The 57671-nt window shown below is 68.9% G+C and carries 42 protein-coding genes and 3 tRNA genes (1 of these 45 running past the window's edge); 14 read left to right on the plus strand and 31 right to left on the minus strand.

Features of this window, described 5'->3' with window-relative positions:
* Positions 1–371: 371 nt before the first annotated feature.
* Positions 372–2597, minus strand: coding sequence for a M14 family zinc carboxypeptidase (locus ACTHK2_RS02215; RefSeq protein WP_440244061.1), 2226 nt, complete (start codon positions 2595–2597; stop codon positions 372–374).
* Positions 2598–2683: 86 nt separating this feature from the next.
* Complete coding sequence (locus tag ACTHK2_RS02220; protein WP_440244062.1) at positions 2684–3526, minus strand: hypothetical protein; 843 nt, start codon at positions 3524–3526, stop codon at positions 2684–2686.
* 95 nt (positions 3527–3621) lie between these two features.
* Here ACTHK2_RS02220 and ligA point away from each other — a divergent pair, with 95 nt between their 5' ends.
* Positions 3622–5985 carry an NAD-dependent DNA ligase LigA gene (gene ligA / locus ACTHK2_RS02225; RefSeq protein ID WP_440244063.1) on the plus strand — a complete coding sequence of 788 codons (2364 nt, stop codon included), beginning with the start codon at positions 3622–3624 and terminating at the stop codon, positions 5983–5985.
* Between the two features lie 23 nt (positions 5986–6008).
* Here ligA and ACTHK2_RS02230 read toward each other — a convergent pair whose 3' ends face one another.
* Positions 6009–6713 carry a hypothetical protein gene (locus ACTHK2_RS02230; RefSeq protein WP_440244064.1) on the minus strand — a complete coding sequence of 235 codons (705 nt, stop codon included), beginning with the start codon at positions 6711–6713 and terminating at the stop codon, positions 6009–6011.
* Positions 6714–6809: 96 nt separating this feature from the next.
* Positions 6810–7223: a Wadjet anti-phage system protein JetA family protein gene (locus ACTHK2_RS02235; protein ID WP_440244065.1), complete on the minus strand. Its 414-nt coding sequence runs from the start codon at positions 7221–7223 to the stop codon at positions 6810–6812.
* Positions 7224–7510: 287 nt separating this feature from the next.
* On the opposite strand from ACTHK2_RS02235, the gene epmA reads away from it, so the two are divergent.
* Positions 7511–8491: an EF-P lysine aminoacylase EpmA gene (gene epmA, locus ACTHK2_RS02240; RefSeq protein WP_440244066.1), complete on the plus strand. Its 981-nt coding sequence runs from the start codon at positions 7511–7513 to the stop codon at positions 8489–8491.
* Between the two features lie 250 nt (positions 8492–8741).
* Here the strand turns inward: epmA and ACTHK2_RS02245 are convergent, their stop codons facing one another.
* The 5 genes from ACTHK2_RS02245 to sbcB all read right to left on the minus strand — a co-directional run bounded on the left by ACTHK2_RS02245 (position 8742) and on the right by sbcB (position 14735).
* A complete protein-coding gene (locus tag ACTHK2_RS02245) occupies positions 8742–9965 on the minus strand; it encodes a DUF4785 domain-containing protein (RefSeq protein WP_440244067.1) in 1224 nt (407 codons plus the stop codon).
* A 10-nt stretch (positions 9966–9975) separates the two neighbouring features.
* Positions 9976–10836 carry a hypothetical protein gene (locus ACTHK2_RS02250; RefSeq protein WP_440244068.1) on the minus strand — a complete coding sequence of 287 codons (861 nt, stop codon included), beginning with the start codon at positions 10834–10836 and terminating at the stop codon, positions 9976–9978.
* Between the two features lie 504 nt (positions 10837–11340).
* Complete coding sequence (locus ACTHK2_RS02255) at positions 11341–12516, minus strand: MFS transporter (RefSeq protein ID WP_440244069.1); 1176 nt, start codon at positions 12514–12516, stop codon at positions 11341–11343.
* Between the two features lie 40 nt (positions 12517–12556).
* Entirely contained in the window at positions 12557–13243 is a 687-nt protein-coding gene (locus ACTHK2_RS02260) for a DUF2461 domain-containing protein (RefSeq protein WP_440244070.1), read from the minus strand.
* A gap of 64 nt (positions 13244–13307) precedes the next feature.
* Positions 13308–14735, minus strand: coding sequence for an exodeoxyribonuclease I (sbcB, locus tag ACTHK2_RS02265; protein ID WP_440244071.1), 1428 nt, complete (start codon positions 14733–14735; stop codon positions 13308–13310).
* Between the two features lie 76 nt (positions 14736–14811).
* Here sbcB and orn point away from each other — a divergent pair, with 76 nt between their 5' ends.
* Positions 14812–15381, plus strand: coding sequence for an oligoribonuclease (gene orn, locus ACTHK2_RS02270; protein WP_440244072.1), 570 nt, complete (start codon positions 14812–14814; stop codon positions 15379–15381).
* 231 nt (positions 15382–15612) lie between these two features.
* Here orn and ACTHK2_RS02275 read toward each other — a convergent pair whose 3' ends face one another.
* The 4 genes from ACTHK2_RS02275 to lexA are packed head-to-tail and all read right to left on the minus strand — an operon-like array spanning position 15613 to position 21932.
* On the minus strand, positions 15613–19113 hold the full coding sequence (locus tag ACTHK2_RS02275) for an error-prone DNA polymerase (RefSeq protein ID WP_440244073.1): 3501 nt from the start codon (positions 19111–19113) through the stop codon (positions 15613–15615).
* Entirely contained in the window at positions 19110–20540 is a 1431-nt protein-coding gene (locus ACTHK2_RS02280) for a Y-family DNA polymerase (RefSeq protein WP_440244074.1), read from the minus strand. Before ACTHK2_RS02280 ends, ACTHK2_RS02275 begins: the two co-directional genes overlap by 4 nt.
* Before the next feature lie 15 nt (positions 20541–20555).
* Entirely contained in the window at positions 20556–21287 is a 732-nt protein-coding gene (imuA, locus tag ACTHK2_RS02285; RefSeq protein WP_440244075.1) for a translesion DNA synthesis-associated protein ImuA, read from the minus strand.
* Between the two features lie 6 nt (positions 21288–21293).
* A complete protein-coding gene (lexA, locus tag ACTHK2_RS02290; protein WP_440244076.1) occupies positions 21294–21932 on the minus strand; it encodes a transcriptional repressor LexA in 639 nt (212 codons plus the stop codon).
* Here lexA and ACTHK2_RS02295 point away from each other — a divergent pair.
* Complete coding sequence (locus ACTHK2_RS02295) at positions 21861–22040, plus strand: hypothetical protein (RefSeq protein WP_440244169.1); 180 nt, start codon at positions 21861–21863, stop codon at positions 22038–22040. The two genes, lexA and ACTHK2_RS02295, sit on opposite strands and share 72 nt — an antisense overlap.
* Before the next feature lie 235 nt (positions 22041–22275).
* On the opposite strand, the gene ACTHK2_RS02300 is transcribed toward ACTHK2_RS02295, so the two are convergent.
* A complete protein-coding gene (locus ACTHK2_RS02300; RefSeq protein WP_440244164.1) occupies positions 22276–24444 on the minus strand; it encodes a M4 family metallopeptidase in 2169 nt (722 codons plus the stop codon).
* 485 nt (positions 24445–24929) lie between these two features.
* Positions 24930–27302: a phosphoenolpyruvate synthase gene (ppsA, locus tag ACTHK2_RS02305; protein ID WP_440244077.1), complete on the minus strand. Its 2373-nt coding sequence runs from the start codon at positions 27300–27302 to the stop codon at positions 24930–24932.
* A 180-nt stretch (positions 27303–27482) separates the two neighbouring features.
* On the opposite strand from ppsA, the gene ppsR reads away from it, so the two are divergent.
* The 3 genes from ppsR to ACTHK2_RS02320 all read left to right on the plus strand — a co-directional run bounded on the left by ppsR (position 27483) and on the right by ACTHK2_RS02320 (position 32091).
* Entirely contained in the window at positions 27483–28298 is an 816-nt protein-coding gene (gene ppsR, locus ACTHK2_RS02310; RefSeq protein ID WP_440244078.1) for a posphoenolpyruvate synthetase regulatory kinase/phosphorylase PpsR, read from the plus strand.
* Between the two features lie 85 nt (positions 28299–28383).
* Positions 28384–30756, plus strand: coding sequence for a S8 family serine peptidase (locus tag ACTHK2_RS02315; protein WP_440244079.1), 2373 nt, complete (start codon positions 28384–28386; stop codon positions 30754–30756).
* Positions 30757–30855: 99 nt separating this feature from the next.
* The gene (locus ACTHK2_RS02320) at positions 30856–32091 is read left to right on the plus strand and encodes an FG-GAP repeat protein (protein WP_440244080.1); all 1236 of its coding nucleotides are present in this window, start codon (positions 30856–30858) and stop codon (positions 32089–32091) included.
* Positions 32092–32101: 10 nt separating this feature from the next.
* On the opposite strand, the gene ACTHK2_RS02325 is transcribed toward ACTHK2_RS02320, so the two are convergent.
* The 5 genes from ACTHK2_RS02325 to ACTHK2_RS02345 are packed head-to-tail and all read right to left on the minus strand — an operon-like array spanning position 32102 to position 38705.
* On the minus strand, positions 32102–32746 hold the full coding sequence (locus ACTHK2_RS02325; RefSeq protein ID WP_440244081.1) for a response regulator: 645 nt from the start codon (positions 32744–32746) through the stop codon (positions 32102–32104).
* Positions 32743–33549: a sensor histidine kinase gene (locus ACTHK2_RS02330; protein ID WP_440244082.1), complete on the minus strand. Its 807-nt coding sequence runs from the start codon at positions 33547–33549 to the stop codon at positions 32743–32745. The genes ACTHK2_RS02325 and ACTHK2_RS02330 overlap by 4 nt, the downstream gene beginning before the upstream one ends.
* On the minus strand, positions 33546–36890 hold the full coding sequence (locus ACTHK2_RS02335; RefSeq protein WP_440244083.1) for a protein kinase domain-containing protein: 3345 nt from the start codon (positions 36888–36890) through the stop codon (positions 33546–33548). The genes ACTHK2_RS02330 and ACTHK2_RS02335 overlap by 4 nt, the downstream gene beginning before the upstream one ends.
* Positions 36887–37810: an FHA domain-containing protein gene (locus ACTHK2_RS02340; protein ID WP_440244084.1), complete on the minus strand. Its 924-nt coding sequence runs from the start codon at positions 37808–37810 to the stop codon at positions 36887–36889. Before ACTHK2_RS02340 ends, ACTHK2_RS02335 begins: the two co-directional genes overlap by 4 nt.
* A gap of 10 nt (positions 37811–37820) precedes the next feature.
* Positions 37821–38705, minus strand: coding sequence for a DUF6689 family protein (locus ACTHK2_RS02345; protein ID WP_440244085.1), 885 nt, complete (start codon positions 38703–38705; stop codon positions 37821–37823).
* Between the two features lie 243 nt (positions 38706–38948).
* Between ACTHK2_RS02345 and ACTHK2_RS02350 the strand changes: the two genes are divergently transcribed.
* Both ACTHK2_RS02350 and ACTHK2_RS02355 read left to right on the plus strand, forming a co-directional pair.
* A complete protein-coding gene (locus ACTHK2_RS02350) occupies positions 38949–40340 on the plus strand; it encodes a hypothetical protein (RefSeq protein ID WP_440244086.1) in 1392 nt (463 codons plus the stop codon).
* A 125-nt stretch (positions 40341–40465) separates the two neighbouring features.
* Entirely contained in the window at positions 40466–40966 is a 501-nt protein-coding gene (locus tag ACTHK2_RS02355; protein WP_440244087.1) for a DUF1249 domain-containing protein, read from the plus strand.
* Positions 40967–41509: 543 nt separating this feature from the next.
* Here ACTHK2_RS02355 and ACTHK2_RS02360 read toward each other — a convergent pair.
* From ACTHK2_RS02360 to ACTHK2_RS02395, 8 genes are all read right to left on the minus strand, one after another.
* The gene (locus ACTHK2_RS02360; protein WP_440244088.1) at positions 41510–43180 is read right to left on the minus strand and encodes a SulP family inorganic anion transporter; all 1671 of its coding nucleotides are present in this window, start codon (positions 43178–43180) and stop codon (positions 41510–41512) included.
* A gap of 367 nt (positions 43181–43547) precedes the next feature.
* Positions 43548–43760 (minus strand): hypothetical protein, encoded by a 213-nt coding sequence (locus tag ACTHK2_RS02365; RefSeq protein ID WP_440244089.1) that lies wholly within the window; start codon positions 43758–43760, stop codon positions 43548–43550.
* Positions 43761–43780: 20 nt separating this feature from the next.
* Entirely contained in the window at positions 43781–44149 is a 369-nt protein-coding gene (locus ACTHK2_RS02370) for a hypothetical protein (protein ID WP_440244090.1), read from the minus strand.
* 466 nt (positions 44150–44615) lie between these two features.
* Positions 44616–44692, minus strand: a tRNA-Asp gene (locus ACTHK2_RS02375).
* Between the two features lie 61 nt (positions 44693–44753).
* A tRNA-Glu gene (locus ACTHK2_RS02380) sits at positions 44754–44829 on the minus strand.
* Positions 44830–44851: 22 nt separating this feature from the next.
* Positions 44852–44927, minus strand: a tRNA-Ala gene (locus ACTHK2_RS02385).
* A gap of 38 nt (positions 44928–44965) precedes the next feature.
* Positions 44966–46051 (minus strand): hypothetical protein, encoded by a 1086-nt coding sequence (locus ACTHK2_RS02390; RefSeq protein WP_440244091.1) that lies wholly within the window; start codon positions 46049–46051, stop codon positions 44966–44968.
* Positions 46052–46175: 124 nt separating this feature from the next.
* On the minus strand, positions 46176–47972 hold the full coding sequence (locus tag ACTHK2_RS02395) for an ABCB family ABC transporter ATP-binding protein/permease (protein WP_440244092.1): 1797 nt from the start codon (positions 47970–47972) through the stop codon (positions 46176–46178).
* Positions 47973–48085: 113 nt separating this feature from the next.
* Between ACTHK2_RS02395 and ACTHK2_RS02400 the strand changes: the two genes are divergently transcribed.
* Positions 48086–48535, plus strand: a complete 450-nt coding sequence (locus ACTHK2_RS02400; RefSeq protein WP_440244093.1) for a DUF4399 domain-containing protein — start codon at positions 48086–48088, stop codon at positions 48533–48535.
* A gap of 241 nt (positions 48536–48776) precedes the next feature.
* Here the strand turns inward: ACTHK2_RS02400 and ACTHK2_RS02405 are convergent, their stop codons facing one another.
* Both ACTHK2_RS02405 and ACTHK2_RS02410 read right to left on the minus strand, forming a co-directional pair.
* Positions 48777–50582 (minus strand): DUF885 domain-containing protein, encoded by a 1806-nt coding sequence (locus tag ACTHK2_RS02405; RefSeq protein ID WP_440244094.1) that lies wholly within the window; start codon positions 50580–50582, stop codon positions 48777–48779.
* Positions 50583–50633: 51 nt separating this feature from the next.
* Positions 50634–52673 (minus strand): bifunctional 2',3'-cyclic-nucleotide 2'-phosphodiesterase/3'-nucleotidase, encoded by a 2040-nt coding sequence (locus ACTHK2_RS02410; protein ID WP_440244095.1) that lies wholly within the window; start codon positions 52671–52673, stop codon positions 50634–50636.
* Positions 52674–52787: 114 nt separating this feature from the next.
* Between ACTHK2_RS02410 and gltX the strand changes: the two genes are divergently transcribed.
* From gltX to ACTHK2_RS02425, 3 genes are all read left to right on the plus strand, one after another.
* On the plus strand, positions 52788–54188 hold the full coding sequence (gene gltX, locus ACTHK2_RS02415; protein ID WP_440244096.1) for a glutamate--tRNA ligase: 1401 nt from the start codon (positions 52788–52790) through the stop codon (positions 54186–54188).
* A gap of 9 nt (positions 54189–54197) precedes the next feature.
* Positions 54198–54596 (plus strand): hypothetical protein, encoded by a 399-nt coding sequence (locus ACTHK2_RS02420; RefSeq protein WP_440244097.1) that lies wholly within the window; start codon positions 54198–54200, stop codon positions 54594–54596.
* 109 nt (positions 54597–54705) lie between these two features.
* The gene (locus ACTHK2_RS02425; RefSeq protein WP_440244098.1) at positions 54706–55200 is read left to right on the plus strand and encodes a transcriptional repressor; all 495 of its coding nucleotides are present in this window, start codon (positions 54706–54708) and stop codon (positions 55198–55200) included.
* 247 nt (positions 55201–55447) lie between these two features.
* On the opposite strand, the gene ACTHK2_RS02430 is transcribed toward ACTHK2_RS02425, so the two are convergent.
* Positions 55448–56560 carry an ABC transporter ATP-binding protein gene (locus ACTHK2_RS02430; protein ID WP_440244099.1) on the minus strand — a complete coding sequence of 371 codons (1113 nt, stop codon included), beginning with the start codon at positions 56558–56560 and terminating at the stop codon, positions 55448–55450.
* 128 nt (positions 56561–56688) lie between these two features.
* Between ACTHK2_RS02430 and ACTHK2_RS02435 the strand changes: the two genes are divergently transcribed.
* Positions 56689–57671 carry the 5' portion of a GH1 family beta-glucosidase gene (locus tag ACTHK2_RS02435; protein ID WP_440244100.1) on the plus strand. Its footprint extends 370 nt past the window's final position, so the window shows 983 of its 1353 coding nt (coding positions 1–983); the start codon lies at positions 56689–56691; its stop codon lies off the right edge, out of view.

The raw sequence follows: 57671 nt of genomic DNA on the forward strand, positions 1-57671 counted from the left end.
TGCGCTGACGGTGCACGGCACGCGATCCCTCGCGCGCCCCCTTCGGGCCTTTCGGCCGCCGCCCGCCGGCGACGAGGGGACCCCGGTGGAGCACGAGCAAGAGCGGAAGCGAGAAGAGAGCAGGAGCGGAAAGAGTAGGAGCGGGAAGAGCAGGAGCAAGAGGAAGGAGCCTCACCCGTCGTCGTCCCGGCGAAAGCCGGGACCCAGCATCTCCGGCTTCGATACGAAGAGCTGGATTACGGCTTGCGCCGGAATGACGGCCTTTGCTTCGGCGTTTGCTCTTGCTCTCCCAGCACCTCGGGCGGGATCAGCCCGCAGCGTCGGCGCGGCGGCACCGCGCTCGCCGTAGACGTGATGAGGCCGCGACTGCCTCAGGGCTCGAAGCCGTCGCGGAAAATGATGTCGCTCGCGTCGGGGGCACAATAGACCGCGATGTCGGTGACGGCGGCCTCCACGGTGCCGCTGCCGTTGGACACCGTGCAGGCCTGGGATGCCGGCTGGGCCATGATCGTGACCTCGTACGCCGAGCCGTAGGGCAGGGTGCCCGCGAACGCGAAGCTCGTCGCGTCGGGCGCCACCGATTCGGGTGAGCCGCCATTGAGGGACAGCGTGAGGCCGTTGCCGGAAAGGCCATCGACCGTGCCGCCGATCGCGAACTCATCCGGCGCGAAGGCCGCTGTCAGCGTGCAATCGGAGACCAGCGGACCGGCCGAGTAGATCGGCGCGGTGAACGTGCCCGGGCAGCCGCCGACATTCTCGATGTGCTGGCCGATGCCCGGCGTCACGGTGAACGGGAGCGTGGATCCGAGCGTCACCGACTGCGGCATCGACGGATCGATCGATCCGATGCCGACGACCTGCGGCGTGGCGGTGACCATCTGCGGCGCATCGGGCACATCGACGAACACCGCGTTCGGCGTGCCCGGCGTGCCGTTGCCGCCGCCCAGCGTGTTGATGCCCTGGACGTAGACGATGTGCCGGCCGGGTGCTAGGCCGGTCAGGCCAAGGTCGCCCCGTACGGTTTCGGTGGTGCCGTTGAATGCGCCGTCGACGGCGGCCAGTGCAATCGGCGCGGCACCGGGTTCCCACGGCAGCCGATCGATATAGGCGTTCGCGGCGCGGATCGGGAACGACGTCTGCGTGCCGGACTTGTAGCGCTGGTCGTCGATGGTCGCCGAAATCGTCGTGTACGGCCCGCCGGCACCGGTCGCCGGCGCACTCGCCGTGATGCCATAGGCATCAGGTCCGCCCGGCAACCGGAACGGTGCGGCGGCCGCGCGTGCGGCGTAGCGCAGTGCCGCGAAGTTTTTCGGGTAGGTGGTCGACGTGAAGGTGCTGCACGACTCGAAGAACTGCACGCCAAGCTCGATCGTGTACGCCGGCACGCCGAGCGTGCCGTAGAAATTGTCGTCGGTCGCGCCGTCGGTCGGGTACAGCGAATCGGACTGTTCCGGCGTGTAATTGTTGAACCAGGCCAGGCGTCGGCCCAGTGTCTGCAGCGGGGTTCGATTCGGGGCGGCATTCGTCGTGTCGCCCCACGGCCACAGCACGAGCTGCGAATAGCTGTGGATGTCGAAGAAGAGGCCCGCGTAGTCGTCGGGCGAGGCGACGCTCACGTCGTCGGGGCGTCGGTCGGGCAGCACGCCACCGCTGTAGGCGCCGCTGGTGCCAGGCGTACCGGCAACGTAGGCGACGAGGTTCTGCGTTTCCGGTTCGGATGCGGCCGTCGGACCCCGATAGGTCTCATCGCATTTGCTGCCGCTCGACCCCTGACCATTGGTGATGTTCCAGTGAAACGGGAAGTTGCGGTTGAGGTCGATGCCCGCCCAGTTCGCATTTTGGGTGCAATTGCCGTTGGCGGTATCGGCGTTCTTGCGCCAGGAAAGACCCGTTTCGGCCTTCTTGCGTCCATCGGGGTTGGCCTGCAGCACGAAGCGGAAATCGACATGGTCGACCAGCCACGTGGCTTCCGGGTCGGTGCCGTAACCCTGCACGAGCCATTCGGCCATGCGCGTCAGCAGTTCCGCCGGCGTGTACTCGCGCGCATGGATGGAGCCGAACACGACCATCTTCGGGCGATTCGGGTCCGCTGCGGCGGTGGCGAGGTTCGTCACGCGCAGCGCGCGCATCTCGTAGCCTTGCGCCGAATTCTGGGTCTTGCGCCAACTCGGTCCGATCGAATGCACTTCGACGAGGTCGGCATGCACGGCGGCGAGGTCGTCCATCGTCTGGTACGTGCCTTCGACCGTGCGATAGCACGTATAGCCGGGAATGCCGGGATAGCCGCCATCGGTGAACTGGGGCGTGCGCGCGTCGATCGCGTCGCGTATCGTCGCGTAGAAGCTGCGCATGCGCGCGGTGTCGGCCGCGTCGATCGAGACGGTGAGGCCGGCCTCTTCGAGCTGGCGGATGCCCTCGTCGTCGGTATCGACGCGCAGCACCTGGCGTTCGGTATCGACGATCACATGCTGGAACAGGGCCGCACCACGCACCAGGGCGGCTTGGTCCGGGAAATGAGCCTCGACGAACCATTCGTCGGCGTGGGCGACGGTGACGCCGGCAGCGGCGATCGCCAGCGTCAGCAGGGTCTTGCGCATGGATGGTCCCTCGGGCAATCCCTCGATCCTAGCAGGACGCCCGCCGGCCGCCACGCCGCAGCGCGGCGTTCCGTGATGCGCGCCCGCTACTCGATCTGCTCGCGCGCCCAGTGCGCGTCGAGCGCTTCCATCGCGTCACGCGGCTTCAGCTTCGCGGCCTTGTCCCAGGCTTCGGCGACCTCGTCCTCGCGCTTGTCGCCGTGCAGCAGGAGCAGGCCGTTGCCGTACTCGACCCAGGCGATCGGCGCGGCCGGCGTGAGCTTCAGCGCCTGCTTCAGATGCTTCTCCGCCTCGCTCGCGCTCGCGCCGTAGGTGAGCTTGGCGAGCATGCCGCCGACCTTGCCGACGATTTCGGCGTGGTAGAGGCCGAGTGCAGTTTCCGCCTCGGCGTGCCTGGGCGCGAGTTCGAGTGCGGCATCGAGCGATTCGCGCACCTTGCCGGCGAGTCCCTGGGCGAGCGCCTTGGTGATCGAGATCGTCTGGCTCAGCCGTCCGATCGCGAACGCGCGCCGGTAGTGGCTGTTCGCCTCGTCGGGCAGGGCGGCGACGGCGGCCTCGGCGAGCGCGATGAGTTCCTCGTAGCGCGCGGTCTTCGCCTTGTCGTCGTCGATGAGGTAGGTCGCGTGGATACCGCCGGCCTTGATCGCGACCGACGCGCCGAGCGCCTTCAGCGCGACGCCCGCGTCGTACGCCTGGTGGAAATCGCCGCGATGGAATGCGCGCCATGCATCCTGCAGCCTCGTCGCGATCGCGCCCGCGTCCTTGCCGAGACCGGGCCGCTTCTTCAGCAATGCGGCGACATGCTTCTCGTCGGGAAACGGCTCCTGGTCACCCGCGTGAAGATCTTTCCACGCCTTGGCGAGCCTGTCGCCGGCGTAGTCGAATGCCTTGTCCGGGTGCGGGAACGCGGCCCAGCCTTTCTTCGCCATCGGGGAGTCCTCGGGGCAAGCGATGCGCGCGGAAGTCTGCCGTGCCTGAACCCCCAGCGTCACGCCGCCCTGCGGCAAGCCGCTACACTCCAGGGATGAACCCGCCGCGCCCGAATCTTGCCGCGCGCGCCGCCGAGCTGCGAGCGCGCATCGAAGACGCCAACTACCGCTATCACGTGCTCGACGAGCCGGACATCGCCGACGCCGAGTACGACCGCCTCATGCGTGAACTCGAAGCGCTCGAAGCCGAACACCCGGAGCTGGCGACGCCGGACTCGCCGACGCAGCGCGTCGGCGCGGCGCCGTCGAACGCATTCGCCAAGGTGCGCCACGACGTCCCGATGCTGTCGCTCGCCAACGCGTTCAGCGACGGGGAAGTCGAGGACTTCGTGCGCCGCATCGTCGAGCGCGTCGATGCCGCCGACCCGTCGTTCTCGGTCGAGCCGAAATTCGACGGCCTCGCGATCAGCCTGCGCTACGAAGACGGCGTGTTCGTGCGCGGCGCCACGCGCGGCGACGGCGAGGAGGGCGAGGACGTCAGCGCGAACCTGCGCACGATCAAGGCGATCCCGCTGCGCTTGCGCGGCGAAGGCTGGCCCGCCGTGCTCGAGGTGCGCGGCGAGGTCTACATGCCGCGCGCGGGCTTCGAGGCGTACAACGAAAAGGCGCGCGCGTCGGATGGCGCGATCAAGCCGCTGATCAACCCGCGCAACGCCGCTGCGGGGAGCCTGCGCCAGCTCGACCCGCGCATCACCGCGCAGCGGCCGCTCGCGTTCTACGCCTACGCGCTCGGCGTAGTGCAGGGCGGTGAGTTGCCGTCGTCGCATTCCGAGGTCCTGCGCACCCTGCGCGGCTGGGGCTTCCCGGTCAGCGAACTCGTCTCGACCGCGCGCGGCGCGCGCGGCTGCCTCGAATACTACCGGCGCATCGGCGAGCGCCGCGATGCGCTGCCGTTCGACATCGACGGCGTCGTCTACAAGCTCGACGACCTCGCCGCGCAGCGCGAACTCGGCTTCGTCGGGCGCACGCCGCGCTGGGCGATCGCGCACAAGTTCCCCGCGCAGGAGCAGCAGACCGTCGTCGAGGCGATCATCGTCAACATCGGCCGCACCGGCGCGGCGACGCCCGCGGCGAAGCTCGTGCCGGTGTTCGTCGGCGGCGTCACGGTGACCAATGCGACCCTGCACAATGCAGACCAGGTCGCGCGGCTGGACGTGCGCGTCGGTGACACCGTGATCGTGCGCCGCGCGGGCGACGTGATCCCGGAAGTCGTGCGCGTCGTGCCCGAGCTGCGCCCCGCGCGCACGAAGCCGTGGCACATGCCGAGCCATTGCCCGATCTGCGGTTCGGACATCGTGCGCGAGGAGGGCGAAGCCGTCGCGCGCTGCACCGGAGAACTCACCTGCGCCGCGCAACGCACGCAGGCGGTGTTCCATTTCGCGTCGCGGCGCGCGATGGACATCGACGGCCTCGGCGAGCGCTACATCGAGGACCTCGGCGATCTTGGCTACCTGCGCTCGGTCGCCGACCTCTATGCACTCGGTCTCGACGACCTGCTGGAGATGAAGCGCCGCGCCGACGAGCGCGACGGCACGACGCCCGAAACGGTGAAGGCGGGCAAGGTCGCGACGAAGTGGGCGGAGAACCTCATCGAGGCGATCGCCCACAGCCGGCGCACCACGCTCGCGCGCTTCCTCTACGCGCTCGGCATCGAGCATGTCGGCGAGAGCACGGCGAAGGTGCTCGCGACGTGGTTCGGCGAACTCGAACGCGTGCGTCACCTGCCGTGGCCGATCCTCAAGCTCGTGCCCGACATCGGCGGTGAGGTCGCGCGAGCGATCGACGCGTTCTTCCAGCAGCCCGGCAACCAGCAGGTCATCGACGACCTGCTCGCGCGCGGCGTCGAGGTGACCGACGCGCATGCGCCGTCGCCCAAGCTCGCGCGCCAGCTCGACTTCGCCAATGTGCTCGCGCAGGCCGAGATCCCCAAGCTCACCGCCAAGCGTGCGGATCAACTCGGAGCCGCGTTCGATTCGATCGACGCGGTGATCGCGGCGGACGCGGATGCGCTCGTCGCCGCGGGCTTGCCGGCCGACACCGCGGCTGCATTGCGTGACTACCTCGACGACGCGGCGGGGCGCGCACTGCTCGAGCGTTGCGCGCGTGCGCTCGAGCACCTGCGGAAGGCGGTGCCCGCCGCGGCGAATGCCCGAGAGGGCGTGCTCGAAGGGCAGACCGTCGTGCTCACCGGAACGCTCGCCGCACTCACGCGCGACGACGCGAAGTCGACGCTCGAGGCGCTTGGCGCGAAGGTCGCGGGTAGCGTGTCGAAGAAGACGAGTTTTGTCGTTGCCGGCACGGAAGCGGGTTCGAAGCTCGACAAGGCGCAGGAACTGGGCGTGGAGATCTGGGACGAGCAGCGCCTGCTCGAATTCCTGGCGAAGCACGCGGCGCGTTGACGCGGCGAACCGCTCTCGCGGCCTCAGCCCGGGGACGCGCCGTCGTCCGTGTCGGCGTCGTCGCGCAGATGGCCCGAACCGAAGCCGATGCCGGCGCCGAGGCCCATGCCGGCGCCCATGCCACCGCCACCGCCTCCGCCGCGCCCGCTTCTCCCTTCGCCTTTGTCGCCGTCGCCCTTGCCGCGCCCACCGCCTCCGCCGCCACCGCTGCCCGGGCGTGTCGGGCCTTGGCGCGGGATCGCGACCGACGCAGGAATCGGATCGAGGTCGAGCGCCTCGCGCACGAAATTTCGCAGCGACACGACGAGATCGTGCGTGTGGATCGGGCGGCCTTCGGCGAGCTCGGTCGCTGCACGCGCGGCGAGGTGCACCTGCTCCTCGGTGCCGAGCAGGATGATGTCGGACAACGCGGCCTCGACCGCGTCGCGCATGCGTCGCGTACGATCGCTGCCGGCCGGTCCGCCCCCTTCCTGCTCCGCCACCCGGCGCAGGTCGCGCAGGTGCGTGGGGTCGACCGCGAGGTCGCCCGTGAACGAGCCACCGAGCGTCTTGTACGCGGCGATCAGGGTGCGCAGGCGCTCGTTGATCTGCCGGTTCTCGCGCTCGCGCCGCTGCTGGATCGTCTGCATCGCGAGCAGGCGGATGCCGACGCCGATCAGGGTGATCACGGCGAGCCCGAGCAGGGTGGAGAGCAGGGCCTGCCAGGAGCTGAAATCGAGATTACGCATGCACGAACTCCGCCGGCCAGCCGCGTCACGCTACAGGGTAGCGGCCGCGGCGGCGGAGCGCGACCGGAGTCCGCGTGCGTGAAGCCGGTGCGCTGGTCACCTGCGGGGCGAGTGGCGAGGGCACGCCGATCTGCACTCACATACCCCGTTCGCTCGAGCGCAGCTCGCGCAGCGAGCGGAAGCGCGACGCGCGCGAGGATTCGAACGCCCTTCGACTCCGGGGCTGCGGACCTTGGCGGCGACGAAGGTGGGCCCCTGTTCGCCGAACTCGAGCAGCGTGGACAACAGCTGCGCGACCAGGCGCACCATCGACACCATCTCGCGCGCGCCGACGCGGTCCTGGCGCAACCATCCCGCGGCGCGGAAGCGTTCGTAGATCCCATTCGCACGCACGTTCAGCGGTGCATCCGGCGGTTCGCCTTCCTCGTCCTCCCACGGGTCGTCGCTGAGCAGGTAGCGCTCGATCGCGGCGGTGATTTCGCGGCGCGCGATGCCCTGGCTCGGCGGCATCGGCGCGTCGGGGCCGAAGAATTCGTCGAACAGGCGGCACAGCAGCAGCCAGTGGTGCTCGCGGTTGGGTGAGGCGAGCGGGCCGACAGGCCCGATGGAACGAGCGAGAACAGCAGCGGATGATCCTTCTCCGTCATGCCCGGTCCAAATCCCCTTCGTACGTGTGCCGCAGTGGCGGAAGAGCGGTAGGCTACATGGTTTCGCCCATGGATTTCAGGCGTCGACGGGATGCAGACGCGTACACTGCGCGGGCATCGCGCGGGTCCGCCATCGCCTCGACAACGTACATGAACACCACCATCGTTCCCCTTGGCGATACGCGCAAGGTCGCCGCCCTGCGCTCGCGCGCATCGCTGTATGCGCTGGTCCGCGCCTTCTTCGCGGCGCGCGGCGTGCTCGAGGTCGAGACGCCGATGCTCGGCGCGGCCGGCAACACCGAGCCGAACATCGAGAGCTTCAGTACGGCGTTCACGGGCAGGGCGGACGCAGGCACGCGCGAGCGCTGGTTGCGCACGTCGCCGGAATTTCCGCTCAAGCGCCTGCTCGCCGAAGGCATCGGCGATTGCTACGAACTGGGCCGTGTATTCCGCAACGGCGAAGCAGGCCGGCGCCACAACCCCGAGTTCACGATGCTCGAATGGTATCGCATCGGCTGGGATCACCAGCGGCTCGTCGAGGAAACGGTCGAGCTCGTGCAGGCCGCGCTCGCGGCCAGGGGATGTTCCGCCGAGGTCACCCGCTATTCGTATCGCGATCTGTTCGCGCAAGGCGTCGGCATCGATCCGTTCACGGCATCGCTCGATGCGCTGCAGGCGCCGCTCGCGGACGTGCGCATCGAAGGCGAGGGCCTGGCGCGCGACGACTGGCTCGACCTGCTGCTCACGCATCGCTTGCAGCCGGCGTTTCCGCGCGATCGCATCACGGTCGTGACCGATTTCCCGCCGAGCCAGGCCGCGCTCGCGAAGATCCGCCACGACGACCCGCCGGTGGCCGAGCGCTTCGAGTTGTACCTGGGGCCGTACGAGCTCGCCAACGGCTATCACGAACTCACCGACGCGGCCGAACAACGCGCACGCTTCGAGCGCGACAATCTGCGCCGGCGCGAACGCGGCCAACGCGAAGTACCGCTCGACGAGCGGCTGCTGGCGGCATTGCCGTCGATGCCCGCCTGCGCCGGAGTCGCACTCGGCATCGAGCGCCTGCTCATGTGCCTGGCGCGTACCGATGCGATCGCCGACGTACTCGCATTCCCGTTCGCCGACGCGTAGGGCGGGTCGAACCGCTAGGGCGGAGCCGCCAGGGCGGGAGGAGCCGCGTAGGGCGGGTCGAGCCGCGCAGCGGCGAGTCCCGCCGAAGCGCCGCGGACCAAGCGCAAGCGCGTGGCCGCAAGAACGGCGGCATGCGCGATTCGCGTACCTCCCCTACGCAATCGGACTCATGCCGGCGGGCGGCGGACCCGCGAAACGACGCGCTCGCCTCCTCCATGGCCGCCGCGTGCAGCGGCGGCCATGGAGTGGATCAGCGCAGCGCCAGTGCGCGCTCGCGGCGCTCCTGCAGGCTCATGTCCGCCTGGTTCACGAGGCGCAAGTCGCGCAGTTCCCACGGCGCACCGAGTGCGATCGCCGTGGTGTCGTAACGCAGTTCGACCCGGCCACGGCCGGCATCGAGCCATGCGGCCGATTGCGCGAGCGCGGCCGGATGCAGCGCGCCGTCGGCACCGGTGCCGTACAGCACGCCGCTGACGCCGTAGCGGCTCGCAACGGCGACTTCGATGCCGACCGAGAGCGCGATGCCGCTCGCGTCCACGCGCGTGACGCTGCCGTCGAGCCGCGCGACCGGGAGGCTCACCGCGAACGCGGTCTTCGCGTCGCGCGGGATCGCGAGCGGGCCGGACGCGACGCCGAACGCGTGGACTTCCCACAGGCCGGGACCACCGGCATGCGCGACGTCGGGCGTGACGCCGGCGAGATAACTGCCGTCCTTCTGGCGCACGAAATCGACCGGCTGGCTCGTTCCGTCCGGTGCACTGACGAGGCCGCCCAGGCGATCGAGTGCTGCGCCCCCGAGGTTCGCGCGAATACGCAGCGTATCGCCGCCGGCAATTCCGTCGCGGTCCGCCGCGATCGCGAGCACGAGCGCGCTGTCCGGTTCGAATACGTGCACGAGGTAGCTGCCGCGCGCGGTCGGCACCGCGAGGTCGAGGTTGCCCGCGCCGACCACATCGGCGAGTCGCAGCACGAGGCTCCCCTGCGGCACGTCCATGCCGGCAGCGCGCAACGCGTCGACGTCGCCCGCGCTGCGGATCGCGGTGGCATTGTCGAGGTGGTGCCCATCGACGCGCAATTGCACGTCGCTCGCGGCGATCGCCGCTCGGGCGTCGCCGCCATGCGGACTCAGGCGCACCAGTGCGCCGGGCGCGCTCAGTGCGAGGCGTATGCCGCGCTGAAGCTCGGCTTCGCTCGCATCGATCCAGTATTCGCGACTTTCGGCGACATGCGCGCGCGGAGCCGCGTCGAGAGCCTGTGCCGCGTCGAGCGGCCACGACAGCGCGACCGGCGCGCGATCGAGATTCGAGGTATCGAGCCGTGCCGTGCGGCCGACGAGTTGCGTGGCGACGAGGTCGTGCGGCGCGCGCGCGAGCAGGTGCAGGGATTCGCCCGCCTGGGCGCCCGCGGGGAACGCGCCGGCGGCGAACGTCACGAGGGCCGCGAGGGACAACGAACGGTGCTGTGCAATGGACATGATCGTTTCCTCAGAGGTCGTTGCGCAGGATGGTGTCGAGGCCGAAGCAGGCGCGACGGCTCTGGTTGTGGCTGAGCGGTTCGCCGCCGGCCATGCGGGCGGTGTCGTAGAACCACACGCGTCCTGCCGCCGCCGCGCTGCTGCATTCGATGAAGCCGTCCGAGCAGCTGCTGAGCCATGCCTGCGTGATCTCGAGGCCGACGTTGAGGGTGTAGCCGCCGCAGTAGCTGTCCGAATCCCACACCGCGGTTTCGACGTCGCTGCCGACCACGTCCCAGAAGCCTTTCGGCAGGGCCGGGCGGCCGGACGTGCCGTAGAGGTTGTTCTGGTTGTAATAGGCCATCCAGCTCGTCTGCTGCTGGCGCACTGCGTCGCTCTGGTAGCCGAGCAGCCATCCGACTGCATTTTCGAACACGTTGCCGGCGATCACCGCATTGGCGAGCGGCGTGCCTGCGCTCGACGGCGCAAGCGCATTGACCCAGCGGATCTTGCTGATGATCGCGGGATAGCGGCTGTCGTACGTCGGGTTCGACATGATCCAGCGCATCACGTTGCCGCCGTTGGAATGCGTGACGACGACGAGATCGGTGATGCCGCGGCTGTTGATGAAACTCGTGAGCTGGCCGGCGAGGCAGCCTGCCGCGCGGCTGTCCCACATGTACTGGTTGAAGTCGCAGTTGATGACGACGTAGTTGGCCTGGTTGACGAGCCCCTGGCGAACCGAGTTGACCATCGCCGGCTGCCAGTAGTCGTTGTAGGCGTCGGTCTGGCTGCCCGTGCCATGGACGAAGGCGACACCGGTGGTGGCGGTGGCCGCGCGCACGGTCGTAGCGGCTGCGGCGAGCAGCAGCGCGAAAGCGGTACGTAGCATGTCCTCTCCCTCCCTGGCCGCGCGGCAGGGCGCGCGACCGTTTCGGGCCCACGGCGTTTCGTGGCGGAACGCGTCCCTGCGGCCGTCGAACGACGCGGCCGGAGCATGAACGGAAAGCACGCGCCGACGGGATCTCCCCATTCCGTACGGCTGCGTATTGATGAAGGTATCGATGTGGAAAGCCGGCGTCAATTTGCGGGTGCAGCATTTGCGGCGCACGCGGTGCGATGCCCCGGGTGTGATGCATTGAGCTGAGTGGCGAGGGGCGAGAAGCTGCGGTTCACGCGTTCGTCGTGAGCCAAGGGTCTTTGCCATGCCGTTCGCGCCGGGCGTAGCCCGCGTAAGCGGGCGGAGGTCGAAGCGCCTGCGAGACCAGGGGAGTGTTCCGGACGCCGGCCCTTCGACTAGGCCTTCGACCCGCGCCCAGGGCGAACGGATGACAGGCGGGAACGTCGACCCATCGCCGATCGCGATGCTTCAGCCATCAGCCATCAGCCCTCGCCGTCAGCCCGGCCCTCGGCCTTCGCGCGAAGCGCCCGCACGCAGCGCGCCCAAACAGATCGCCGCCGCAAGCGTAGCGATGCCGCCGGCGGCGAGGAATGCCGTGCGGCCCCCATCAACGTGCCAGAGCGCGCCGGCCAGCCAGGCGCCCAGTACGCCGCCGCCGCCCGACGAGAAGCCGTAGAACACCCCTTGCGCGTGCCCATTCATGCGCCCGGGAAAGAAGCGGGCGAGCAGTTGCATGCAGGCGGCGAAGAGCGCCGCGAAATTGAGTGCATGGGTCGCCTGGGCGAGCACCATGACGGGCACGTTCTCCGGCAGCAGCGCGGTGACGCACCAGCGGAGCGCCGCGGAGACGAGCGCGACGAGCAGCACGGTGCGTGCGTCCCAGCGGCCGAAGATGCGCGCCGAGGCGAAGAACAGCGCGATTTCGGCGGCGACGCCGATCGCCCAGTACGCGCCGAGCGTGGACGGCCGGTAGCCGTGCTGTTCGAGGTAGATCGAGAAGAACGTGTAGTAGGGGCCGAACGACATCTGCGCGAGCAACGTCACCGCGAAGAACGCGAGGACTTCGGGCCGCAGGAGGCGCTCGCGAAAGTCGCTGCCGGACCCGGAAGCGGCGATCGCCGCCGGTCCGTAGTCGTTGGCGAAGCTGCTCGCGACGAGGCCGACGAAGAGCGGCAGCATGAACCACGGCAGCCAGGTGACAGCGACGTGGTCGAACGCGACGCCGAAACCGGCGACGACGGCGATGAAGCCGATCGAACCCCAGACGCGGATCGTGCCGTAGCGTTCGCTGCGCGCGCCGAGGTGCGAGAGGGTCAGCGCCTCGAACTGCGGCATCACCGCGTTCCAGGCGAAGCAGAACACGACCATCGTCGCGAACAACCCGCCGAAATCGAGCGGAAGCACGAATGGCACGAAGCTCGCGAGGGCGATGGCGCAGCCGATGCGCAGCCAATGCACGGGCGCCGCGGAACGTGCGGCGAGCCAGCTCCAGCTGCTCGGCGCGACGATGCGCGTGCCGTACCACAGGCTCATGAGCAGGCTGATCGCGGCGACGTCCTGGCCGCGCGCCTTGAGGAACAGGCTCCAGTACGGCGAGAACGCGCCGAGCGCGGCGTAGTAGGCGAGATAGAAACTCGCCAGGCGGCGCGCGGGAATCGGCTCGGTGGTCATGCGGGTCCTTCCACGCCGGCCTCGCCGTGGCCGTGGCCGTTCAGAACTCGAGCTCCACCGCCGCGCAGAGGTAATCGATCATCGGCGCGATGCGCTTGTAGACGTCGACGACGTGCGGCAGCAATTCGTCCGAGCAGGCCAGCGCGTCGTCGAACGATTGCCCCGCCGCGTAGTTCTTGCGCTTGAGGTCCTCGACGAGTTCATGCGCGGGGTCGACGCCGCGCGGCGGCCGCACGAGGCTCTCGCCGTAGAACTCGAAGCGCTCGCGGAACGCCTTGCCACGCGTCGCCTTCTTCCATGCCGCGGGGTTGCCTTCGAGGAATTCGCGCACTTTCTTCAGGGTTGCCGGTTCCGGATGCCAGAGGCCGCCGCCGGCGAAGCAGTCGCCGGGCTGGATGTGCAGGTAGAACGAAGGCGCCTCGATCTCGCGCCGGCGTTCGTGCGCGAAGCGCGCTCCGGCCCAGGTCTTGTAGGGCGCCTTGTCGTTGGCGAAGCGCGTGTCGCGGTGGATGCGGAACAGCGAGCCGCCCTGCGCGCGCGGGTCGGCGACGTAGCGCGGGCTGATCTTCGCGAGCGGCGCCTGCAGGTCGCCGATGAGATGCAGGAACGGCTGGCGCAGCACGTCCTCGTAGCGTGACTTGTTCGCTGCGAACCAGGTGCGGTTGTTGTTGCGCGCGAGGTCGCGCAGGAACTTGAAGGTGGCGGCGGAGAAGTAGGTCGTGGCCAAGGCGGCGGAGCAGGGCAGGTGGAAACGGGCATTGTAGGCCGCAAGGCGGCTGCGTGGCGTGCCTTCACAGTTCGTGGCCCCAGCGCTCGAGCGCGTCGAGCAGGGGCACGTGCATGGCAGGCAGGTCCGGCATCGCGCGCAGGCGCGCGATCGTCGCGAAATAGTCCTCGCGCGTGAGTGCGGTCATCGGCGTCGCCGTGTCGAGCCGGCGTCGGCGGAAGCCTTCCCAGCGCTCGTGCTCGATCGCATCCAGCGTCTCGGGCCAGTTGCGTGCGCGGTAGCGGAACAGCAGCTCCGGATAGCGCGGGTCGCGGAACGGAAAGGTGCGCGCGCCGAGCTGCTCCGGCGGCGTTTCGCGAACGGCGCGGAACAGGCGCTTGTCGGCCTCGGACGGGAAGCCCTCGTACAGGGCGAGTTCGGGGTCGGTCGCCGCGGCCGGCGTGCGCACGGTCGCGAACACGCGCTGCAGCTTCTCGGCGCGGCCTCCGACGCCGCCCCGCCGCGCGTGTTGCGCGGGGGCGCGATGGGGACGGCGCGCGTTGCGCGCGTGATCCACGCCCCTGAGCACGCTGAGCGGCGCGAGCGCGGGCGATCGGTTCGCGTGGATCGCCTTGAGCGGGATGCGCTCGACGCCTTCGGGCAGGTCCGCGCGCGGGGTGAACACGCGATCGGCGATCCCGTCGGAGTCGAGTTCGAGCAGCGACGCGGGATCCGTATCGAGGTCGTACGCGATCACCGCATTGGGCTGGGTCGGGTGTTGCGCGAGCGGCGCGATGATCGCGATGCAGCCGCGGCTCGCCGGATAGCGCGACGACACGTGCAGCAGCGGCGTCATGCGCGCGACGTCGAGCAGCTCGAACGCGCGCTGCTTGCGTCGCAGCGCGAAGTAGAACTCCCACAGCCGCGGCTGGCGCACGCGCAGCAGGCGGGCGAGGCCGATCAGCGCCTCGACGTCGGACACCGCGTCGTGCGCGCGCGCTTGGGCGATGCGGTTGGCGCCGGCGAGATGCTCGAGGCGGAAGCTCGGTGAGCCGTCCTCGCGCCGCGGCCATTCGATGCCGTCGGGACGCAGCGCGTAGCTCATGCGTGCAAGGTCGATGAGGTCCCAGCGCGAGTTGCCGTCCTTCCACTCGCGCTCGTACGGGTCGTGGAAGTTGCGATAGAGCAGGTTGCGCGTGAACTCGTCGTCGAAGCGCAGCGAGTTGTAGCCGACATTGCAGGTGCCGGGTTCGGCCATCTGCTCGTTGACGCGCGCGGCGAATTCCGCCTCGACGACGCCGTCACGCTGCATCTGCTGCGGCGTGATGCCGGTGATGAGGCAGGCCTCCGGATGCGGCAGCACGTCGCTCGCCGGCCGGCAGAAGAACGAAATCGGTTCACCGACCGGCTCGAGGTCGAGCGTCGTGCGGATCGCGGCGAACTGGGCCGGGCGGTCGCGGCGCGGGTCGGCGCCGGTGGTCTCGTAGTCGGGCCAGAGGAAGGTCTGCGTCATCGATCGGAGCCTAGCGCAGGGTTTCCTCGCGCCGAGGCCTTGCTAGACTCTGCGATACGCCGCCAGGAACGACTGCATGCGAACCCCGGACGAGAACAACCTGATCTGGATCGACCTGGAGATGACCGGGCTGGATCCGGACAACGATTCGATCCTGGAGATCGCCACGGTCGTCACCGACAAGGACCTCAACTTCCTCGCCGAGGGCCCCGAGTTCGCGATCGGCCATCCGCCCGAGCGGCTCGAGGCGATGGACGACTGGAACCGCAACCAGCATCGCAAGTCCGGGCTGTGGCAGCGGGTCGTCGATTCGAACATCGACCTCGCGACGGCCGAAGCCCTCACGATGGAGTTCCTCGTGCAGTGGGTGCCGGCCGGCAAGTCGCCGATGTGCGGCAACTCGATCTGCCAGGACCGGCGCTTCCTGCATCGGCTGATGCCGCGGCTCGAACGCTTCTTCCACTACCGCAACCTCGACGTGTCGACGATCAAGGAACTCGCGCGCCGCTGGGCGCCGGAAGTCAGCCGCGGCTTCACCAAGGATTCGGCGCATACCGCGCTCAGCGACGTGCGCGATTCGATCGCGGAGCTGTGCTATTACCGGCCGTTCATGGGCCGCCTCGCCGGGACGCTCGAAGCGCCCTGAAAAGCGGCCGCACGCACGCGCTGCGGCACGGCCGTGTCCGCGATGCGGCGCGCCGCCAGCCTACGCCGGGGCATCGGCGAGCAGCGGAACGGTCGGCTATGGTCCGGGCTCGGTCACGCACTGGAACGGCGCGATCCCGGCCGGCGGCAGCGTGACGATCACGGTCGCACGGCGGTGCGCAGATGAACCGTCGCGAGCGGCGCCGGCTCGGCGCCGCTCGCGAACATCGATTCAGTGGAAGTCGCGTGAGGCGAAGCCGAGTTCCGGCAACAAGGGGCTGTAGTCGTACAGCCGCTTCGCGATCAGGTGATGGACGCCGTCGCTCGCCTCGAGCACGCCATCCACGGCCATCACGGTGGCTTCGATCAGGACGCGATGCTGGCGTTCCGCCAGCGCGCGCCAGACGACGACGTTGACGATGCCCGTTTCGTCCTCGAGCGTCACGAAGGTGACGCCTTTGGCCGTGCCCGGATGCTGGCGCACGGTGACGAGTCCGGCGCATCGCAGGCTTCGGCCGCGATTCGCTGCATCCGTGGTGATCCGCGCCGGCGACACGCGACGACGCGACAGTTCCGTTCGCACGAGGGCGAGCGGATGCGCGGTCAGCGACAATCCGAGCATCGCATAATCGGTCAGCACGTCCTCGCGCACCGATGGCTCGCGCAGCTCCACGGCACGTTCGCGCAACGGCGCCGCGGTCAGCACGGGCAAGGGTACTTCCGTGCCCGCGCTGTCCCAGCGCGCGCGGTAGCGAGGTCCGCTGAGCGACGGCAGGGCACCCGCATCGGCGAGGCGCGCGCGTTCCGCCGGTGCCACCGCGGCGCGCCGGGTCATGTCGTCGACCCCGGCGAATGGCCTGTCGCGGCGTGCGGCGACGAGGCGCGTGGCGAACGCCTCCGACATGCCGCGGATCTGGCGCAAACCGAGGCGCAGTGCGACCGCATCCGTGCCGTCCGGCTTCGCCGAAGCAGGCAAGGGTTCGAGCGTGCAATCCCAATCGCTCGCCGCCACGTCGACCGGCAGCACGCGCACGCCGTGCGCGCGCGCGCACTGGATCAGCTGCGATGGCTGGTAGAAACCCATCGGCTGCGAATTCAGCAAGGCGCAGGTGAAGGCTGCCGGATGGTGGCACTTGAGCCATGACGAAGCCCACGCGAGCAGGGCGAAGCTCGCCGCGTGCGATTCCGGGAAACCGTACTCGCCGAACCCCTGGATCTGCTGGAAGATGCGTTCGAAATACGCATCCTCGTAACCGCGCGCGGTCATGCCCTCGTGGATCCGGTCGCGGAAATGGCCGAGTCCGCCGCGGCGTTTCCAGGCCGCCATCGCGCGACGCAGCTGGTCGGCTTCGCCGGGCGTGAAGCCGGCGACGACCTGGATGAGCTTCATCACCTGTTCCTGGAAGATCGGCACGCCGAGCGTGCGTCCGAGCGCTTCGCGCACCTGCGAGGCGTCACTGCCGCTGTCGCGTTCGAAGCGCGATTGCGGGTAGTCGACCGGTTCGAGCCCTTTGCGCCGGCGCAGGTACGGATGGACCATGTCGCCCTGGATCGGGCCGGGGCGCACGATCGCGACCTCGACCACGAGATCGTAGAACGTGCGCGGCCGCAGTCGCGGCAGCATCGACATCTGCGCGCGCGACTCGATCTGGAACACGCCGACCGTGTCGGCGCGGCAGATCATGTCGTACACCGCATCGATGCGCCCGTCGCCTTCGTCCTCGCCCTGCGGGATGTCGTGCAATGCGGGACGCTCGCCCGTACGTGGATGATCCCACAGGCCATGCGCATGCAGCAGGTCGAGGCACTTGCGGATGCAGGTGAGCATGCCGAGCGCGAGCACGTCGACCTTGAGCAGGCGCATTTCCTCGAGATCATCCTTGTCCCACTGGATGATCGTGCGCTCGGGCATCGCCGCGTTCTCGACCGGCACGAGGTGGTGCAGCGGCTCCTCGGAAATCACGAAGCCGCCGACGTGTTGCGACAGGTGGCGCGGGAAGCCGCGCAATTCGCCCGCCAGCGCGAAGAGTTTGCGCAGCACGGGGCTGGACGGATCGAAGCCGCGCTCGCGCAGCACGGTTTCGAACGGCTGGCCGCTGCGTACGCGCGAGAACATCCCGCTCAGGCCGTCGAGCTGGTCGTCCGGCACGCCGAGCGCGCGGCCGACGTCGCGGATCGCGCTCTTGCTGCGGTAGCTGATCACGGTCGCGGCGAGCGCGGCGCGCTCGCGCCCGTACTTGTCGAAGATGTGCTGGATCACTTCCTCGCGGCGCTCGTGCTCGAAGTCGACGTCGATGTCGGGCGGTTCGTCGCGTTCCTCGGAAAGGAATCGCTCGAACAGCAGGTTGCCGTTGTCTGGATTCACCGCGGTGATGCCGAGGCAGTAGCAGACGGCGGAATTGGCGGAGGAGCCGCGCCCTTGGCAGAGGATCGGCGGATCCTGCGCGCGCGCCCACGAGACGATTTCCTCGACGGTGAGGAAGAAATGCTCGTAGCGGAGTTTTTCGATGAGCGCGAGTTCCTTCTCGACCTGGATGCGCACGGCGTCGGGTATCCGCTGCGGCCAACGCCGGGCGGCGCCTTCCCAGGTGCGCACGCGCAGGTGGGTGATCGCGTCGAGGCCTTCGGGCACGAGTTCGCGCGGGTAGCGGTAGTTGAGCTTGCGCAGGTCCAGCTCGCAGCGCGCCGCGACGCGGAGTGTCTCGGCGAGCAGTCCGGCGGGATACAGCGCGGCGAGATCGTCGACGCGGCGCAGGTGCCGCTCGCCGTTCGGGAACAAGGCATGCCCCGCTTCGGCGACGGTACAGCCGAGGCGGATCGCGGTCATCACGTCCTGCAACGCGCGCCGCCGGCGCACGTGCATGTGCACGCCGCCCGTGGCCACGGGCACGAGCCGATGGCGCGCGGCGAGCGCGAGGAGCCGCTGCATGCGCCTGTCCTCACCGTCGCCCCGATGCCGTTCGAGCGCGAGCCAGGCGCGGCCCTCGAAGCGGTGCGCGACCCACGCGGCATGGTCCTCGTCCTTCGCCGCATCGTCGGGGCGTGCAGGCACCCACAGCACGAGCACGCCATCGCCGAGTCGCTCGGCATCGGCGCAGGTCAGGTGGTATTCGCCCTTCGCACTGCGCCGCCGTCCGCTCGTGATCAGCCGGCACAGGTCCGAGTACCCTCGTGCATTCGCGGCCAGCAGTACCAGGCGGGGACCGTCGGCGAGCTGTATTTCGCTGCCGACGATGAGCTTGACGCCTGTTTCTTCCGAAGCCTGCAAGGCGCGCACGATGCCGGCGAGCGAGCATTCATCGGTGATCGCGAGGGCGGCGTAGCCGAGTTTCTTCGCGCGTTCGAACAATTCGATCGCGCTCGATGCGCCACGCTGGAACGAGAAGTTCGAAAGGCAATGCAGTTCGGCGTAGTGCGTTCGTGCGGTCGCCGGGGCGCTGCAGGTCGATTCGACGTGTGGCGCCGATGTGCAATCGGCGATCGCGGCGTCGGGAGTCGCGCCGCCGGAACCCGCACCGTCCGGAATCGGATTGTCCGGGATCGTGCTGGCCTGGACCGTACTGTTCGAAACCGGGTCGCAGATTGCGCCATCGCCATTCCTGCCCGGCGAGCGGCGACGCAGCTTGTGCAGACCGCTGCGCGGATCGTCCTCGGCCGCATCGATGGCCGGCAGGCCCGGTTCGATCGGTGCGCGCAGGCGGCGGCGCTTCGCTGGACGCGGCGGCCCGTTCATGCGAACCAGCCCTGCAAGGTCCATGGCGCGTCGCGCACGGGCGCGACGCCGGTATCGACGAAAGCCCAGGCGCGCTGGCCGGCGCGCGTCTCGATGACGTAGTAGTCACGGCGCTGGTCGCCATCGTCCCACCAGCCGCTTTCGATGCGCTCGGGGCCGGCCAGCACCCGCGCTGGCCGTTCGCGCAGCGGGAGTGGTCGCCGCAGCAGCCAGAACGGGCGCTCCATCGGTGCCGCGGCGGCTGGCGGGCGCTGCGCGAAGAGCGCGACGAAGCGCCAGGCGTGATCGGGCCGGTGGTCGGCGACACAGGCCAGACCCTGCAACGCGGCATCGCCGAGTCGCACGCGCAGGCGCTCGACCAGCGCGGGCCAGTCGAGCTGTTCGCGGCGATGGCTCTCGAACAGGTCGCGATGCAGCGGGCACAGCGGCGGCAAGTCGTCGGCACGCAGCGCGAGCGCATGCACGGAGGCGACGAGTTCGACGCGTTCGAGTCGGGCGCGCGCGAGGTCGAACAGCGATGCGGCATCGCGCTGTGGCGCGAGCAGGCCGATGTCGATGCGTGTGCAGGCATCGCGCTCGTGGCCGAGTTCGAGCGTGAAGCGTTGCACGCCGCCGTCGCGCGCGGCGAGGAACTGCGCGAACTCGCGCACGAGGCGCTGCAGCGGGAACGCCAGTGCGCCGTGCGATTCGATGCCGTAGCCGAACTCGATGCGACGGGCGTAACGTTGCGGTGGTTGCCATCGCGGCAGCGTTTCCGTGACGAGGCCGCGCATGCGGTCGAGATGGTCGATGGCGGGTTGGCCGATGCGGCGCGCGAGTTCCGCGCGCGGCAGGCGGAACAGGTCGCCGAGCGTGCGCATGCCCATGCCGTGCAGGGCCGTGATGATCTTCGAATCGAGGCCACTCGCCACGATCGGTGCCGCCTCGAGCGCGAGTGGCAGCTGCGCGAGCGCGGGCAGCGCGATCGTGGATCGGCAGGCCGCGAACACGCGCGCGGCGGTCGCGGTCGGCGCGGCGGCGAGCGTGCAGGCGTAGCCGAGCCGATCGATGTCCGCGCGCATCCGGCGTTCCAGCGCAGGCCAGCCGCCGAACAGCTTCAGGCTCGCGCCGACCTCGAGGAACAGCGTGTCGGACGCTGCGATGCTGACATCGGCACTGTAGCGATAGGCGTGGTCGGCGAGCGAGGCGAGTGCTTGGCGCTCGGCCGATTCATCGCGGGGCGTGACGGCGAGGCGAGGGCAGAGCAGTTGCGCGCTCGCGAGCGGCTGCTGTGCGCGAACGCCGGCCTTGCCCGCGGCCGCATTCGCGAGCACGACGTGGCGCCGTTGCTGCGGACCATCGACGATCGCATGCGGCCGATCGACGGGCACGTCGGAATGAAGCGCTTCCAGCGCCAGCCGGGGGTAATGCAGGCAGACCCAGAACACGCATGCCTCGGTGCATCAGGCGCGCAGCCCGAGCGCGTGGGTCTGTTCGCCGAAGCGGCCGCGGCATTTGAGGATTTCCAGGCGCGGCTCGGTCTCGCCGGCTTCCAGGCGCAGTCGCAATGCCGCCGGGCTCGCTTCGTGCGCGGCGGACAGGGGGCGGAACACGAAACCGAACGTGCCACCGGCTTCCGCCGCGAGCTGCAGGCGGCGCAGTTGCCGGTAGTCGGAGCGTGGCAGCCAGTTCAGCACGGCGCCACAGCAACCCGCGCGCAGGCATTGCTCGGCGGTCCAGTGCGTGTCCGCGGCGGACGCATCGATGTGCACGAGCTGGGCCAGGTCGACGCCGGCGGCGACGAGTGCAGGCGCATAGGGAATGTAAGGCGGTGCGACCAGCACGACGCGTTTGCGCGCCTGGGTTAGCGTCGCGAGTGCAGGCAGCAGCAGGCTGCATTCGCCGAGGCCATCGTGTGCGGCGAGGATTTCACTGAGCGCACCGCATGGCCAGCCACCACCCGGCAGCAGGGCATCGAGATCGGCGATGCCGGTCGGCAGCGCATCACTGCGAGGCGCTTTCGCGCTGCCGCGGCGCCAGATGCCCGGATGGCGCAGCACGTCGGCGAGTGCCGCTACGTCGCGACGTGCCGGTGCCGTTGCAGCGACGCGCGTTGCCGGGGCAATGATGGTCGGAGCGAAGATCGGAGAGTCGCCGGTACCCGATGCGGGTTCGGAAAGATTCGTCGTGAACATGCCGGTTCATCCCTGGCGGAGTCGGTCGGAGGGAGCGGGGCGGATCAGGCCGACGTACACGCCCTCGATCGCGAATGCATGCCGTTCGGGATCGATGTCGATGGGAGCGAAATCCGCATTCGCGGGCAGCAGGCGGATGCGATCGCCGCGCTGTTCGAGCTGCTTGACGGTGACCTCGTCGTCGAGGCGGGCGACCACGATGCGACCGTGCGCCGCGGTCGGCGTGCGATGCACGGCGATGAGGTCGCCGTCGAGAATGCCGGCGTCGCGCATGCTGAGGCCGACGACGCGAAGCAGGTAATCCGCGCGTGGGCGGAACAGGTCCGGATCCACGCCGTGCTCGGCTTCGATGTTTTCCGCGGCGAGGATGGGGCTGCCGGCGGCAACCCGGCCGACGAGGGGGAGCAGGGTTGCCGCAGGCGCCCGCGAGCGAAGCGGGAGGCGCAGGCCACGATGATGAGGCGACCGCTCGAGTGCGCCCTTGCGAACCAGCGCCTCTACATAATCCTGCGCTGAACTATGGCTTGCAAGCCCCAGATTTTCCGCAATTTCCCGCAGGCTCGGCGCGCAGCCATGCTGCTCGAGATGCTGCCGGATGCAGTCGAGTACGCGATGCTGGTTGGTGGTCAGGCGCAGGTCGTCCATGGGGCGAATGTACGTACATTAGTACGTATCCGCAAGACCCATGCTCATCTGGCATGGGTGGCCTCGGCCCACCATACGGAACATTGCGTCCAGAGCCCGATGCGGTAGCCACGCAAGGCTCCTTCGCCGCCGCGAGGCGTTCCCGCGAGGTTCCGCCCGCCTCGGCGAGCGGAACTTGGCGGCGAGGCTTCGCCTCGGCGAATGAAGCTCTGTGCAGCTATCGAAAATGCGCGCCGAGGCGTGCCAAATGCCAACAGGCGTGCAGATGGATGAAGAACAAAAAAAGACCCCGGCACGAGGCCGGGGTCGGAGTGTCGCAGCAACACCGCATCCGTTGCGGTGATTACGGCGTGATCGTGCCCTTGAGCGAAACGCCCGAGAACGCGGCGTAGGCGCGCACGTTGACGTAGTAGGTCCCTGCAGTCGGTGCATTGAAGGTGCAGGTCTCGCTGTTGCCCGACGTGTACGGGCGGCAGTCGTAGGTCGACGTCGTCGGCGCGCTGCCGCGGCGGACGTACATGTCCGCGTCGCCGGTGCCGCCCGAGATCGTGAACACGACCTTGCTCTGGCCGGCCGGAACGACGAGCGTGTAGTTCGGCGAGGTCGTGCCCGTGGCCTGCGCGGCGAGCGTGACGGGCACGCCGCTGGTCAGGACCGTGCCGCCGCCGCCACCGCCGCCACCCGTGCTGTAGCTGCCGGTGAGGCTCGTGCCCGAGTAGGTGCTGTAGCCGTGGATGAGCACGTAGTACTTGCCGGTCTGCGCGGTCGCGATATTGCAGGTCTCGGCAGTCGTGCTGCCTTCCGACTTGCAGGTGTACGACGACGTCGTCGGCGCGCTGCCGAACTTGACGTAGAGGTCCGCATCGCCCGAGCCGCCCGAAGTGACGAACTTGAGGCCCGTTGCGCCCGCCGGAACGTCGAGCGTGTACAGCTTGTCGCTACCGCTCGCGCCCGAGATGCCGGTGACCGCGACGCCATTGGTCAGCACGACCGGCGTGCCGCCACCACCACCGCCGCCGTTGCAGCTCACGCCGACCGCGGCGAACGCGGCCGTGACGTCCGCCTTGACGAAGCCGAGGTCGGTCGCCGCGGTCTCGACGCCGCAGGCGCCGCTGTTGAACGTGCTCGACGGCGTCCAGTACAGGCTGTTGGCGCGCGCGAACGACTTGAACGCCTTGACCGTGTCCCAGCCGGAGGTCTTGGCGAGCGTGCAGAACGCCTTGTTGTAGACGCCCGAGGAGTAATGCACGTCGAGCCCGCTGTTGTAGTTCGCGGCGTTGTCGATCGAACCGCCATCCTGGGTCGGGTTGCACATGTAGCGCAGCGCGCCGGACGCCTTGAACACTTCCGGACCGACGAGGAAGTCGTTCGTGCCCTTCCAGTAATACTCGGTCGCCTCGCCGCCCATGTCCGAGAACGCCTCGTTCATGCCGCCGGACTGGCCGGAATAGGTGAGGTTGGAATGCTGTTCGGTGAAGCCGTGCGAGACCTCGTGGCCGGCGACGTCGACGCTGACCAGCGGATAGAACGTGCTCGCGCCGTCACCGAAGCTCATCGTGGAGCCGTCCCAGAACGCGTTCTCATAGCTGGAGCTGTAGTGCGTGCGCATGACCAGCTGGAACGTCAGCGCCTTCACGCCCATGTACGCGCTGTACATGTTCTGGATCACGCCGCCGAAGAAGTGCGCGTCGTTGAGCGGCGAGTACGCGCCGTTGATCGACTTCACCGTGTTGCGCGGGCAGGTGTAGGAGAACGCGGTCGTGCTCGACGTGCCGCCGTTGAGGTTCACCGTCTTCACGTCGGCGTTGTTCATCGTGCACGTCGAGCCGCTCTGCGCGACGTCGAGGTAGCCGTAGCGGCCGCCCGAACCCCATTCGTACTGGCCGGTCTTGGCGTTGCCGCCGGGGCCGGTGCCGACCGTCGCGGTGGTGAGGCCATCCCAGCGCTTGAGCACGCTGCCGGTCTGCGCGTCGACGATCACGAACGGACGGCGCGGTTCGCCGCCACCGGCCTTGTCGGCGAAGAAGGAGACGACGTAGACGAGTTGGGCGTAACCCTTGTCGTCGACGTAGATCATCTGGCGCGATTCCTCGCGCTCGGTGATCACGTTGCGCGCGAGGCGCTCGCCTGCCTTGGCGATCGAGAGCGCGTTCGCGGCGGTGAGTTTCGCGCTGGCGCTGCCGAGGTCCGCGGCGAGCCCCTCGACCTGGCGACCGAACAGAGTCAGCACTTCGCCCTTGGCGTTCTCAGTGACGACGACGTGCTCGCCCCACACCGGGATGCCGCGGAACGTCTGCTGGTAGCGGAAATGTCGCGTGCCCGCCTCGTCGACGACGGCGATCGACTCGAGTGCCGATCCGTTCTCGAGGCCGAGCATCTCGGCATGGCGGTCTTCGGCCTTCGCGGCCGTGCCGATGCCGGCGACGGCGCGGGCATAGGTGGAATTCAACGCTTTGGTATCGTGCCCGTGCACGTCCACCACGGTCGCGGCGGATGCGGAAGCGGCGAACATCGCAAGAAACAATGGTGACAGCGCAACTGCCGCCGACAGGCGGCGCTTCGTCTCGATCACGGATTGACTCCCCAGCAGATGACGGTTGGTTGAAGCCGCCTTCGGGCGGCCGCGGATACCACAGTCACTGGGGGCGACCGCGTGCACACGGGCACACGCGCAGGACGCACACGCAGAGCAGGCGTTCCCTCGACGCCTGGCACGGATACACGACGGTTCTCCCCAGAACCGCGCTTGTGGCCCCTCTCTGAACCCAAGCGCGGGCGGCACCCTAGCAGCGCCTGTGACGAAAGTAATGCTGCGTGGCAGCGGAAAACGTATTCATCCGCGTGCGCAGACATGACGGATCGTCATGACGTCATGCATCGAACACAGGGTTGCGCCACTCGGCGTGGCGCGCCGACCGGTTCGGCCTCGGCGGCATCGAGGGTTGCGAAGCGTGCGTGACCGGCGGGCCGGCTTGGACCCCGGCCCGCCGACGACGGTCAGCCCGCCTTGTGCTTGGCGAGCTTGAGCCCGGTGTAGACGACGGTATCGGGATTGAGCGACACCGATTCGATGCCCTCGTCCATCAGCCATTCGGCGAGGTCGGGGTGGTCGCTCGGGCCCTGGCCGCAGATGCCGACGTACTTGCCCTTGGCGCGCGCCGTGCGGATCGCCATCGACAGCATCTTCTTCACCGCCGGGTCGCGCTCGTCGAACAGGTTGGCCACGATGCCCGAATCGCGATCGAGGCCGAGCGTGAGCTGGGTGAGGTCGTTCGAACCGATCGAATAACCGTCGAAGATCTCGAGGAACTCCTCGGCGAGCAGCGCGTTCGACGGCACCTCGCACATCATGATGATCTTGAGGCCGTCCTTCCCCTGTTCGAGGCCGTTCTTCTTCAGCACCTCGATGACCTTGCGGCCTTCCTCGAGCGTGCGCACGAACGGGATCATCACCCACGCGTTGGCGAGGCCCATCGTCTCGCGCACCTTCTTCATCGCGCGGCATTCGAGCGCGAACGCCTCGGCGAAGCTCGGGTCGACGTAGCGGCTCGCGCCGCGGAAGCCGATCATCGGGTTTTCCTCGTGCGGCTCGTAGCGCTTGCCGCCGATGAGGTTGGCGTACTCGTTCGACTTGAAGTCGGACAGGCGCACGATCACCGGGTTCGGCGCGAACGCCGCGGTGATCGTCGCGATGCCTTCGGCGAGGCGGTCGACGTAGAAGTCGACCGGGCTCGCGTAGCCGGCGCTGCGCTCGTCGATCTGGCGCTTGGTGTCGGCGTCCTGCTTGTCGTATTCGAGCAGCGCCTTCGGATGCACCGCGATGTGGCTCGCGATGATCATCTCGAGGCGGGCGAGGCCGACGCCCGCGTTCGGCAGCATCGCGAAGTCGAACGCGCGCTCCGGGTTGGCGACGTTCATCATGATCTTCAGCGGCGCCGGCGGCATCGCGCCGAGGTCGGCGGTGACGCGGTCGAATTCGAGTCGGCCTTCGTAGATGAAGCCGGTATCGCCCTCGGCGCACGAGATCGTCACGTCCTGGCCGTCTCTGATCGCATCGAGCGCGTTGCCGGTGCCGACCACCGCGGGTACGCCGAGCTCGCGCGCGATGATCGCCGCGTGGCAGGTGCGTCCGCCGCGGTTGGTGACGATCGCGGCGGCGCGCTTCATAACCGGTTCCCAATCCGGGTCGGTCATGTCGGCGACGAGCACGTCGCCGGGCTCGACGCGGTTCATGTCCTTGATCGAGCGGATCACGCGCGCCTTGCCGGCGCCGATCTTCTGGCCGATCGAACGGCCTTCGGCGAGTACCTTGCCGCGCGTCTTGAGCTGGAAGCGCTCGATCTGCGTCGCACGCGCACGCGACTTCACGGTTTCAGGGCGCGCCTGCAGGATGTAGATCTTGCCGGTGTGGCCGTCCTTGCCCCATTCGATGTCCATCGGGCGGCCGTAGTGCTTCTCGATGACCAGCGCCTGCTTCGCCAGCGCATGCACGTCGTCGTCGCTGATGCAGAAGCGCGCGCGATCGGCCGCCGGCGTCTCTTCGATCGTGACACGCTCGCCGGCCTTCTCCGAGTACACCATCCGCTGCTGCTTGGAGCCGATCTGCCGGCGCAGGATCGCGGGCTTGCCCTGTTCGAGGGTCGGCTTGTAGACGTAGAACTCGTACGGATTGACCGCGCCCTGCACGACCATTTCGCCGAGGCCGTAGCTCGCCGTGACGAACACCGCGTCGCGGAAACCCGATTCGGTATCGAGCGTGAACAGCACGCCCGACGCGCCGACGTCCGAGCGCACCATGAGCTGCACGCCGGCGGAGAGGAACACGTCCTCGTGCTTGAAGCCGTGGTGCACGCGGTAGGCGATCGCGCGGTCGTTGTAGAGCGAGGCGAACACCTCCTTGACCTTGTGCAGCACGTCCTCGATGCCGGAGACATTGAGGAAGGTTTCCTGCTGGCCTGCGAACGAGGCGTCCGGGAGGTCCTCGGCGGTCGCCGAAGAGCGCACGGCAACCGCGATGTCGGCGGCGCCGGCGTCCTTGCAGAGCTTGGCATAGGCGTCGCGGATCGCCTGGTCGAGGTCGGACGGAAGCGCGGTATCGACGATCCAGCCGCGGATCTGGGTACCGGCCGCGACCAGCGCGTCGACGTCCTCGACGTCAAGCGTGGCGAGGCGGTCCTGGATGCGGCGGGCGAGGCCGCTCTTCTCGAGGTAGGACTGGAACGCCTGCGCGGTCGTCGCGAAACCACCCGGTACCGACACGCCGAGCTTGGCGAGGTTGCCGATCATCTCGCCGAGCGAGGCGTTCTTGCCGCCGACCTTGCCGAGGTCGGACATGCGCAGCTCATCGAGCCAAAGGACCAGGTCGCTCAAGGGGATACTCCGTGGGAAGAGAAGGCCGCTTTGCGGCAGCGCGCAATTTTCGGGCTTTGCCGCGGTTCCGGCAAGCCGCGCCGGGTCGGGCGGCGCCGGCGCCGCGGGAACGGCGGCGCAGGGCGCGGAAATCGGCCCGCTTCCCGTAGACTCGCCGGCGACAGAAGCCCCGGGAGCCCCATGCGCCGCACGATCTTCTACGTCTCCGACGGCACCGGCATCACCGCCGAAACGATCGGCCACAGCGTCCTCACCCAGTTCGATTCGGTCGAGTTCGACACCTACCGCATCCCGTTCGTCGACGCCGAGGACAAGGCGCGCGCGGCGACCGTGCGCATCCGCACCGCCTACGCGCAGAGCGGCGTGCGGCCGATCGTGGTCAACACGATCATGGACCAGAAGCTCAGCGACATCGTCGCCGAGAGCGGCGCGCTCATGCTCGACGTGTTCGCGCCGTTCATCGGCCCGCTCGAGGCGGAACTGGGCACGATGCGCTCGGCACGCGTCGGCAAGGCGCACGGCCTGACCGACTTCACCGAGTACGAGGCGCGCATCAACGCGACCAACTACGCGCTCAGCCACGACGACGGCATCGACGTGAACTACGCGGACGCCGACGTGATCCTGGTCGGCGTCTCGCGCGTGGGCAAGACGCCGACCTGCCTCTACATGGCCCTGCATTACGGCGTGCGCGCGGCGAACTACCCGCTGACCGAGGAAGACCTCGAACGGCTCGAGCTGCCGCGCCGCCTGCTGCCGTTCCGCTCGCGCCTGTACGGACTCACGATCGAGCCGCAGCGCCTCGCCCAGGTGCGCCAAGCGCGTCGCCCGGGCAGCCGCTACGCCCAACTGGAGCAGTGTCGCTGGGAACTGGGCCAGGCGGACAAGCTGTTCCGCCGCGACGCGATCCCGGTGCAGAACACCACCCATACCTCGATCGAGGAAATCGCGAGCAAGATCCTCGCCGAGCTCGGCATCGAGAAGCACATGTTCTGAGTCCCTGGGCGTACGCACGCGCGGCGCGGGACAGGTATCCTCGGGGCTCCTGGCGCCGGGGCGCCATGTTCCTGGGGGAGGCACCATGTTCCACGACGTTCGCGCGCGCCGTGCGCGTTTCCAACCGCTCGCGGCCGCGGTCGGTATCGCATTGTCGGCGGGTATCGCCGCGCCGCTCCACGCCGCCGGCACGGACCGCGTGCCGTACACGATCCTGCTGCACGGCGAGCCGGTCGCGGCCTACCACGGCGGCGTGTCGGGCTTCGCCGCGCCACCGCGCATCGCTTTCGGTCGCAAGGCGGGCCGGCCGGATCTTCGCTCCGCCGCCGCGCTCGCCTACGCCGACTACCTGCAGCAGCGCCAAGGCGCATTCGTGCCCGATGTCGCGCGCGCGCTCGGCCGCCCGCTCGGCGTCGTCGCCACGATGCAGCATGCGCTCAATGGCGTCATCGTCGAACTCGACGACGCGGAGGCCGCGCGCATCGCGCAGCGCAGCGACGTCGAACTCGTCGAACGCGAGCGCATGCTCGAACTCGACACCGACCGCGGCCCCGGCTTCATCGGCGCGCCGTCGATCTGGGACGGCAGCGCGAGCGGTGGCGTGGCGACGAAAGGCGAGGGCATCGTCGTCGCCGACCTCGACACCGGCATCAACTGGCAGAGTCCGGCGTTCGCCGCGACCGGGCCGACCGACGGCTACGTGCACACCAATCCGCTCGGCGCCGGCAACTATCTCGGGCTGTGCGGGCCGACCCCGCCCAATGCCGATGCGGGTCGCTGCAACGACAAGCTGATCGGCATGTACAACTTCACGACGACGTCCTCGACGCGCAGCGGCGAGGATCTCGACGGCCACGGCTCGCACACCGCCAGCACGATCGTCGGCAACCACTGGCAGGCGCCGTTCGGCGGCGCCTCGTTCCTCGTCTCGGGCGTCGCACCGCATGCCACGGTGATCGCGTACAAGGTGTGCACGACGGGCTGCAGCACGAGTGCCTCCTCGCAGGCCGTGAACCAGGCGGTCGTCGACGGCGCCGACGTGCTCAATTTCTCGATCAGCGGCGGCGTGAATCCGTGGTCGGATTCGGTGTCGATCGCATTCCGCAACGCGGTCGGCGCGGGCATGTTCGTCGCGGCGTCGGCCGGCAACGACGGCCCGGTCGCGGGGTCGGTCAACCACGTCGAGCCGTGGGTCGAGACGGTCGCCGCCTCGACCAAGGACAACGTCGTCGCGTTCCGCTTCGATCTCGTCGGCCCGGGCACGCCGCCGCCGGAAACGCAGGGCCTGCCGTTGCGCCCGGCCGCACCGCCGCTGCCGACCGAGGACATCGTCGCCGCGCCGATCGTGCGCAGCCCGACCTTCGCCGACGGCAGCAACGACGGCTGCTCGACGTTCGCGGCCGACACGTTCACGGCCGAAGCGCCGGCCGATCCCGACGTCGTCTTCGTCGACGGCTTCGACGGCGAGATCCCGGCCGCGCGCGTGGGCGCGATCGCCGTGCTCTCGCTCGACCAGAATGCAAGCAATTGCGGCAGCGTGTCGCGGCGCACGAATGCGCTCGCGGCCGGCGCGATCGGCGTGATCTTCGTCGACCGCGACTTCATCAACCTCGGCGCCAGCGCGACGTCCTGGTCGATGCTGCGCGCGGACTGGGACGCCGCGTGGACGCAGATCCAGACCGATCCCGCGCACGCGACCGCCTCGCTGTTGCTGCCTGCGGCGTCGTACGCGCAGCGCGGCGACGTCGTCGCCGATTTCAGCTCGCGCGGGCCGCTGGCGAGCAGCGGGCAGTTCCTCGTCAAGCCGAACATCACCGCGCCGGGCGTCGACATCCTCGCCTCGTACGCGGCCAATGCAGGTGGCGCGAATTCGACCGCGCTCGAAAACGGCACGTCGATGTCGAGCCCGCACACGACGGGCGCCGCCGCACTGCTGCGCGCCGTGCATCCGGACTGGACGCCGACCGAAGTGCGTTCGGCGCTCAACATGACCGCCAAGCTCGACGGACTGATCCGTGCGGACGGCAGCGGCGTGAACGTGTGGGATCTCGGCTCCGGTCGCGTCGACCTCACCCGCGCGTCGCTCACCGGCCTCCTGCTCGATGAAACCGTGCCGAACTTCGTCGCCGCCAATCCCGGCAGCGGCGGCACGCTGGCGACCCTGAACCTCGCGGAGTTCACCAGCGCGAACTGCGCGACGACGTGCTCGTTCACGCGCAACGTGCGCAGTCCGATCGTGACGGACCAGACCTATACGATCACGTTCTCGGGCCTGCCCGCGGGCGCGGTCACGACGGCGACGCCGACGCTGCCGGTCGCGGCCGGCGCGACGGTGTCGTTCGGCATCCAGATCGATGGCTCGATGCTGCCGGCTGGCTGGAACTACGGCCAGGTGATCCTCACGCCGGACAATGCGCTGCAGCCGGTGCTGCACATGCCGATCGCGATCCGTCGTTGAGAGGGGCGTGCGCCGCGACGGAGCCGTCCGTCGCGGCGCTGAGGCGAATCACCCAGCCGCGACTTGACTCGGCCGAGCCGGCCGACGCTACTCGGCAGCATGAAGGCAACCCACTTTGCGCTCCTGGCGTGTGCATTCTCGACGGGACTCGTTGCGTCAGGGCCCGGGCGCGCGTTCGAACGCGACCTGCTCGTCAATCCATCGGCGCAACCCGGCGACGAGGGCGGCATCGGTGTCGCGCTCGATGCCGGGCAGGTCGCGAGTGGCGCGCCGGGCGAATCGGCAGCGCGCGGCGCCGCCTACGTGTTCGATTGCTCTGCAGCGGCCTGTGCGCCGCCGCAGCGCCTCGCGCCGGGCGATCTCGTCCCGGGCGACCGTTTCGGCGCAGCGGTCGCGCTGTCCGGCGACACGCTGGCGATCAGTGCGACCGGCGCATCTCCGGGTGCGGTCTACGTCTACGTACGCGTCGCGGGCAACTGGCTGCAGCAGGCGCGCATCGCCCCGGCTGGCGCCGCCGGCGAACACTTCGGCATCGCGCTCGCGCTCGACTCGGACACACTCGTCGTAGGCGCCGATCGCGCCGACATCCGTGCCGGTGCCGCCTACGTGTTCGCGCGCACGGGCACGACCTGGAGTCCGACCGCGCGCTTGACGCCGGCCGATGCGCACGCAGGCGACGGCTTCGGGCGTTCGGTCGCGCTCGATGCCGGCACGCTCCTCGCCGGCGCGCCGCTCGCGCCGGGGGCGATCGCCGGCAGTTTCGCGCGCGGAGCGGCTTACGTGTTCACGGGCAGCGGGGCGACGTGGACGCAGCAGGCGAAACTCGTGCCTGCCGTGGTCGCGGACGGCGATTCGTTCGGTCTCGCGCTCGCGCTCGAGGGCGATCGCGCGGCGATCGGCGCGCCGATGGCGCAATCGCGCGCGGGTGCCGTGCACGTGTTCGAGCGCTCCGGCGTTGCGTGGAGCGAGCGCGCGCGCGTGGTGGCGCCGCTCGGCGCCGCCGGCGACCGCTTCGGCTGGTCCGTCGCAATCGACGCTGACCGCCTGCTCGTCGGGGCGCCGTACGCGTACGGCAGCTGCGGACGCGCCTGGCTGTATCGCAGCGCGGGTTCGGCGGCATCATGGTTCGCGACGACGGACGCCGACGTCGCGGCGGCGCTGCCCGAGACACTCGCCGGCTGGTCGGTCGCGATCGACGGTAGCCGCCTCGCCGCAGCCGCGCCCGGCTACGCCGCGGGCGACGACCACAGTGGCGCGGTCTATTACTTCGATGCTGCCGACGCCGTATTCGCCGATGGGTTCGAGCCGTCGGCACTCGTACTCGCGTGCGAGTAAGCCGCGCGCGTCAGTCGAGCAGGCGGTGTTTCACCGCGTAGCGGATCAGTTCGGCGGTGTTGCGCACCTCGAGCTTGTCGAGTACGCGGAAGCGGTGGTTCTCCGCGGTCTTCGTCGAGGTGCCGAGCTGGCGCGCGATCTCCTTGGTGGTGAGCCCTTCGGCGATCAGGTGGAACACTTCGCGCTCGCGCGTGGTGAGGTCGCGGTACGGGTCGGCGAGCACGTTGCCCGGGCTCTGCACCTGGCGCGCGAGCACGGCGGACGCGTGCGTGCCGAAGTAACCGCGCCCCGCGCCGAGCGAGCGCACGGCCTTCAGCAGTTCGCCCGTCGCACTGTCCTTGAGCAGGAAGCCCGACGCGCCGGAGCGCACGACGTGCAGCACGTACTCCTCTTCGGCGTGCATCGTCAGCACGAGGATGCGCGCCGATTCGAGCTCGCGCGACAGCCGCCGCACGACCTCGATGCCATTGAGCTTCGGCATCGAGATGTCGAGGACGATCACGTCCGGTCGCAGGCGCAACGCGAGCTCGACCGTTTCGATCCCGTCCGACGCTTGCGCGACGACCTGGCAGTCGCCGCTCGCGTCGATGAGCGCGACGAGGCCCTCGCGCAGGATCGTGTGGTCATCGGCGACGAGTACGCGGATCGTCTTCATGCCGCCGTTCCTTCGGGGCGGGCGGCGGGCGCGCCGCCGCCGAGGGGCAGCGTCACGCGCAGCTGGAAGCCTTCGTCCTTGTTCGAGGACAGCGCGAGGTCGCCACCGAACAGGCGCACCCGTTCGCCGATGCTCGCCAGGCCCGTGCTGTCGCCGGCGCGCGACTTGCCGAGCGCGGCGTCGACATCGCAGCCGATGCCGTCGTCGACGACCAGCAGTTGCAGATGGTCGCCGCGTGCGGCGAGGCGCAGCACGACGTTGCGCGCATGCGCATGCTTGTGCGCGTTGGTGAAGGCCTCCTGTGCGACGCGGAACAGGAGGGTCGCGAGGCCCTCGTCGAGTTCGGGCAGCGGGCCGACGTCGACCTCGATCGCGCATGTCTCGCTCCCGGTCTGTCGCGCGAGCCAGCGCAGCGCGGCATCGAGCCCGATGTCGTCGAGGATCTGCGGGCGCAGGAGGCGGGACATCGCGCGGGTTTCCTCCACCGCGGTCTCGCACAATGCGATCGCTTCGCGCAGCGGCACGCAGTCCGCGCCACCACGCTCGCGCGCGAGCGCGTCGAGGCGATGCCGCAACGCAGTCAGGTGCTGGCCGATGCCGTCGTGAAGGTCGCGCGCGAGGCGCCGGCGTTCGTCCTCCTGCACGCGCCAGACCGAACGCGCGAGCCGGCGGAAGTGCTGGTCGCTCGACTGCAGCTGAGCGAACAGCTGCTCCTGCTGCTCGCGCATGCGCGCGAGCAGATCACGCGTGTCGGCGGCCGGTGCATCGAACAAGGACGGCGTGCGGCGGGGGCGATCGGTCATGGCGCGCTCTCCGGTTCGATGTCGAGGATGCGCGCGCGCGTGGCGAGCGCTCCGCGGCTTGCCGCGGGAGTGTTCGCGAGGACGCGCGCGTATGCTGCGCGCGCTTCGCGTCGCGCCTCGTCTGCGGTCGCGCCGCCGAGGCGCCGCGCGGCGAACGCGTGGATGGCGAACGCGCGTCCGTAGGCGGGCAGGCGTGCCAGCAGCGCGCGTGCCTCGCGCCATCTGGCCGCATCGGTCCCGCCGCCGAGTTCGAGTTCCGTTTCCGCGAGCCGCAGCCGCAGCGGGACGCTCGCGTAGCGCGCGGTGCCGGCACGTGCCTGCGCCAGTTGGCGTGACGCTTCGGCGCTGCGGCCCAGCTTGGAAAGCGCGCGCGCTCGCAGCAGGCGTGCGCCGAGTTCAGCGGGAAGCGAATGCGTCGCTCGCGCGCGCGCGATCGCGGCATCGGCATCGGCGAGGGCCGCCGTGGCGTCGCCGCCGGCGAGAGCGATCTCGCCACGTCGCGTCGACAGCAGGCTCGCCTGCTCGCCATTCTCGATCTTCGTCGCGTCGAGTCCGTCGAGCGCTTCGGTCGCGCCCGCGGCATCGCCGAGCCCGATGAGGGTCGCAGCCTCGAGCAACTTCATTTCCGTCACGCCACGCACGTCGCCGCGCTTCTCGAACTCGGCGCGTGCACGTGCCGCATGCGAGAGCGCTGCATTGGCGTCACCCTCGAGCTGGTCGAGCTCGGCGAGCGCGGCGTGGCTGATCGTGCCTTCTTCGGCCATTTGCAGTTCCTCGGCCGTGCGCAGGCTCGCTTGCTGCGCCGCACGGGCGGCCTTCCAGTCACCGCGGGCGACCTCGATCATGCCGAGGTTCTGCTGCGCATGGACGGCGCCGACGCGGTCGTCGACCTTCGCGTACGTCGCAATCGCCTGTTCCGAATACGCCTGCGCGTTGTCGAACTCGCCGATCTGGTAGTAGATGAAACCGACGTTCACCTGGCTTTCGCCGACCAGTCGCGAATCGCCTCCGGACTGGCGCAGGTTGAGCGCGCGACGATACGCGTCGAGGGCCTCGTGGTACTCGCCTCGCTCCTCGAACAGAAGGCCGGAATCGTTGGCGAGATCGGCCATCGCGGTGCTGTCGCCGAGCGGCTGGATGATCGAAGCGGCCTTGTCGAGCGCAGCGCGCGCGCCGGAGAAGTCGCCCTGGATCGACTGCACGGTGGCGAGGTTGCGCAACGTCGCGGCCTGGCCGCGCCGGTCGCCGAGATCGCTGCGCAATTGCTCGGCATGCACGAGCTGCTCGGCCGCGAGCGTGAGTTGGCCGAGGCGCCGGTAGCCGATGCCGAGCGCATTGCTCACGTCGGCGCGCATGCGACGGTCGTCGAGGCGATTGGCGAGCACCTGCGCACGCACGAGGTATTCGTCGACGGCGCGCTTGGCGTCGCCCGCCTGGATCGCGTATTTGCCGAGCGCGTACCAAGCGTCGATGTCGCGGGTGTCGCCCGCGACGACCGGTTCGAGCAGCTTCAGCGCCTCGTCGTAGTCACCGAGCTCGGCCTTCGCGCGCGCGAGGAGCCGCGCGACCACCGGATCGCCGGGCGCCGCCGCGTGCAAGGCATCGAGCGTCTTCACCGCGCCTTCCGGATCGCCGGTGACGATGAGCGCGTACGCGCGCAGTCCACGCGCGGCGATCGACTCGTCCGCGGAGCCGCGATCGATGATGCGGCGCGCGACCGTATTCGCATCGGCGACGCGGCCGTCGCGATCGAGCCGTTGCAGCAGCGACCACCAGAGCGAGGTGTCGTCGGCATCGGCAAGCGTGTGCAAGGTCGCGTCGAAGGTGTCCGGGGTCGGAGTTTCCTCCTGCAGGCGCCCCAGTTCGACGAGCGTCGACGTGGCAGGCCACGCGGTGGGTTTGGACACTGCGCCAAGATACGCGAGCAGGGCCGTCTGCGCCTCGCCGAGCCGAGTGGGGAGTTCGGTGTCGTCCGCCGCGTGCACATCGCGGCTGAAGAGCGGCGGTTCCGACGCAGCGTCGCGAACGGCGAGCGAGACGGTGATGCCGGCGGCGTCGCGCCGGAAGTGTCCCGTGAGGACGCGACGTGCGCCGAGTGCCTCCGTTACGCGCGCGACGTGGCGGGAAGCGGCATCGGCGTCGAAGCGCAGCTCGACCAGGGCGCGGCGCACGCGTTCGTAGTCGGCATCGTGTCGGCCGGGCACGCTCGCGAGTGCGTCGGCGAGATGGCGGCCGACGCCCACGGCCAGGGCTCGGTCCTTCGCCTCGCTGCTGTCGACCGCCAGCGGCAGTACGGCCAGATCGAGTGGCGCGGCCGCAGGCGGCGCGATCGATGTGGGCGAGGATCGGGCGTTCCAGCGGACGATCGCCATGCTGGTCGCGCCGAGCAGCAGCGCGGCAACGCCGGCGGCGATCAGTCGCCGGGGCGCGCGCCCGAGTCCGGGTACGCGCCTGTGGTCGATTGCGCGCACGACTTCGTCTGCGCTCTGGAAGCGGCGCGCGGGCCGCAGTTCGAGCAGCTTCGCACACAGGCGCACGACGTACGGCGGCAAGCCCGGCCTGAGCGTCGACACCGACGGCGGATCGCGAACGATACGTTGCGCCAGCATTTCCGCCGGCGTGCCGCCGCGGAATGGCAGGGTGCCCGTCAGCATCTCGAACAGGATCAGCCCGAGCGCGTACAGGTCGCTGCGACCGTCGATCGTCTCGGCGCGCGCCTGTTCCGGAGAAAGGTACTCGGGCGTGCCGATGATCACGCCACTGCCGGTGATGCCGGTACTCCCGGCGGAACGCGCGACGCCGAAATCGGTGATCGCCGCGTCGCCCTTCTCGTTGATGAGCACGTTCGCGGGCTTGAGATCGCGATGCACGACGTGGCGGTGATGCGCAGCGGCGAGGCCGAGCGCGACCTGTCGCGTGATGCGCAGCGCGACAGCGGGCGCGAGCGCGCCTTCCTCGTCGAGCAGCTTCTCGAGCGAGCGCCCGGCGACATGGTCCATGCTGATGAGCCAGAGTTCGCCGTGCCTGACGAGGTCGTGGATCCGCACCACGTGCGGGCTCGACACCTGGCGAGCGAGCAGCAGCTCTTGCCGAAAGCGCTCGAACGCGTCGGGCCGGCTCGCGAATTCGGGACGCAGCAGCTTCAGCGCGACGTCGACGTCGAGCTCGTCGTCGCGCGCGAGGTAGACCACGCCCATGCCACCCATGCCTAGCAATCGGACGATGCGGAAGCGTCCGCCGACGAGTTGTCCGGGCGCGAAGTCGGCCGCGGCGATCAAGCCGGTCACGGTCGCGTTGGCGACGCCGCCGCCGGCCTCGAACGTGCGGCCGGGCGACGTCACGCGCGTGCTTCCTTCGGCGGCGGCGACCAGCGCGGCGCCACACCGATCTCGTCGACCGACGCCTGGTCAACCGCCAGCAGGGTCGACAGGTCGTCGAGGGCGGCATCCAGGGCGGCCATCGCGAGCGCGGTCGCCGCTCGGTCGACGTACGCGCCGAGCAGCTCGGCGTCGAGCTGGGTGAACACCTTGGCTTCGTCGCTCGTGTCCGCGTAGGCGATCCCCAGCACGTCGCCTCGATACTGCATCGGCAGGCAGGCGATCGCGCGCAACCCTTGCGCGACGACGCTCGGTTGCTCGCCGAGCCATGCGCGCACGTGCGGGTCGGAGGAGAACACCGGCTTGCGGTAGAGCAGGGCGCGGTCCACCGCACCGCGGCTGCCCGAAAAACTGCGGCCGTCGATCTCCTCGGGGCGGAACGCGTAACAGGCGCGCAGCACGAGCGCGCGGTCGGCGTCGTAGGCGAGGAGGAAGCCGCGTTCGCATTCGGCAATGTCGACGATGCCGCGCAGGAGGTCGCCGATCAGCCGCGTGCTCGACTGCGCGCGCCGCTCCAGCCGCGTCGCCCAGGCGAGCGACGAGCTGCGCCGCTCGGCGGCACGCGCCTCGAGTCGGGCCTCGGCGGCCGCGTCGATACGCTCGAACTCGCAGAACACGTCGCCGAGCGCGAACCACGCGTTCTGCGGAAGAGTCGCCTCGACCGTCTTGGCGCCTTCGACGCGCGTGCCGTTCTTGGAGCCGAGATCGACGATGTGCCAGCCCGCTGCGTCGCCCTGCAGCCGCGCGTGACGGCGCGACACCGAGTCGTGTTCGACGCGCACGTCGACGTCAGCGTCGCGGCCGAGCACGAACTCGCCATCGTCACGCAGCACGCGCACGACGACCGCCTGGCCGGGAAGATGGATGCTCAGTTTCGCCGGCACGATGGACGCCTCAGGGAACGCCGTTCAGGCGTCCGAGCGCGAACTTCACGTTGCCGCTGAGGGTGACGAGCTCACCCTCCGCATTGACGAGGTCACGCGCCGAGCGCCAGACGTTCGGCAGGGCGGGACCGCCGAGCGCGGCGCAGTGCAGGTCCAGATCGTCGAGGTGGGCGATCGCCTGCGCGTAGTTCGCCGCGTCGAACGCGGCGCGGCTGACCGCGAGGTCGGCCTGGAGCGTCAGCTGCGCCGACAGGCCGATCGCTGGATCGTCCAGGCGTGCCTCGAGCGCGTCGTAGCCGGCGGCCGCATCGGTCGCGTAGTGCTGCACGAGCGTCTTGGCGATGACGAATTCGGAGAAGCTGCCACCGCTGCCGCGCGCGCGCACGCTGCCCGAAGCGACGCCGCCGGTCACGTCGTGGAAGCCGAGCCCGATCGGCGCCTTCATGAGGCGGTAGGGGGAGAACGGCACGTACAGGAGGTCGTCGCTGTGATACTCGACGTGCACCTCGTCGTCGAACTGCAAGCCGCAGCCGGACGGAGGCTCGACCGTCACGCGCACCGGGAATGAGGTGTCTACGACCTGGTTGCCGACCGCGGGCATGCGGCTCTCGACGTCGGCGATCTCGCTTGCGTCGAGCACGTCCGCATCGAGGCCGAGGCAGGCAACGGTCAGATTCTGCGGGTTCTCGAATTCGATCTCGAATTCGGCGGTGTAGTTGCCGCCACCCGGGGCGGGCAGGCTGATATCGGCGTGCGCCTTGCGCCCGTCGATGATCGTGACCACCACGCTGCCCGCGTGCGCCGTAACGGCCGCTGCGGCGAGCGCGCAGGCACAGGCGGCGCTCGCGTAGCGCGGAAGAAGGGGGGCGTGGTTGCGGAGGCGGGTGGTATCCACGATGGATGCACGGTAATCGAGTTGCCGCGCAGCGTCGATAGCCGCACAGGACCGATGCGCGCAAGTGGGCGAAAAGCACCTCGTGCGCTGGGTGGAAACACCTACGCGCGACCTCGTGCCGCAGCTGAATGGGCGAACACCGCGTCGTCTCGTGGGTGAAACCGCTCATTGAGAGGGCGCACCGGTGGCGACGACCATGGCCTCGCTGCACACCGCAGCGCAAGGCCACCGATGGAGGCCCTCATGTCGGCTCGATACACCACACTCGCCACGGCGGTCGCACTTGCCGTCGCGTTCTCCTCTCCGGTGGATGCGCTCACGATCACGCGCGCATTCTCCGGACTCTGGGTTGACGCGGCCGAGCCCTCCCGCGGCCTCGGTGCTGAGGTCATCGCGGGCGCCACCGGCCCCGAACTCCATGCGTACTGGTTCACCCGCGATGCGGCGGGCAAGCCGGTATGGATTCGCGCGCAGGGCCCTATCAAGGGCGCCCGCGCGGTGCTCGATGCAAGTGTCGCCTCGGCATCGACGCCCGTCCATTGGGGCAAGGTTACCGCATCGTTCGTCGACTGCGGCCACGGCACCCTGGCGTTCCAGCCTGACGACAGCCGCCAGCGCACGGCGCCGTCGAACCTCGTGCGCGCGGCCGCGTCGTCGGCCGACGCGTGCACGGGTGGCCTGTCGGACGACCACGTCGCGTCCAACGACGTGCGCATCGTGCAGTTCCTGGGCAATACCGGCGTCGTGCCGGCCGCCAGCGGCAAGCTGCGTTTCGAGGATCGCGGCGACCGGACTGATTTCAAGGTGCAGGTCGAAGACTTGCCGGTGGGCACCTATTCCCTGCGCGTGGCCGGCACCGAGCGCGCCGCGTTGAACGTCGTCGCCGCGGCCATTGGCACGTTCGCCGAGGCGGAGTTCCGCAGCCCGGTCGAGCCGGGCAAGATCCTGCTCGACTTCGATCCGCGCAAGCAACTCATCGAAGTCGTGCAGGGGTCGACCGTGTTTCTCGCCCGCACGTTCGATGGGGACGGGCGCGACGACCATGCCAATCCGGGCGGAACCTTCGAGCGCTACGTGCTCGAACTCGAGACGTCGAACGACGGACCGCAGATGCGTGCGGTGCTCGACGACGGCCGCGGGCGCAGCGAGTTCTCGGTCGAGCTCGAAGATTTCGCCGTCGGTCGCTACACGGTGCTCGTGAACGGCGCCGAGCGAGGGTCGATCGACGTCGTCGCGGTCGAAGGCGGCACCGAAGGCGAGATCGAATTCCGCGACCCACCCGAGCCGGGCCACGTCGATCTCGACTTCGATCCGCGCGGACAGTCGATCGCGATCGCGACCAACGGGGCGATCGTGCTCTCCGGAAACTTCCCGAGCGTGCCGACGAACAGTGTCGGCCATGGCGGCGGCAACGACGACCCGCCAGGCGACGACCACGGTGGCGGCGGCAACGACGATCCGCCAGGCGACGACCATGGCGGTGGCGGCAGCGATGATCCGCCGGGAGACGATCATGGCGGCGGTGGCAATGATGACCGCCCGGGCGATGACACGGCGGTCGCGGTGACGACGACGCACCCGGTGACGACCATGGCGGTGGCCGCGGTGGCGGTCACGGCCGGCATTGAGGCGTGAAAGTCCGGAACGGGGGGCGCTGCGGCGCCCCTCGTTGCACTTTCGGCGGGGAACCCCATCTTACCCGTCCCGCAGCCGGCCGCATAAGTCTGTGCGCGCCGGGTTGCCCCGCCTTTGATGGATCCATGTCCGCCGTACTCGAACGACCGCAATCGCTGCTGCCGAGCCGCTTCTCGTGGCTGATGGGGCTGTATTCGGAGAATTACCACCGGCTCGCGCGGCTGTTCGCGCCGCAGGATCTCGCGATCGGCAGCTACCGCTCGTCGCTGGACGATGGCCTCGACGTGCGCCTGGACGTGCTCGAGCGCCATCGCTACACGCTCGACCTGCACCTGACCTATTGCTTCGTCGATGAGGACACCGGCGAGTCGGCACCGTCCGCGCAGCTGCGCATGTACCACGATGCGCACATGGCCGAGGTGCTCGACTGCCGCGCCGACCGGCGCCTGATCCGCGCGATCGGCCCGCTGCAGCCGGCGCGCAGCGTGTTCCAGCAGCGCGTGCGGATGAGTTCCTTCCTCAATCGATGGCTCGAATACCTCGCCGAGCAGGGGCATTCGATCGGCACGCTCGAGCCCGCGCCCGGTTTGCCGGCGACCCTCGTTCCGCCGTTCACGCACTCGTAGCCCGGTATGCGCGCGCCATGGGCGAGCAACGGTCTTCGCGACCGGCACACGCCCGTTTCCGTTCGCGCTGAGCGCAGCCCGCAAAAAAGCGAGCGGAGTCGAAGCGCCGTCGTCGAGGCAACTGCCCCTTCGACTCTGGCCTGCAGCCTGCGCCAGGGCGAACGGATGAAATGGGGCGCCGCTTCTGTGGACCGATTGTCTTCGCCGGCCGACGCAACGCTGATCTCCGTTCGCGCTGAGCGCAGCCCGCGAAGCCGGCGAAGTCGAAGCGCCCGTCGGCGAGGCAACGGTCCTTCCACTCCGGCCTGCGGCCTGCGCTCAGGGCGAACGGATGGATCCCGTCGCGCGTGCGGCGATTCTGTGGGACCGGCGGAAGTCGCGATGCTTCTCGGGACGCGCTCGCTTTGCGCGTGGCGCTTCGGCGGGACTCGCCGCTACGCGGCTCGACCCGCGCTACGCGGCTCGACCCGCCCTACGCGGCTCGACCCGCGCTACGCGGCTCGACCGACTGTGCGCCGGACCCGCCTTTGAGGCTCCAAGGCGCTATGCGTTTGCGAGCCGGAGTGCGTCCTGGAAATCGGTGGCGAAGCGCAGCGTCGTGCCGTCTTCGACGACGCCCATCTGCGCGAGGATGCTCGCCGGCTGTTCGCGCAGGCCCGAAAGGATCACGCCGATGCCGCGGCGGCGACAGCGATCGATCATCTGCGTCAAGGCGGTCACGCCGGAGGCGTCGATGAGCGGCACCAGGCGCATGCGCAGGATGAAGATGCGGGGCGGTTTCGGGAACTGGTTCAGCACGTCGTCGAGGCGGTTGGCGACCGCGAAGAACAACGGGCCGGAAATCTGGAACGCCTCGACGCCGCGCGGCAACTGTGCGCGCTGGTCGTCGGCGGCCGGATCGTCGGCCTTGTCTTCCTCGATCAGCGACAGGTTCGATTCCATCGCGACGACCTCGCTCATGCGGTGCATGAACAGGAACGCCGCGAGCACGATGCCGACCTCGATCGCGACGGTGAGGTCGAACACGACGGTCAGCACGAACGTGAGCACGAGCACCGCGCGATCACCCACCGGCCCGCTCATGAGATGGCGGAAGCTCTCGATTTCCGCCATGTTCCACGCGACGACGACGAGGATCCCGGCCAGCGTCACGAGCGGCACGTAGGCCATCAGTGGCGCGAGCGCGAGCATGAACACGAGCAGGAATACCGCGTGCATGATGCCGGCGACCGGCGTGCGCGCGCCGGCGCGCACGTTGGTCGCGGTTCGCGCGAGCGCGCCCGTCGCGGGCAGGCCGCCGAACAGAGCCGACGCGGCATTGGCTACGCCTTGCGCGACGAGCTCGCAATTGGAGCGATGCCGCCCCCCGATCATGCCGTCGGCGACGACCGCGGACAGCAACGACTCGACGCCGGCGAGAAACGCGATCGTGAATGAGCTCGGGAACAGCTCCAGCGTGCGCTCGAACGGAATATGCGGGATCGCGAACGCGGGCAGCGCGCTCGGGATCGTGCCGAAGCGCGAACCGATCGTCTCGATCGACGGATGGAGCAGCGCGACGAGCACGACGCCGAGCGCGACGCTGATCAGGAAGCCGGGCAGGGCAGGACGCCAGCGTCGCAGGAGCACGATGAACGCGACTGTCGCGAGCGACAGCGCAGCAGCGGCGGGCGTCCACGTCGATGCGGTGTGCAGGTAGGTTTCCCAGCGTGCGAAGAACTCGCCCGGCACCTTGTCGACGTGCAGACCGAGCAGGTCCTTCACCTGGCTCGAGAAGATGCTGACCGCGATGCCGGCGGTGAAACCGGTGATGACCGGTTTGGGGATGTACTTCAGCAGCGTGCCGATGCGCAGCACGCCCGCCGCGATCAGCATGAAACCCGCGAGCAGCGTGCAGAGGATCAGGCCGCCGTAGCCGAACTTCTCGATCACGTTGAACACGACCGGCACGAACGCCGCGGTCGGGCCGCCGACCTGCACGCGCGAGCCGCCGAGCAGCGAAATGAGCAGGCCGGCGACGATCGCCGTGTGCAGGCCTTTCTCCGGGCTCGTGCCGGAGGCGATCGCGAGCGCCATCGACAGCGGCAGCGCGACGATCGATACGGTCAATCCGGCGAGCGCATCGCGGCGGAAATCGGCGACGCCGTAGCCGCCCTTCAGCAGCGTGAAGAGCTTGGGAACATACAGCGCGATGACGCGTTGATCGATCGGCATGCGTGACCGGCAATGGACGCCGGCCTGTTCCGGAGAAGGGTCGGAAACTGGCGTGCCACCGAGTATAAGCGGGCGCGTGCCGGCGTGCTTCGTCGGCGACCGCGAAAGCCGACGTTCGCCCGACTCGCTCCAACGGTGCGCCCGCGGTTGCGATCCGCCTATTTGCGCAGGTCGAACGATCGAGGTTCATGACCCTGTTCCAGGCCGCGATGGAGTCCGGCGCAAGCAGCTCGTTGCCGTCGCTCGACGTCCATACTCCGCGAGCCGAAGCATGCGGCAGGACAGCCGACTAGGGCAAATCGATCGCCCGATGGCATCCGTTGAGATGGTGTACTGCAGCCGCCGCGCCGCGACAACGTCCGCGCTGCTATCGGATTGCCCCGCTTCGGCGCACCGCCGCCAGGGCGAGCAGTCCGGCGAGAATGACCAGCATCGACGTCGAGGCGGAGGGAACTTCGGTCGAGGATGTGCCGGCTGGAGTACTCGGGGACAGCTCGATCACCACATCATCGTCGCTGCCGTCGTCATCGAACACCTGTTCGTCACCGGACCACAGTCCCCATTCCTCCACGAGCGACAAGCCGAACCGGATGGGCCGTGTCAACGGCGCATAGGCCGTCGCACGCAGAAGGCAGGAGCGCGATTCGCCTGCAGGAGGTTGTGCAGCGCAAATTGCATGGAAGGCGGTCCCACGGCGAAACATGTCGGGCCGTATGCTTCATCGTCACAGCCACCTGGAAATCCGCCATCGAGCCAGAACGGCGCGACCACGGCACCCTGGCAGGCACCGAAGTCGACGCGGTCGAGATCCCAAGAGCCGTGATTCGTGGCCGTGACGCGAACGAGGCCCGTACTTTCCCCGACCGCAGGAAAAGGAACGAGTTGCTCGCTACGGAGCGAAATGTTGACCAGCGACCCGAAAATCCAGTCGGTTTCCCGCAGCATGATCTGCGCGTTCGCGTCGTCCACGCCGAAGTGAAGCCATGCGATCGGGGGCGACGTCTCGGCGCGATGCACCTGGAGCGCGCATCGGACCTGCGTACCTGCGGGAATGGGCCCGGAGTGCAATTCGACGGGAGCGAGTCGTGCCCGCCGATTGCGCCATTGGAAACCGAACACGCCGAGCCGGGCGCCGCGATCGCATAGGCGCCCGATTCGCCAGACTCGAACGGCGCGGAGCGGAACACCGCTTCGCCTTGCGTCGCCGAGCGGTTGATGATCGTTACGAAGAAGGTCGCCGTCTCGCCGCGGTGCACGGGCACCTTGATGTCGGCCGCCGCAACGTCGGCGACGAACAGCACAAGCAGCAACAACGCGAAAGTCGAAGGTCGCCGTGCCATCGATTTCTCCGAACTGGAGGTCGGATGCGAGTGCCGTGGTTTTGGCCGATGCAACGAAAAAACCCCGCAATCATGCGGGGTTTTTCGAGAAGAAGTGGCGGAGCGGACGGGACTCGAACCCGCGACCTCCGGCGTGACAGGCCAGCATTCTAACCAGCTGAACTACCGCTCCGCGTTTTTCTGCAACTCGCGCACGTCCTGTGCGTTTTCACTTCCTGTCGCCCTTCACCTTATGGCGTCCCCAAGGGGATTCGAACCCCTGTTACTGCCGTGAAAGGGCGGTGTCCTAGGCCTCTAGACGATGGGGACGCTTAGGAAAACCGAATCTGTCTGGTGGAGCCAGCCGGGATCGAACCGGCGACCTCTACAATGCCATTGTAGCGCTCTCCCAGCTGAGCTATGGCCCCGAGAGAGCGCGAGAGAATAGTGGGCGATCGCGCGTTCGTCAACTCATCGCGGAAGTTTTTTTCGCGCGGCCGAACAGGCCGCTGCCGCGCGCATCGGGCTGGCTTTCGCTCTCGATGTAGCCGACCGCGTTGTAGGCGTTGATGAAGTTGGCGACGTCGGCAGCGCTCGCGCCGCTCTGCGTGGCGATGTCCTCCACGGTCGCAGCCTGCTTGAGCATCACCGTCGCGATGCGGAAATGCTTCGGGAACTCACGCTCGCTCTGCGGCCAGCGCGCGAGCTTGTAGTGGCCGCGCGGGTCGAGCCCGGCTTCGAGCTGGCCGTCGTTGCCCACCAGGTGGACGAGCCATTTGAGGCGCGACACCGGCTGCGCGGGGAGGCTTCCCGCCTGTTTCGTGAAATCGGCCTCGCCGGTCACCTGGATCTCGCCGTGGCCGATCGTGCGCGTGCACCAGGGCGTGATCGCCTTGAGGTTGCCGGCTGAGCGCCAGGTCTGTTCGTGCGTGTCGATGAAAAGGTCGGGAAGCCCGTTCGCCTGCAGGTGAAGGCGGCCCGGGAACGGCGAGTTCGCGCCGAGCAGGTCGGCCAGGTGCAGCGTGCGCCCGTGTTCGACATGCGTGTAGGCGGGCGATGCGGGCGCCGGCGACGCGGGCGGCTGCGGCGCGCGCGCCATGGAAGCGGCCGGCGCAGCGGGTGCTGCAGGTTGGCGCGGGGGCGCAGCGTGCGTGGGCGCAGCCGGTTTCACGGCGGCGACGGGTGCCGGTTCCGCCGCGGGTTTCGCAGGCGTTGCAGCGGCGACCGGCATGCCGGCGAGGTGGGCGCCGACGCGGTTGAGCGTCTCGACCAGGCCCGCGCCGTCGACCGGCGTGCGCACGGCGAATTCGTAGGACTCCGGGGTCGCGGTGAGCGCGGCGACGAGCCGGCCGCTGCCCTGCGCCTTGAGCCAGTCCATGTGCCCGTACACCGAGTCGGTTTCGATGAGCAGCAGTTCCGCGCCGACGTAGTCGCCGATGCGCCAGCGCGCGTCGAGACGCGTGCGCTGTTCGTCGAGCAGGGCGTGGATGCGGGCGCTGACGTCAGCCGGTGCGCCGACGACGCACACGGTATGGAGTTTCGGAGTGTTCAAGGGCGGCTTCCCGTAGAGCGAGCACGTCGGTGGTAGCAAGGACCATGCCTGCGAGGATGGACCCGGCGGGCATCGGGAAGTGTGCGCCATTCCTCATCGGCTGGCACGATTCTGACGATCAGTGTCAGGCTTGGACGGGCTCCGCGGCGGTCTCGACCGCGCGGCTCCGCTCGCGCTGTTGCATCGTCCACAATTGGGCGTAGCGTCCGCCGAGCGCAAGCAACTCGTCGTGGCTGCCGCGTTCGACCGCGCGGCCCTGGTCGAGCACGAGGATCTGGTCGGCGTCGACGATCGTCGACAGGCGGTGCGCGATCACCAGGGTGGTGCGACCGCGCGCAATGCCGTCGAGTTCGCCCTGGATGATCTTCTCCGTGCGCGTGTCGAGCGCACTGGTCGCCTCGTCGAAGACGAGGATCGCCGGTTTCTTGAGCAGCGTGCGCGCGATCGCGACGCGCTGCTTCTCGCCGCCGGAGAGCTTGAGGCCGCGTTCGCCGACGCCGGTGTCGTAGCCCTGCGGCAGCGATTCGATGAAGGCGTGGATGTGCGCGGCCTTGGCGGCGGCGATCACCTCCTCGCGCGTCGCGTCGGGCCGGCCGTAGGCGATGTTGTAATAGATCGAATCGTTGAACAGCACGGTGTCCTGCGGGACGATGCCGATCGCCGCGCGCAGCGATTGCTGCGAGACCGAGCGGATGTCCTGTCCGTCGATCGTGATGCGTCCGCCGCTGACGTCGTAGAAGCGGAACAGCAGGCGCGCGAGCGTGGACTTGCCCGCGCCGGTCGTGCCGACCACGGCGAGCGTCTTCCCCGCGGGGATGCGGAAGTCGACGTCGGCGAGGATCGGCCGGTCCGGCGAATAGTGGAAGTCGACGTGCTCGAATCGTACTTCGCCGCCGTCGATCGCGAGCGCCGGAGCGCCGGGCGGATCCTCGACCTCGCGCACTTCGGCGAGCAGCACGAACATGCGCTCGATGTTGGTCAACGCCTGCTTCACCTCGCGGTAGACCATGCCGAGGTAGTTGAGCGGAATCGACAACTGGATCAGGAACGCATTGACGAGCACGAAGTCGCCGAGCGTCATCGTGCCCGCGACGACGCCGCTCGCCGCGCGCCAGAGCAGCAGCGTGAGGCCGATCGCGACGATGCCTGCCTGGCCGACGTTGAGCACGGCGAGCGTCTTGAGGCTCTTGACCGTCGCGTCCTCGAGCTTGACGAGGCTCGCGTCGTAGCGACCGAACTCGTGCCGCTCGTTGCCGAAGTACTTGACCGTCTCGTAGTTGAGCAGCGAGTCGACCGCGCGCTCGTTCGCCTCGGTATCGGCCGCGTTGGCCGCGCGGTAGTAGCGCATGCGCCACTCGGTGATCGAGAACGTGAAGGCGATGTACGCGACCAGCGTGCCGAGAGTGATCGCGGCGAAGCTCCAGTCGAAGCGCGTGATGAGGATGCCGCAGACGAGCACGACCTCGAGCAGGGTCGGCAGGATCGTGTAGATCGTCCAGTCGAGCAGGTCCGATGTCGCGGTCATGCCGCGTTCGACGTCGCGCGAGACGCCGCCGGTGCGGCGGTCGAGATGGAAGCGCAGCGACAATGCATGCAGGTGCTCGAACACGCGCAAGGTGATATTGCGCGAAGTGCGCGCGAGCACGCGGGCGAACACGATCTGGCGCAGTTCCTGGAACATCGAACTCGACAGGCGCAGCGCGCCGTACGCCATGAGCAGCACGAGCGGGATCAGCAGCGGCTTCGGCGTGAGATCGAGTGCGTCGATCAGGCGCTGCATGATCAACGGCACGCCGACGTTGGCGAGCTTGGCGGCGACGAGGAACAGCAGCGCGACACCCACGCGCACGCGGTAGCGCCACACTTCCGGCCAGAGACGGCGCAGGATCGACAACGTGCTTGCGGGTCGGGGTTCGCTCATCGGAGTCCCTGAGATTTCGCTGAACGGCCCCATATGGGGACGCCGGTGTCGTGTGGCAATGCAGGGTAGCAGCGGCGCTATGATCCTGCTCCTCACGATTTGAGGAGAAGATCATGCGCAACCTCGCCGCAGCCATCGGCACCACCTTGCTGCTCGCCGCCGGTCTCGCCCAGGCCGAACCGGCGACGCCCGCCGCGGCGCTCGCGCGCGAATCGGCACCGCACGGTGCTCGCGTGTTCTTCGTCGAACCGAAGGACGGCGCGACCGTCGGCCGGGACGTGCAGGTCAAGTTCGGCGTCGAGGGCATCGCGATCGCGCCGGCCACCGAAGGCAAGCCCGGCACCGGCCACCATCACCTGCTCATCGACGGCGACGAACTGCCGCCGCTCGACGCGCCGATCCCCGCCGACGCGACCCACAAGCACTACGGCAAGGGCCAGACCGAAGACACGATCCGCCTCGAACCGGGCACGCATACGCTGCAGCTCGATTTCGCCGACGCCCGTCACGTGCAGTTCGACCCGCCGATCGTGTCGCCGAAGATCACCGTGCACGTGAAATGAGGCCGGCGGGGCAACACGCGTAGAGATTGCAACACGAAGCACGCCGAGCACACGCAGAAGGCCCAGGCGGGATTCTGGTTTTTCCTCCGCGTGCTCCGTGCGCTCGGTGTTTCAGGCTATTCCGTCCGAAGGAACGCGTCGAAGCACGGAGCACATCGGGAAGGAATCTTTGATTTTCTTCGTGTGCTCGGTGTGCTTCGTGTTTCAGGCTTTTCTTGCTTCCGCTCCGAAAAACACCCGATCAGTCGATCGGCAGGTCGAGCATGAGCTCGCGCGCGTAGCGGACCGGCGGCGAGCCGAACGAGAGCAGCTTGTCGTGGTAGGCGCGCTGGTCGAACGCGGCGCCGGCGCGCTGCTCGGCTTCCTTGCGCAGGTCGAGATGCTCCTGCCAGCCGACGAAATAGGTCGGCAGCTGCGCCGAGGTGAGTTGCGCCCGCGTCCACTTGCCGGCGGCCTCGCGTTCTTCCTGGAACGTGCCCACGGTCATGAGCTTCATCGCGTCGTCGCGATTCATGCCGTCGACGTGGATCGCTTGGTCGAGGATCGCATTGGCGATCGCGCGCAGGTCCCACTTGAGGTGCACGAGGCGATAGAGCGGATCGTGGTCGAGATAGCCTTCGTCCGCCATCACCTTCTCGGCGTAGACGGCCCAGCCCTCGACGAACGCGCCCGAATACAGCACCGCACGCAGCGTCGACGGGTACTTGTTCGAATGCCACAGCTGCAGGTAGTGGCCGGGCATCGCCTCGTGGATGGTCAGCTCGTGGATCGAGCGCGTGTTGTATTCGCGAAGGAACGAGTCGACCTGCTTCTTCGACCAGTCGTCGGGGATCGGCGACACCGCGTAGAACGTGTCCAGCCCCTTGTCGAGAGGCCCGGGCGGATCGCAGTAGGCGAGCGCGACGCCGCGCTGGAATTCGGGCATCGTGATGATCTTCACCGGCGCGTCGGGCAGCGAAACGATGCCCTTGTCGCGCACGAATCGGGTCGCCTGCGCCAATGCCGCCTCGGCGGTCGGCAGCACCTTGTCGCGCGCGGGCCGATCCTTGTAGGCGAGTTCGAGCGCGGCCTGGATCGCCTTCTGCTGCTGCGCTTCCGTCGGATGCTCGGGCAGTGCGGGCGCGTGGCGCTTGCCGGCGAGGACCGTGCGCGCGATCGCGTACATCTCCTCGCGCGTGCTCTTCAGCGCCGCTTCGGCGCGCGTGCGGATCTCCTGCCGCGTGAGCGGCGAGTTCAGCGCGAAGGCGAGCTTGGCGTCGTAGAGCTCCGCGCCGATGCGGAAATCGCCCTTGGCCTGCGGCACGAGTTCGGTATCGAGCCAGTGCTGCTGTTCGTCGACCGCCTTGCGCAGGTCCGACGCCGCCGCTTCGAGGCGCTCGCGGTCGGCGTCCGGGAGTTCCTTCGCATGGGGCAGGATCAGTCCGTCGACGAGGCTGAGCACGCCCTTGTTCTGCTTCGACACGGTTTGCGCGTGCACCTTCGGCACCCGGGCCGGATCGAGGTTTGCACGCATCTGCGCGAACAGCGCCGGCAGCTTCTCCATGCGCGCTGTCGCGGCGCGCAGGCGCTCGGGCAGCGGCGCGAACTCGCGCGCCATGAGGCTGTACAGCGCTCCGCCGGCGAGCTGGCTGTAGAACGTCGGGTCCCACGCCCAGCTGCGCAGCGTTTCGTTCGCGAAGATGTCCGAGCGCAGCTGGTTGCGCAGCATGCCGTAGTCGACCTGGTTCTCGCGCGACAGCGCGCCGGGGTCGATCGTCCCGAGTTCGGCGAGCATGCCGCGCGAGAACTCGAGCGAGCGGTGCAGCCCGTCGGCGCTGAGGTCGTCCAGTTCGCCGTCATGGCGGTGGTCGCCGACCGTCGTCGCTGTGACCGGGCTTGCCGCCATCGTGCCGTCGAGCCAGCGTTGCGAGAGCGCGGCGAACCGCTCGTCGGCGGAAACCACCGTCGCCGCGGGGGCGGTCGCGGCGTCGCCGTCGTGACGCGATGTTTGCGGCGCGCAGGCGGCGAGGGCGAGACAGACCGACAATGCAACCAGGGTGCGTGACATGGGAACTCCGTATCGTCTTCGCCCGCGTGCGCGCGGCGGCAACCGCCGACTCTAGCGCATGCGTTCGCCGCCGGCGTGACGCGCAGCAGCAGGGACACCCACGCCGAGGTCCACCGCATACATCGACGAGCCGTCGCCGTTGTCCTTGAACAGCGACACGCCTTCGATGCCGGCCGCCTGCGCCTGCGCGAGCTTGCCGCTCGCGCTCCTGACCAGGACCGGGCCTGCCGTATGCACGGGCACGAAATGCCAGGGCCGGTCGGCGCCGTCGCGCGCGCGCTCGAGGTGCTTGCGCGCGCGCACCCAGGCGATGACCACGTCGCGGTTCGCGTCGGGCGCCGAGATCACGATGCTGGAGCCGTCGAGTCCGGGGAAATGCCCGCCGCCGCTCGCGCGATAGTTGTTGGTGACAACGATGAACACCTGGCCGGGTTCGACCGGCTGGCCGCGATACGCGAGATCGCGGATGCGCTGACCCGGCGGCCTGGTCACGTCGATCGCATACGTTAGGCCGCCCTGGATCACGTCGAAGTTGTAGCCGGAGAACGCGCGGTTGACGAGTTCCTGCGGCGAGGTCGATGCCGGGTCGATGCGGTTGAAGCGGCCGGCGGCATGCTCGAGCCAGCCCTTGACCGCGGCGCCATCGATCTTCACGGCGGTCAACGTGTTCGGATAGAGATAGAGGTCGGCCGCGCTGCGGATCGCGAGCGGGCCCGGCTCGATGTCGGTGTAATCATCGGCGGCGCTGAAGCCGGTCTTGAACGGCGCCGCGGCGGACAACACGGGAATGCCTGCATACTGCGGCAGGTTCTCGGCAATGTAGCGTTCGGCGTAGTCGCGCTGCGCATCGTTGATGACCTGCAGCGCGGTCGTGTTGCCGAGTTCGGCGAAGTAGCTCGTCATCGCGAAATCCGTGTCGCCGATCGGCTGCGACACGTAATCGATCGTTGCTGCGTGCACCGCGGCGACGAGCGGCGCGATGCGCGGGTCGGGTGCGACGAAGGAGCCGTCCTTGCGCCGCACGTCGCGCACCTCGCTGTGCGACTGCGTGGCGTCGATCATCCAATGGCCATCCTTGCGCACGAGCGCGAGGTCGACGACGCCGAGGGAGCGGCCGAAAAAGTTGGCCATCACCGCCGGCTTGCCGTGCACGAAGCCGCGCTGGTTGTCGACCTCGGCCATCGCGGCGAAGCGTGACTGCGCATTGTCCGGATCGGGGAACTTCGTGTGCGAATGGCCGAGCAGGAGCACGTCGATGCCAGGCTCCTGCGCGAGGTACCAGTTAGCATTCTCCATTTCCGAGCCGTAAGGCGCGGTGTCGAGGCCGCCGTGCGAGATCGCGACGACGAGGTCGACGCCCTTCGCGCGCAGTTCGGGAACCCAGTGGCGCGCGGCTTCGACGAGACCGGTCGTGGTTACCTTGCCTTCGAGGTTGCGCCGGTCCCATTCCACGATCGGCGGCGGCGTGAAGCCGATGATGCCGATGCGGACCGGCGCGCTCGCCTCGCGCCCGTGCGCGTCGGTGAACGTCAACGTGCGGTCGAGCACGGCGTAAGGCGGATACAGCGGCCGGCCGTCGCGCGTCGACACCGCGTTCGAGAGCACGAGCGGGAAATGCGGACCCGCGCATGCGGGCGCATCGGCGCCATCGGTGGCGAGCGGGTGGCCGGTCACCTGCGCGAGGTAGGGCAGGCCGTAGTTGAACTCGTGGTTGCCGATCGTGCCGCCGTCGTAGCCGAGCGCGTCCATCGCGCGGTACATCGCGAGTTCCTCGCCGCAGGACAATGGATTGACGAGCGCCTGGTAGTCGGCGAGCGCGGTGCCCTGGATCGTGTCGCCGGCGTCGAACAGCAACGTGTTGGGAAACTCCGCGCGCGCCTGCGTGACGAGCGTCGCCATGCGCTCGAAACCGAGCGCCCGGTCCTCGGCGAGCCGGTAGTAGTCGTAGCCCAGCACGTTGGAATGAAGGTCGGTCGACTCCAGCAGCGCGAGGCGCGCGCGCGTGCCGTCGGCGACGGTCGGCGGGTGCCGCGACAGCATGGCGCAGGCGCCGAGGAGCAGGGTGGTGGCAGCCAGGGAGAGGTAACGCATGGCGTCGGGCATTCCGGGGGAAGCAGGCATTCTGCCTGCAATCGACGACCGTAGACACCGGCGCCCCGCGGCTCCGGTAAACTTGCGCGCCGTTCAACCCGAAGCCGATCCACGATGACCGTCCGCACCCGATTCGCCCCCAGTCCCACCGGCTACCTGCACATCGGTGGCGCGCGCACTGCGCTGTACTGCTGGCTTGAAGCGAAGCATCGCGGCGGCGAGTTCATCCTGCGCATCGAGGACACCGACCGCGAGCGTTCGACCGAGGCCGCGGTGCAGGCGATCCTCGACGGCATGACCTGGCTCGGGCTTTCGCACGACGAGGGGCCGTATTACCAGACCCTGCACATGGACCGCTACCGTGCGGTCGCCGAGGACCTGCTCAAGGCCGGCAAGGCGTACTACGCCTACGAATCGAAGGAAGAAATCGAGGCGATGCGCGCCGAGGCGATGGCGAAGGGACTCAAGCCCCGCTACGACGGCCGCGCGCGCGAGCAGAACCTGCCATGTCGCGACGATCCGAACCGCGTGCTGCGCTTCAAGAACCCGACGGCGGGCAGCGTCGTGTTCGACGACAAGGTCAAGGGCCGCGTCGAATGGTCCAACGAGGAACTCGACGACCTCGTCCTGATCCGTTCGGACGGCTACCCGACCTACAACTTCGCCGTCGTCGTCGACGACATCGACATGAAGATCACCGACGTGATCCGCGGCGACGACCACGTCAACAACACGCCGCGCCAGGTCAACATCTACCACGCGCTCGGCGCGGCGGTGCCGAGCTTCGCCCACCTGCCGATGATCCTCGGCCCGGACGGCCAGAAGCTGTCCAAGCGCCACGGCGCGGTGAGCGTGATGCAGTACCGCGACGATGGCTTCCTGCCGCACGCGTTGCTCAACTATCTCGTGCGCCTCGGCTGGTCGCACGGCGACCAGGAGATCTTCACGCGCGAGGAGATGATCCAGCTGTTCGATGCGGCCGACGTCAACAAGTCGGCCTCGCGCTTCGATCTCGAGAAGCTGTCATGGCTGAACCAGCAGTACCTCAAGAACGACGACCCGCTCGAACTCGCGCCACACTTCGAATGGCAGCTGCGCGCGGCCGGCATCGATCCGCGCGAGGGACCCGATCCCGTCGATGTCATCGTCGCGTTGCGCGACCGTGCGCGCACGCTGAAGGAGATGGCCGAGAAGGCGCGCGTCTGGTACGCGCCGCTCGAAGGTTACGACGAACAGGCCGTCGCCAAGCACCTCAGGACCCCGACCGCGCGCGCGGCGCTCGAAGCTGCGCATGCGCAGTTCGCGGCGCTGGCCGAATGGAAGGTCGAGGCGATCCACGCGGCGATCGAAGCCGCCGCGGCGGCGATCGGCGAGGGCATGGGCAAGATCGCCCAGCCGCTGCGCGTCGCGCTGACCGGTACGCAGGTGTCGCCGTCGATCGACCACACCGTATTCCTCGCCGGCCGCGACGAGGCGCTGCGGCGCATCGAGGCGGCGCTCCCGAAAACCGGCTGAGGACCACGCATGGCGCTCGACACCTGCATCAGCACGTTCCTGTCGCTCGATGCGAACGATCCGGATGCGGCGCCCGCCGCACTGCAGACCTGCATGCAGGCATTGCTCGATCCGACCCTGTGGCAGTGGGTGATCGGCATCACGTTCGCCTGCGCGGCGGTCGGCCTGCTGGTCGGCTGGGTGCGCGGCCGTTGGCTCGCAGGCCTCCTCTGGGGCGCTGCACTCGGCCCGATCGGCTGGCTCGTCGTACTACTGTCGAAGTCGGGCCTGGTCGAGTGCCCCGAATGCGGCAAGGGGAACGTGCCGCGCGCGAAGGCGTGCCGGCATTGCGGCGTCAACCTCGCTGCGGCGGCGGCGCGATCCGAACGCTCCGCGCTCAAGCGCGTCGACCGCAGCCGTGGCTGGTGAGCCGGCCTTTTTTCCTCCGCGCGCGCCCGCATCTCGATGTCGACCGTGGCAGCGCAGGCCATCGCCTAGCGCGGCGCGCTAAGATGAATCGCTGCCAGGTCCCTACGCCATGAGCCACCCGAGCCGCCACAGCCATCACGAGCACGAGCACGATGCCAGCGCCTTCGTCGGCGCGGTTTCGAGCGCGTGCGAGCTGCGCGGCCTGCGCCTGACACCGCTGCGCCTGCGCGTGCTCGAACTCATCGCGGCCGAGGAAAAACCGGTCAAGGCCTACGACCTGCTCGATCGCCTCAAGGACGAGAACGGCAGCGCGGCGCCGCCGACGGTCTATCGCGCGCTCGATTTCCTGCTCGAAAACCGCTTCATCCACAAGCTCGAATCGATCAACGCCTACGTCGGCTGCCACCATCCGAACGAAGCGCACCAAGTGCCGTTCCTCATCTGCGACGTCTGCGCGGCGGCGGTCGAAGTCTGCGACGAACGCGTTTCGCGGCTGCTCACCGAGCAGGCGAAGGAACGCGGTTTCCGCCCGCGCGCACAGACGCTCGAAGTGCACGGCGTTTGCGCGGGCTGCCGCGCGACGATCGCGCAGGCGCAGGACTGATCCTCAGCGGGTGAGTTCCGGCCGCGAAGGAGCGGTCGATGACGTGCGTGCTGGCGAAGTCGTCGGCGAGGGTCGACCGCCATGCGGATCGAGGAGCTGCCGACGAAGACGCCGTCACGGCGCCGGCGGCGCGACGCGGTCCGCCGCTTCGAAGCTGGCGATGTCGACGTCGCACGACGGCGCCGGCGCTTCCGCGCCGACGGCCACGGCGGGCATCAACACGGCACGAGGCGGGCGATCCGACGCATCATGCCGCGTCCTCGTCGATGCGCAGCTCGCTGTCGCGTTCGAAGAAGTGCATGTGCGCCGCGTCGTAACCGAGCCGCAGTTCGTCGCCGGCGGCCGGCAGGCCGTGCGGCGGCAGGCGCACGACGAGGTCGCAGCCGCCGCAGCGGAGATTGAGGAACGCTTCGTTGCCGACCGGCTCGACCGCTTCGACACGCGCGGGCAGGGCGGCGGCATCGCCCCCGCGTGCGACGTGGAGGTGCTCCGGCCGCAGCCCGGCGATGATCTCGCGACCGACGCGTGCGCGCAGTTTCGCCTGCAGCGCGGGCGACGGCGCGAGCGCGAGCTCGATGCCGTCGGCGACGCGCACGCGCAAGGCGCCGTCGCGTTCCAGCAGCGGTCCCTGCAGGAGGTTCATCTTCGGGCTGCCGAGGAAGGTCGCGACGAACGTGTTCGCCGGGCGCTCGTACAGGCGCATCGGCGCATCGATCTGCTGCACGCGACCGTCGCGCATGACGACGATGCGCTGGCCGAGCGTCATCGCTTCGATCTGGTCGTGCGTCACGTAGATCATCGTCGCGCCGAGGGCGCGATGGAGCTTGGCGATCTCGACGCGCGTGGACAGGCGCAGTTGCGCGTCGAGGTTCGACCGCGGCTCGTCGCGCAGGACCACCGCCGGCTGGCGCACGAGCGCTCGGCCGAGCGCGACGCGCTGGCGCTGGCCACCGGAAAGCTGCGCGGGCTTGAGCGGCAGCAGCCGGCCGAGATCGAGCATCGCCGCGGCTTCGGCGACGCGGCGCTCGCGTTCACCCTTCGGCGTGCCGCGCAGCCTGAGGCCGAATGCGAGGTTCTCCGCGACGCTCATGTGCGGGTAGAGCGCGTAGTTCTGGAACACCATCGCGATGTCGCGCTCGCGGGGCGAAACCTCGTTGACGACGCGATCGCCGATCGAGAGCGTGCCCGACGTGATCGTTTCGAGGCCGGCGACCATGCGCAGCAGCGTCGACTTGCCACAGCCGGACGGACCGACCAGCACGAGCATCTCGCCGTGCCCGACTTCGAAGTCGGCGTCCGCGACGCCGACGTAGCCGTTCTCGTAGACCTTGCGGACGTGCTCGAACCGGACCTTCGCCATCGGCTGCCTGTAGGGGTGTGGATGCCCGACGCGTCCAAGATAGCTGCACATCCCGGACCGCTTGCGCTATCCTGCAATGTAATCGTTTTCACGCCGCGAATTCCAGCGGTGCGGACAGGCAGGGAAGGGTGATGAGCCAAGCGTTCGAGTTTCCGAAGGACTTTCTCTGGGGCAGCGCCACGTCGGCCTACCAGATCGAAGGCTCACCGCTTGCCGATGGCGCCGGGCCGAGCATCTGGCACCGCTTCGTGCGCACGCCGGGCATGGTCCGCGACGGCGACACCGGCGACGTCGCCTGCGACCACTATCGCCGCTACGAGGACGATGTGCGCCTCATGCGCGAACTCAGCCTGAAGGCATACCGCTTCAGCGTCGCCTGGGCACGCATCCTGCCGGAGGGCAGGGGCCGCGTGAACCCGGGCGGCCTCGCCTTCTACGATCGCCTCGTCGATACCCTGCTCGAGAACGGCATCGAGCCGCTGCTCACGCTCTACCACTGGGACCTGCCCGCCGCGCTCGACGATCGCGGCGGCTGGCTCAATCCCGACATCGCACACTGGTTCGCCGAGTACGCGTCGGTGATGTACCGCAAGTTCGATGGCCGCGTGAAGAAGTGGGCCACGCTCAACGAACCGTGGGTCGTGACCGACGGCGGCTACCTGCACGGCGCGCTCGCACCCGGCCACCGCAACCGTTTCGAGGCACCGATCGCGACGCACCACCTGCTGCGCTCGCACGGCGCCGCGGTGCAGGCGTATCGCGCCGACGGCAAGCACGCGATCGGCCTGGTCGTGAACCTGGAGCCGAAGTACGCGGCGAGCGAAAGCGCCGAGGATCGTGCCGCGGTGCGCCGTGCCGATGCCTACATGAACCGGCAGTATCTCGACCCGGTGTTCTTCGGCCGCTATCCCGAGGAACTCGCGGAAATCTTCGGCGAGGCCTGGCCCGAGTGGCCGGCCGGGGACTTCGACCTCATCCGCCAGCCGATCGACTACATCGGCTTCAACTACTACACGCGCAGCGTCACGCGCCACGACGAGCAGTCGTGGCCGCTGAAGGCTTCGCCGGTGAAACAGCACGCGACCTACACGGAAACGGGTTGGGAGGTGTT

Source organism: Dokdonella sp. (assembly GCF_051958935.1).
Lineage (GTDB): Bacteria > Pseudomonadota > Gammaproteobacteria > Xanthomonadales > Rhodanobacteraceae > Dokdonella_A.

Coding starts and splice junctions, on each gene's coding strand:
- ACTHK2_RS02300 (WP_440244164.1), bottom strand. CDS start 24,444: ATGTTCGCCGCTTCCGCATCCGCCGCGACCGTGGTGGACGTGCACGGG.
- imuA (WP_440244075.1), bottom strand. CDS start 21,287: ATGTTCACGACGAATCTTTCCGAACCCGCATCGGGTACCGGCGACTCT.
- ACTHK2_RS02295 (WP_440244169.1), top strand. CDS start 21,861: ATGCTGCTCGAGATGCTGCCGGATGCAGTCGAGTACGCGATGCTGGTT.
- ACTHK2_RS02315 (WP_440244079.1), top strand. CDS start 28,384: ATGTTCCACGACGTTCGCGCGCGCCGTGCGCGTTTCCAACCGCTCGCG.
- ACTHK2_RS02255 (WP_440244069.1), bottom strand. CDS start 12,516: ATGACCACCGAGCCGATTCCCGCGCGCCGCCTGGCGAGTTTCTATCTC.
- ACTHK2_RS02360 (WP_440244088.1), bottom strand. CDS start 43,180: ATGCCGATCGATCAACGCGTCATCGCGCTGTATGTTCCCAAGCTCTTC.
- ACTHK2_RS02410 (WP_440244095.1), bottom strand. CDS start 52,673: ATGCGTTACCTCTCCCTGGCTGCCACCACCCTGCTCCTCGGCGCCTGC.
- gltX (WP_440244096.1), top strand. CDS start 52,788: ATGACCGTCCGCACCCGATTCGCCCCCAGTCCCACCGGCTACCTGCAC.
- ACTHK2_RS02350 (WP_440244086.1), top strand. CDS start 38,949: ATGTCGGCTCGATACACCACACTCGCCACGGCGGTCGCACTTGCCGTC.
- ACTHK2_RS02400 (WP_440244093.1), top strand. CDS start 48,086: ATGCGCAACCTCGCCGCAGCCATCGGCACCACCTTGCTGCTCGCCGCC.
- ACTHK2_RS02425 (WP_440244098.1), top strand. CDS start 54,706: ATGAGCCACCCGAGCCGCCACAGCCATCACGAGCACGAGCACGATGCC.
- orn (WP_440244072.1), top strand. CDS start 14,812: ATGCGAACCCCGGACGAGAACAACCTGATCTGGATCGACCTGGAGATG.
- ACTHK2_RS02235 (WP_440244065.1), bottom strand. CDS start 7,223: ATGCCGCCGAGCCAGGGCATCGCGCGCCGCGAAATCACCGCCGCGATC.
- ACTHK2_RS02250 (WP_440244068.1), bottom strand. CDS start 10,836: ATGCTACGTACCGCTTTCGCGCTGCTGCTCGCCGCAGCCGCTACGACC.
- ACTHK2_RS02220 (WP_440244062.1), bottom strand. CDS start 3,526: ATGGCGAAGAAAGGCTGGGCCGCGTTCCCGCACCCGGACAAGGCATTC.
- ACTHK2_RS02355 (WP_440244087.1), top strand. CDS start 40,466: ATGTCCGCCGTACTCGAACGACCGCAATCGCTGCTGCCGAGCCGCTTC.
- ligA (WP_440244063.1), top strand. CDS start 3,622: ATGAACCCGCCGCGCCCGAATCTTGCCGCGCGCGCCGCCGAGCTGCGA.
- epmA (WP_440244066.1), top strand. CDS start 7,511: ATGAACACCACCATCGTTCCCCTTGGCGATACGCGCAAGGTCGCCGCC.
- sbcB (WP_440244071.1), bottom strand. CDS start 14,735: ATGACGCAGACCTTCCTCTGGCCCGACTACGAGACCACCGGCGCCGAC.
- lexA (WP_440244076.1), bottom strand. CDS start 21,932: ATGGACGACCTGCGCCTGACCACCAACCAGCATCGCGTACTCGACTGC.
- ACTHK2_RS02245 (WP_440244067.1), bottom strand. CDS start 9,965: ATGTCCATTGCACAGCACCGTTCGTTGTCCCTCGCGGCCCTCGTGACG.
- ACTHK2_RS02325 (WP_440244081.1), bottom strand. CDS start 32,746: ATGAAGACGATCCGCGTACTCGTCGCCGATGACCACACGATCCTGCGC.
- ACTHK2_RS02430 (WP_440244099.1), bottom strand. CDS start 56,560: ATGGCGAAGGTCCGGTTCGAGCACGTCCGCAAGGTCTACGAGAACGGC.
- ACTHK2_RS02275 (WP_440244073.1), bottom strand. CDS start 19,113: ATGAACGGGCCGCCGCGTCCAGCGAAGCGCCGCCGCCTGCGCGCACCG.
- ACTHK2_RS02395 (WP_440244092.1), bottom strand. CDS start 47,972: ATGAGCGAACCCCGACCCGCAAGCACGTTGTCGATCCTGCGCCGTCTC.
- ACTHK2_RS02215 (WP_440244061.1), bottom strand. CDS start 2,597: ATGCGCAAGACCCTGCTGACGCTGGCGATCGCCGCTGCCGGCGTCACC.
- ACTHK2_RS02420 (WP_440244097.1), top strand. CDS start 54,198: ATGGCGCTCGACACCTGCATCAGCACGTTCCTGTCGCTCGATGCGAAC.
- ACTHK2_RS02405 (WP_440244094.1), bottom strand. CDS start 50,582: ATGTCACGCACCCTGGTTGCATTGTCGGTCTGTCTCGCCCTCGCCGCC.
- ACTHK2_RS02320 (WP_440244080.1), top strand. CDS start 30,856: ATGAAGGCAACCCACTTTGCGCTCCTGGCGTGTGCATTCTCGACGGGA.
- ACTHK2_RS02230 (WP_440244064.1), bottom strand. CDS start 6,713: ATGCGTAATCTCGATTTCAGCTCCTGGCAGGCCCTGCTCTCCACCCTG.
- ppsR (WP_440244078.1), top strand. CDS start 27,483: ATGCGCCGCACGATCTTCTACGTCTCCGACGGCACCGGCATCACCGCC.
- ACTHK2_RS02330 (WP_440244082.1), bottom strand. CDS start 33,549: ATGACCGATCGCCCCCGCCGCACGCCGTCCTTGTTCGATGCACCGGCC.